A 41,572-nucleotide genomic window follows, 5' to 3' on the forward strand; every position below is an offset into this window, starting at 1 on the left:
AGTCTTTTTGACGGAACGAGAAGATGCGTGCGTCGTAGGTAGCGAACCTACGCTTGAACTCTTTAACTGGACGGTTGCGCTGTCTCGCCACTTTGCGGGCGCCGGCCACCCGTCTGCAGACCTGTTGGGCCAAGTTGCTAGACAAGCCGAATCGGGCGCGAATCTCGTAGTAGCAAAGGGATTGGAGTTTGACCGCATTGACGATCTTCTCCGGCGTGTTCTGGTTAACCCAGTTCAGTGCCTGCACAAAGGCATCCATCGTCGCGTCCAATTTAACGGCTTGCGACGGGGACACCTTGAGCTTGCAGGAGATGGTCAGGACTTGGCTCATAAGTTCATTGTACTTCATCAAAGCGCTTTCCTCCCGACACTGACCCTACGGGTACAGTGCGGGGCTCCTGCGCTAGTAAGCTGAAGAAGGGATCCCCGATGGCCACTGCCGCTTGCGGGGACGGATTTGCGACACTGCTTATCTAGGGGCTTTCATTCGCTATCAGGTATGGGTGTCGGGCTGTGAGGTGAAACTTTTGGCTGTGCAACCCAACCCCGGCCTGAATTTGCAGCAGTTGCCGGAAGGGACGGAGGTGACTTTAAGTTGGGATCCCAGCCGGATGCACCGCATCCCCGAATAGGGCTCTCAATCCCGATCTCCTCTGGAGCTTGTCTATCCGGCGTCGGCGCTATCTTGCAGGCAGTTGACACTCCCGCCGACTGAAGTCGAGGGATTCTTACGTAGCCCAGAAACGGGCTCGCAACGGCGTTGTCAAAGGGAGAAAAGCGGGCCATGATGCGCATTTCCATCCAGCCGGGGAGCGGGATCCCTGGCTCCGTGCAGCTCTTTAATTTGCTCTGCTTCGCCATTGCCTGTGGGCAGTTTCCTCCCGGCTGCCGCCTGCCCAGCACCCGTCAATTGGCTATGCAAACAGGCCTGCATCGCAACACCATCCACAAGGTTTACCGCCAATTGGAGGCTATGGGCCTGGTGGAAACCCGCGCTGGATCTGGCATTTACGTGAGCCGCTCCGCCCGCCAGGTGGTTAACTACTCTCGCGGCCTGGGGGAAAACCTGGATCGATCCCGACAGGTCCTGGAGCAGGTGCGCCAGGGCATCGACCAGCTGCTGCAGCAGGGGTTTTCTTTGGAGCAGGTGCGGGATCTGCTGCTAGCGGAGATCGATTGGCGATTGCGCTGCAGTGCCCAAGTGCTGGTGTGTGTGCCCAACCGGGATTTGGGTACAGGACAACTGATGGCCCAGCAAATCCAGCAGACTTTGGGCATCCGGGTCCAGTTGGTGCCCCTGGAGGAGCTGGCCACCGTTCTGGATCAGATCCATTCCGGCACTGTGGTGACGCTGCACTATTTTCTCAGCGCCGTCGAGGCCATTGCCCAACCCCGGGGGGCCCGTGTTCTGACAGTGGAGGTGTCCGACTACGCCCGCGAAATTGCCCTGATCCGCCAATTGCCTTCCTACGCCTGTCTGGGGCTGGTGAGCATCAGCACTGCCCTGCTGGAGGTTGCCGAGGTGATCGTCCACAGTCTGCGGGGAGACCTGCTGGTGCTGACGGCAGTGATCTCGGATACGGAACGGGTGGGATCCCTAATCCGCCGCGCCCATACGCTGATTTGCGATGAGGCCAGCTACCCCACCCTGCGGGTCTTGGTGCGCCAAGCCCGAGCCGATCTAATCCGCACACCCAACCTAGTCTGCGCCACCCCCCACATCGGAGAAGCAGCCATGGCCGAGCTGCGACGGGAATTGGGTGGGATCCCTGGAGCCGGAGGGGATAGAGAGGCGGGCGGCAGCGGTTTGCAGAGTAAAGAAACGCATTAAGCCTTGTTGCAGGTGAGCCATTTTGCGGATGACAGGCTGCCCAAGATCGTGCTTAAGTGAAAATACGGTAAAAGCTCTCTCATTTTGATTCATCGCTGATCAGTCTTTACACGCATGGTGATCCTCGACTACGCCTCCGCCAATCACGACTATGTGGCGGTTACACGGGAAGGTTTCTGGGAGGCCATCCGCTTCCAAGACCATTTTTACGTCTTCAACCGGGGCTTTTCTCAGCTGCAAGAGGCCATCGCCAGTTGCCGCTACGACATGGATCACGGATCCCTGATCAGCCTCGTGGTGGTGCGCCCTCAGGGCTATGAAGTGTGGTCGCAGGTGGGATCCGACATTCCCGTCTTGCCGAAGCAACTCTTGAGCCCCACAGCCAGGGACTCCGTCTCGCCGGCGCGCCAGTGCTCCGCACCCCTGTCACCAGAGCGGAAGCGTCGCATAGCAATGACGGCTCCATCGGGGCCCGAACGTCCTTTCTGGTCTTTCTGGGGCTGGGGATCCAAGGCTTATGTGGTGGATGGCGAGCCGGCTGCACCCCAGTCTTTGTTTTACCGCAGCCCTCGGCCCTACAACGCGCTACAGGCTTGAGCCGGAATCGGTTGCGCCAGCGTCGTGCAGCAACAGTTTCAGGGAACAGGACGGCTCCACATGCAAATTGAGATCCGGCTCTTCCACCAGCAGGGGCACGCGCTCGGCCACTTCCAGGCCAAATCCTTTCAAGCCGCTGATGTGGCGAGAGGTGTTGCTGATCAGGCGCATTTTGCGCACCCCTACATCCCGTAGGATCTGGGCGCCGATGCCGTAATCGCGCAAGTCCATCGCCACCGGTGGCGCGGTTTCAGAAAGTCCCAGATCTTGCCGGGCGTAGGACTTGATTTGCTCGATGAGACTCAGCTCCTGCTCTTGCCGGCGCAGGTACACCAGCACCCCCTTGCCTTGGTGGTCGATCATTTTCAGGGCGGCGGTCAATTGGCGGCGACAATCGCAGCGCAGGGATCCCAGCGCATCCCCTAGGGGACACTCCACATGGACGCGCACCAGGACGGGCTCAGCGGCAAATTGGGCCGGATCCCCTTTCACCAGGGCCAGGTGCTCGACTTGGTTGAGGCTATCGCGGTAGCCGTAAACCCGAAACTGGCCAAACTCCGTTGGCAGGGTGGCGGCAGCCTCTCGGTGAACCAGTTGTTCGGTGCGCAAGCGGTACTCGATGAGGTGGGCGATGGTGATGATCTTCAAATCGTGCTGACGGGCATATTCGATCAACTGGGGCAGGCGGGCCATGGAGCCGTCTGGGTTTTGGATCTCGCAGATGACCCCCGCCGGATACAGCCCGGCCAACATCGCCAGATCCACCGCCGCTTCCGTATGGCCAGCCCGTTTGAGCACCCCGCCCTCCCGTGCCCGCAGCGGAAAGACATGCCCAGGCCGGCGCAGATCTTCCGGTCGCGTGTGCGGGTGAATGGCCGCCTGAATGGTGCGAGAGCGATCGGCGGCGGAAATGCCGGTGGAAACTCCAGCCTCTGGCCCAGCATCAATGCTGACGGTGAAGGCAGTTTGGTTGCTGTCGGTGTTCTGCCCCACCATCAGCGGGATCTTCAGCTCATCGAGGCGGGATCCCTGCATGGCCAGGCAGATAAGGCCCCGCCCGTAGGTGGCCATGAAGTTGATAGCTTGGGGCGTGGCAAACTGGGCAGCACAGACCAGATCCCCTTCGTTTTCTCGGTTTTCGTCATCGACCACGATGACCATGCGACCACACTTGAGGTCTTCGAGGGCTTCGGGGATGGAGTGGAAGATCGTTTCTGTCTCGGCCTGCGGGATGGCACTCATGGAAAAGGGGACGCAAAAAGGGAAAACCTGGCACAGCCGGCTCTGGGCACCGGATCTGCCGGATCTATGCTAGAGCAAACCGGGCGACAGGTAGGGATCCCAAGACAGAGTCAGTACTTGGGAATCGAGGGATCGTAAGCCTCTGCCCAGGCGAGGATCCCCCCGCGCAGGTTTTTTCCTTGGATCCCAGCAGCTTGCAGGATCTTCAGGGCTTTGGCCGAGCGTGCCCCACTCTTGCAGTGGACGATCAGCTCTGAGCCGTTAAGGAGGCGACGCACCTGCTCCACCCCGTCGCCGTTTTCAATTTGGGGCAGGGGGATCAGGTGAGCACCAGGGATCCGGCCTATCTCCCACTCATTTGGGTTGCGCACATCGACCAACACAAAGTCTTGGTGAGCATCCATCCGCGCTTTAAGCTCGGCCACAGTGATCTCGGGGATCTCTGTCTGGCCAGCTTGTTCTGTGGCTTGGGCTGGCGGGATCCCGCAGAACTGTTCGTAGTCGATCAGCTCAGTGATGGGCGGAGTAGCCGGGTTTTTGCGCAGCTTCAGCTCCCGGAAGCTCATGTTCAGGGCATCGTAAAGCAGCAGCCGCCCGCTCAGGGTTGTGCCCACGCCCAGCAGGATCTTCACGGTTTCGGTAGCTTGAATAACACCGATGATGCCGGGGAGGATCCCCAACACTCCCCCCTCGGCGCAGGAGGGCACCAGTCCTGGTGGGGGCGGCTCGGGGTAGAGATCCCGGTAGTTGGGCCCATCTTCGTAGTTGAAGACCGTCGCTTGTCCCTCGAAGCGGAAGATCGAGCCGTAGACATTGGGCTTGCCCGTCAGCACACAGGCATCGTTCACCAGGTAACGGGTGGGGAAGTTATCGGTGCCATCCACAATCACGTCATAGTTGGCAAACAGCTCCAGTGCGTTGTGGGCCTTCAGGGCGGTGTTGTAAACATCCACTTGACAGTGGGGGTTGATCTCCAGGATGCGGTTCTTGGCCGATTCCACCTTCGGCTTGCCCACCCAGGAGGTGCCGTGGATCACCTGCCGCTGCAGGTTGGACACATCCACCACATCAAAATCGACAATGCCGATCCGCCCCACGCCGGCTGCCGCCAAGTACAGCAACAGGGGCGAGCCAAGGCCGCCTGTGCCGATGCACAGCACTTTGCCCGCTTTCAGCCGCTTCTGTCCTTCTAGGCCCACCTCGGGCAGGATCAAATGCCGAGAAAACCGCTCCATCTCCTCGCGGGAGAGGCTGACTTGGCTGGTGTCCAGGTTCAACATGCTCACAACCCTCCAGCAATAGCGGGAACGATGCTGATGACGGCTTGTTCTCCCACGGGGGTGTTGTTGCCTTGGGGCAACGTGCGCACATCCTCGTCGTTGAGGTAGACATTGACAAAATTGCGCAGCTTCCCATCCTCGGTGTAGAGGTGGCGCTTCAGCTCGCCATAGCGGGCGATGAGGTTGCCCATCACTTCGCCGACATTGCTGCCCTCGATCTCGACAGCTTCCAGGTTGTCGGTGTAGGGGCGCAGGGGAGAGGGGATCAGAACTTTGGTTGCCATGGGAGTTCGGGGAGAGATCTTGGGTATCTACTGGAGACTTTTGAGGATCCAGAGGATCTGGGCTGACCTATCCGTTTGTCGATCTTGTTGGGGCTGTCTACTGACTTTGAGGATTCAGCTATGTTACAGACAAGGTTCAGCACTAGACTACCGCTTTTTCCGGTGGCACCCATCCCAGCTTTCAAGGATCCCAACTGTACTTAGCCGTGAACTTCAGCCTCAAACAGCGGCAAAGCCCAAACGACTCTAGCTTGCCAAAGCCGGGAGTGGGGGGATGCGAATGTCTTCCAGCATCTGCATCGGCTCCCGTTGGGGCTGCTCCTGCTCATCCAAAACCCAGCTCACCACCTCTTCTGCCTTGCCCTCGCGCACACTGACGATCACACAGGAAAAGCCCCAAGGAAAAGCATGCTGCCGATCAAACTCGGAGGGAATGGCCGCATGGTTGGGATGGGAATGATAGGTGCCCAGGATCCCCAGCCCTTTGCGCACCGCATGGTCGTTGGCCCGCTTGAAATCCGCCGGATCGATCAAGAAGCGGCGGCGGCTGGATTCCCCGTCTGCCAGAGGGTTTTCCGCTTGATCCCAGGTGTTGGTCACCGACCAAAGCTCGTGGATGATCTTGTCGGATCCCCGGATTTCCCCAATTAAAATGCCGCAGCTCTCGTGGGGAAAGGCTTGTTCGCCGTGCTGGCGGATGCTGTGAAGGTGGTCTGCCGAGAGGTAGAGGGCCATGAATCTCGCCTTTGCCGATGGAGTTACCGTTCTTTTATTCTGGCACAAGTTGGCCGGGGATCCCTCAACTTAGCTACAGCGGATGCCATTGGGGCGCAACGGGCAGGCCGTTCCGCAGAGGCCGCCGCTGCTGAAAATGTTCGGCCACCAGTGTGGCGCGGTCAGACCCGTCCATCGAGTGAACCCAGAGGTGGCTCTGGCTTTGGAGGGGTGACGGGGGCATAGTGGGGGCAACCCTGGCACGGCCCTTGGGGATGGACGGCACAGCGCAACCAAGCCGAGTGGGCACTGAAAACACAAGAGGGATCCCCCAGGGGTGGGCCAAATTCGCCGGCCCGTTGACGGCGCAGCAGCACCACTTGCCGTCGCCAATCTTGCAAAAATCGGCTGTAGGCGCGTTCCCGCCAGCGACGCTTGGCCGCATTTTCGAGGACGTGGGCGGTGAGGTTATCCAACATGGAACGATACCCAGGGAAGAGGCCAACAGGCTGGGAGTTGCGTTGGATGGCTGAGAACCTCAGGATGGCACACACTGGCGAGAAGAACCCAAGAATTGCAAACTCTCCTTGAGTTCAGTTTAAGTTTGTGGAGTTTCTTCCGATGGCTCTGGCTGCTGGTGGCGGGCCTGGGCCCGTTGCAGGGCTTCTCGCACCACAGCAAAGCCCGTTCCCCCGGCGCTGAGCCGCGTGGCCACCACCTGGCGGGGCTCAATGGCCGTCAAAATGTCCGCCTCAAAGGCCGGGTGGAAGGTTTTCCAGCGCTCCAAGGGCAGATCCCGCAGCAGGATCCCCTCTGCCAAACAAATGCGCACAATCTGCCCCACCAAATCATGGGCTGTGCGAAAGGGGATCCCTTTGCGCACCAAGTAGTCGGCCACATCGGTGGCGTTGGAGAAATCTTCCTGCACAGCAGCCGCCATGCGCTCAGGTTGAAATTGGATCCCTTCCCGCAGCAGAAGGGTCATCGCCTCTAGGCAGGCTTTCAGGGTATCGACCGTGTCGAATAGCCCCTCTTTGTCTTCTTGGAGATCTTTGTTGTAGGCCAGCGGCAGCCCCTTCAAGGTGACCAACAAAGCCTGGAGATGGCCAAACACCCGCCCCGCCTTGCCGCGCACCAACTCCGGCACATCGGGATTTTTCTTCTGGGGCATGAGGCTGGAGCCGGTGGCACAGGCATCGGTGAGGGTGACAAAGCCGAACTCCTGGGAAGCCCAGAGGATCACCTCTTCCGAGAGGCGGCTGAGATGCACCAAAATCAAGCTGGCGGCAGCGTGGAACTCCACCAGGTAGTCTCGGTCGCTGACGGCATCCAAGCTGTTGGCGCTGATCCGCTCAAATCCCAGCAGATGGGCGGTGAGCTGCCGATCAATGGGCAGGGAAGTGCCGGCCAAAGCTCCGGATCCGAGAGGACAGACATTCGCCTCTTCCCGCACCCGCCCCAGCCGTTGCCAGTCTCGCCAGAGCATTTCTTCATAGGCCAAGAGGTGGTGGGCTAAGCTAATCGGCTGAGCCCGTTGCAGATGGGTGTAGCCGGGCAGGATCGTCTCCAGATGCCGCTCGGCCAAGTCCAACAAAACTCCGCGCAGCTCCCAGAGAGCTTGACGAAGGTGATCGATTTGATCCCGCAGATAGAGGCGCAGATCGGTGGCCACTTGGTCGTTGCGGGAGCGCCCGGTATGCAGTTTTTTTCCCACTTCCCCCACCAAAGCCACCAAACGACGCTCGACGGCATAGTGGACATCCTCTGCCTCTGGATCGGGCCGGAAGGTGCCGGCAGCCGCCTCCTGTTGGATCTGCTCCAATCCCTGCCGGATCTGGTCGGCCTCTTGCCGGGTCAGGATGCCACAAGCGGCCAACATTTGCACATGAGCCAGGGATCCGGCCACATCGTAGGGCAGCAGGCGGATGTCGAAGCCGATGCTGGCGTTGAAGCGGGCGATGGCAGGATGCAGGGATCCCTCAAAGCGCTGGCTCCAGGGGCGAGGGGTGGAAGTTACCGTCGGCTCAGACATTGGCTGGGAACCGGAAGAATGGGGAGAAGGATTGACCACCGTAGGAAGACCCCACTGCAGTTGTGGAGAAAAAACACAGAAACCGACCGCCGACGGCCAAAACCCCGCCGGCCCAGGCCCAATGGATCCAGCTAGAGCAATGGTGACAAGGCCCTAGTGGGAGCTGGTGATGCTCTTGAGCATGTAGCCCACTACGATCCCTGCCAAGAGCGCCCAAATTTGGCCCGATTCCACAAAGCCATTCCAACCCTTGCGGATATCGCCCAGCACATCCTGTCGGAACACCTGCCCGACAATCATTTCCGTCTGGAAAGCCGCGGGGGCCGGCAAGTAAACCGAGGCGGTTTCAGACCCAGAAGGAGAGAAGTTCATGGTTGTACCTCAGGTGTAGATAACACAGTGCAGCCAACCTGGTAGCTCCACCAGCTAGAGCGTACCGCTCTGAAAGACCTACGAAACGCCAACAAACACTTCCACTCACACCGGCGGCGCGGAGTGCTCAGCGTCTGCCGCGCTTCTGCTTTCTTCCTGCCTTAACGAACTATGGCTGGCAGCAGAGATCACCCCCACTGCCCCGCCAGAGGGATCTCCACAGGCGTGACTTCCCCGCAAGCTGCAGGTAGCCGCTCCTTGCTCTCTGAGAGAGCTACACAGACTAAAGCTGGAGCAGGCTTTAGCCCATGCAGAACGCATGCCAGAACTAACCAACTAGCCTAGTAGTCCGGCAAAACCACGTCAACCAACCCACCGTTGCTGCCCAGCCCAGTAGCGTTGAGTAGCTTGCTTGAGCTATTGTGAGCGTTGCGGCCTGCTGTCATTAACCCTGAGTTTGAACTTTTTTAGCTAGGCTGGCTCAGAGTCCGGCAACACCTTCAACACCACCAGCGTTGTGTCGTCCACGGGCTCAGGCCGCAGGGAAATTTCATCCTGCAACAGGAGCTCTGGATCCGCAGGCAGCCACAGGGGAAGAGGATGGGATCCCCGACGGCCTCGGAAGGCATCCATCTGCTCAAACAAGCTCTCCAAAATGTCTTCGGGGGAGTCGTAGCGACGGGCAGCGTACTGGATGGCGTCCATCAGCCCAGAGGTTTCCAAGCGCTCGCCGCGGGTGTTGGCTGTCTCCGTGTAGCCATCGGTGTAGTACACCACCACATCCCCGGGTTGCAGTTGCACGCAGCTTTCCGAGTAGTGGCTGTTTTCTTCCAAGCCGATCAGCGCCCCCTCTGTGTCCAGGGGTTGAATTTCTCGGGTGCGGGCCTGCCACCACAGGGTGGGGTTGTGGGCCGCGTTGCTGAAGCAGAGGCGATGGGAGCGGGGATCGTACTCCGAATAAAACAGGCTGATGAAGCGATTGGAGTTTTCCAGGTCACTGTACATGGCCCGGTTCAGATGTTGCAGAACACGGGCCGGCGAATGGCGGTTGAGGGCCTCCGCCCGCACCATGGCGCGGGTCATGGTCATCAACAGGCCGGCGGGCACCCCTTTGCCCATCACATCCCCAATGACGATGGCCAAGCGAAAGCCTGCCGTTTCTTCAGATGAGTCGGATGTTTCCAGGCGTTCGCCGGGAATCTTGATGAAGTCATAGTAGTCGCCCCCCACTTTGCTGGCCACCCGGCAACGGGCTGCCAGGCGAATGCCTTTGACTTGAGGGCACTCGCGGGGTAGCAGTTGGGTCTGGATGTAGGAGCCGATCTCCATCTCTTTTTCCAGGGCCATCTTGCGGCGCAAGGCTGCCGTCAAGCGATCGTTTTCGATGGCCACCCCCGCCTGATCGGCGACCAAGCGCAACAGTTGTTGGCGACGTTCATCCCAGTGGTAACCAGGCTGACGGCTGAAGACGTACAAGCGACCCTGGACAGAGTTGCGAATCAGCAGCGGCGTGCCGAAAAGGCGTACATCCGGCCCCAAGCTCTGGCGGAACCGTTCGTCCAAGAGGTGTTCAAGGGCAGGGATCTCAACAGACAGGGATCCCTCCGTTTTGAGAATGGGCTCTTGAGCCGAGAGGGTCTGGGTAATTTGCTCCATCTCAGCCCGAATCTGCTCGCGGTGATTGAGATCGGAACAATGCAGTTGATCCAACTGGATGGTGCCGTTGGGATTGAACAAAACCAGGGCTCCGCCTTCGGCATCGGTCAGTTGGCTGGCCACAAAAGCCGTCAGCTCCAGGATCTGGTTCAAGTTGTTAAAAGAGCGCAGAGCAAAAGCCAGCCACGCCAGCAGATACTGCATCCGATGGTGTTCTCTCTCCAGTTCTGCCACCCGATCCGGCATTGCAGGGGCAGGCACAATGGCCGGCTTGACCTCCGGCAGCTCTCTATCATCGGACGCAACGGCACCTGAAGAGGTGGGATCCTCATCCTGGCCGGTCTGAGCTGAGCGCAAGTCCCCCGAATTGTCCGTAGGCGGCAGCGACGGAGCATTGGGGGGAAAGGGACTTTTGCCTGAATCCTGGGCCAGCAAGGACTCTGACCCCAAAGAGCTCGACAGCCCGGCAGAGGGCTGCCCTGAAACGGCCTTTTGGGGGCTGTGATCATCCATCGGGAAGGCTGGCTTAATCCCTTGGAAACGTAACGAAACAGCTTAGCAAAAATCTCACAAGCTTTATCACACAAAGATCAAGATCCTCATTTTCCCTCACACCCGGCGAGGCTGACGGGATCCCTGGCACAGCTCTCGGTAGAGCTGTTCCACCTGGTTGATGTTGTGGCTGAGGGTATAGCGCTCCAGCACCCGCTGGCGGGCCTTCATCCCCAGCAGTTGGGTAAACTCCCGTTGATCCCGCAGCAAAGGCAACAGCGTTTGCAGCTCCGCCGTCACCCGTGTCGGATCCAGCAGGATCCCGGCTCCATCGGCCAAAACCTCGCCATCGGCACCCACATCGGTGGCCACTGCTGCCAGCCCACAGGCCATCGCCTCCAACAGGGACAAAGAGAGCCCCTCGATTAAAGAGGGCAAAATAAACACATCGGCTCCTCGCAAGATCTCGATGCGTTGCTGCTCGTCGGCAATATAGCCCAGCCAGTGGATCCCATGTTGAAGGGTGTAGAAGGGCTTGAGGGTGTTGAGCAGCGGCCCATCCCCCACGATCAGCAGACCACACTTCTCCCCCATTTGGGAGTGTTTCCAAGCCTTGAGCAGGGCCTCCAGGTTTTTCTCCGGCGAAACCCGCCCCTGATAGACGAAGATCCGCTCCAGTCCCAACCGCTGTTTGAGGGTGGAGGGCCCAGGCGCATACTTGTCCACATCCACACCATTGGGAATGACCACCACCTGTTGGGGGCGCACCCCCAGCTTGACCAAGATCTCCCGCTGCGTTTCCGAGAAGACGATGGTGCGGTGATAGTTGGCCAAACACGGTGCGTAGAGCTGGTAGGCCAAGTATTGGGTGCGAGAGGCGATGTTGCGCCGCCGTCGGTCGAAGGCCGGGTGGAAAGTAGCCACCAGCGGCTGGTTGAGCTCAGCGCAGATCTCCGGCAACACAAAGTCGATGGGAGAAATGGTCAAGGAGGCATGTACCAGATCCGGCTGCAATTCCTTGAGGGCCTGGGTGAGCAACCGCTTGGCGTTGGGGGCCGGGATCGTGTAAATCTGCGATTTGTACAGACAGGGGAGGGAAACGTCTCGACGATCCAGCTCCGCCCTCCAGCCTTCACCACCGGGATCCAGAGCGGGCGATTGGCCGTCGTTGGTGAAGTGAAAAAAGCTAACCTGATGTCCCCGATCCAAAAGGCCGTTGGTCACCTCGCGGCTATAGGTGACGTTGCCACAGAAAGGTGTTTTTTTGCCTATCCAGGCGATGTGCATGGGCGGATCCCCGCGGAGCTAAAACGCTGAGCTGCAAAGGGAGTCTCGATGCTCAAGCCTCTACAAGAGTAGCAGAGTTAGCTCCTGCCTTGGCCCGTCCCCTCGGAAGAGGATATCCAACCTCGCGCTGCGGCAGGATTTACGAGACCTCTCTGCCCAATAGGCTCCAGGTGTACAGCCCCGCCAGCCCCGCCAGAACAGACAGGGCCACAAACATCCAGGGAAGGCCAAGGCGGGCTTCTGCCAATCCCGTGAACACCAGCGGCAAACTGAGGGCAATGTTGGCGGCGTTGTTCTGGAGCCCAAAAATCTTGCCCCGCAGATGGTCGGGCGTTTCCTCTTGGATCAAGGTTTGCATCGGCACCGCCACCAGAGCCCCGCCACAGCCCAACAGGGCAATCCAGCCCAAGCTGGGCAGCAACCAGTGGGTCGTCCAGGAGAGGGCTGCCAGAGCCCCACAGAGCAGCAGGGATCCCAGGCCAACCCAGGCGCGGCGGCTCACCCGTCGGCCCGTATGGCCCACCCAAAAGGCGCCGATCCCCATGCCTAGGCCAGCAGCGGCCAACAACACCCCGAACTGATCCGGCTTCAGCTCTGCCATCACTTCAGCCATGCGCACCGCCAACACTGCCAGCGCCGCAAACAGCGAGTAGAGCACCACCACCTGCACCAAGGCAGCTCGGATCAGGGGCATCTGGCTGACATATTGCAGGCCCAAGCGGAGATCTTCCCAGAGGTGGGGGACTTCCCAACGCCGGGGCTCTAGCTTCTCGTGGGGTTGCAGCAGCAATAGCAGGGATCCCGCCAAGAGGTAGGCTCCCCCCACCAACAGCTCCGGCCCCACTTCCCAGCCCGGCAACCAATGGCGTACCCAACGATCTGCCAGGGTTAACAGCGGCTCCCCCACGGCAAACCCGACGATCAGCAAAGCCATCATCGTGGTGGTGTACAGGGAGTTGGCCGCCAGCAGCTCTCGCTTCGGCAGGATCAGGGGCAAAGTCGCCTGCTCGGCAGGAGCAAAAAACTGGGTCAGAACCGAGACGGCAAAGCTCACCAGCAACAGCCCCGCAAACCCCAAGGGGATCCCCGGCCAAAGGTCGCGCCCGGCAGTGAGCCAGAGCAGCGGCGGCAACAGCAGCACTAGGATCCCACGCCCCAGGTTGGAGAGCACCAACACCCCTTTTTTCAGCCAGCGATCCACAAATACCCCTGCCAGGCTGCCCAATAGCATCGCCGGCAGCGTAAAAGCCAGCATGATGGCCGAGACCCAACCGCTGATGGAAGCCCCTTCCGGCTGAAATTCGCGGGCAACCAACCCAATCAGCAGCACCAACAACACCTTGTCCGCCAACTGGGAACACGCCTGCCCCATCCACAGCAGCAGGAAATTGCGCCGGCGCAGCACGGTTACAAAGTTGCTCAGGCCCGGCTCAGACAGACCTTGATCTTCCTTCTCTGCTTTTTGCCCCTTTTCGGGATCCTCAGGGGGTGGCTCTGGCAGGGGATCCCCAGGAGAACACTCCGGCGAGCTGAGGGCGGGGCTTGCTGTCGGCTCAGGCAAGAGAGCTTCTGACTTCAGCCCCCAAGTTGGCGTTGACGCAGGTGGGGGATTCTGGAGAGGGGAACTGGGGTGGCAGATCCCTGCCCCTCCCTCCGGCCAGCCCCATCGTTGCTCCCAAGTCATGATGCTCCCCAGGTGACCTACCCATTTCCCCGACGTCGGCCCCACAACAGAATGGGATCCCGTCAGCAAACAAAAGTGGAAATGGGGTGCCCCGATCTTATCTTGGCCCGCCTTCCAATCCACCAACCCAAATCTTGGGAATCGGCAGGCCTAGCTTCCTGCGGCAGACAAGGAGCGCAAGGGATCCGGGATCGACTCGCTGGGAGCCACAAAGCTGCCCTTCTCTACAAAGGTTAAGCGCAGGCTCAGCCAACGAATAAAATCCGCGTTGGTGGATACCACTGCCCCCAGGGGCTCCTTCAACTTGTCCCGCAGGGGCTTTAACTCTGGAGCTTCCATGAAGGCCGGCTGGGGCACCCAGAAGAAATCGACAGGGCAATGGCGCTCCTCGCAGTATCGACGACGCTCCTCCAGCACCTCTTCCAGAGGCTCAGAACGTAAGAAAGACAGGCTGGCAACGACAAAATGATAGGTAGTCGGTTCGGCAGCAGACATAAGATTGCTGTGGAACTGTGTTGAGAATAAAGGCTAGAGCCGGGCGTCCACCGCTCCTTGCAGATCCTCTCCCTCAGAGAGAGGCAGATTTGAGCAGATGCGGAGCCGGATCGCGGGAGCTACACAGCGGCTGACAGTCTTCCAACTGCCGGAGAACGGGTAGCCGCGCCATGACTTCCTCAGGGGGCATGGAGTGTTCTGAAGCCTGCTTGAGGGTAGGTAGAGCCTGAGCTGCCCATTCCCGAGCCCAGGGAGCGGACTCAGGAGTTTCCTTCTCCTCCAACAGCTCTTGGCAAAGGGCAGTTGAGCGCTCCAAGTCGCCGCTGCCCTGATAAGCCATAATCAGAGCCACACGAGCCAAAACGCATTCTTCCGGATCTGCCCTCGAGCCATTGCGCTCGCTCAGGCGGCGGGACAAACTCTCTTGTCTTTCTTGGATGGAACAGCAGTAGCAGAAGGACTCGAGAAGGTTGATCGCCTCCAGGTAGCGCTCCTGCTTGAGAGCAGTGATACCGGCGCGGAGGGATCCATGGGGGTGGGACATGAGCCTAAGTACAAGAAAAGAGTTCGGACGGACTTGCACCCAAGGGTTATCCAGTCAGTGGCCCGTCTTCTCATCCAAGGTTTCGTGTCTAAAACTACTATACACCCTCTGGACAAGTGACCGCCGATTTACTCTTCCTCTTAAGCTTGTGGAAAGGGCGCTCAACCCTTACGGGCTAGGGTGTAGGCGCTGACATAGTGAGTCTCCCGGCGCAGCACCGCACAGCCTGCCTGTTGCAGGCGCACCCCCAGATCGTCGTGGATGTAGTCGCGGTAGTAGGGTTCGTGGAAGGTTTGCATAAAGGCTTCCATCGTCTCCTTCAGCTCTGGCGAATCCAGCAGTTGCACCGAGTCGCAGATGACCACCACGCCCCCTGGCTTCACCACCCGACTCATCTCGTTGATGACATTTTGTCTGGCCGGGCCAGGCAGCTCATGAAAGAGAAAAACGCTGATGACGGCGTCAAAGGTGGCATCGGCATAGGGCATGGCCTCGGCGTTGGCGCGGATAAGCTGGGGCAGCTCCCCCGGCAGCTCCTGCAGCAGTCGGTTGGCCTTGCGCAGATAGGCGGGGGAAAGATCCAGACCGTACAAAGCCGCTTTGGGCAGGGATCCCCGCAGTAGGCGCAGCATCCGCCCCGTGCCACAGGCTACATCGAGGATGTGGGGGCTGACCAAGGTGGGATCCAAGGCATCTTTGAGCAGGCGAATCACCCGACGGCGCATTGCATCCGCTGTGCCCCCAAACAGCAGCTCCACCTGCAGGTCATAAAGCTCAGCCGAGCTGTCGCTCAGGTAGCCGTTGGTTTGGTAATGAAAATTTTGCAGGTAGTATTTCGGATAGCCCTCGGTGGAGATGTCTTGAGAAAACTCTTGGTAACGCTTGCTGTGAACCCGCCGAGTAATTTGCGGCAAATCCAACCACACCTGTGGGTAATAGCGGGCAAAGTCCAGCCAGGGGTTGTCGAACAGGAGCGCGTGAGGGTAGTACCCTGCCTCAGCATCTTGCCAGTCCGCTTGCAGGAGTTGTTCGTAACGGGCCCGCAACACCTGTAGCGTGTCAGCGCTCACCCGCACCTTGGCCCGCGGCGGCGGGGTCCTCCCGGAGGAGAAGCTTTGCAGATCCCTGAGCACGGAGAGCATCAGATCTGAAGCTTGGGTGGAGAGCGCTTTGTGGGCAAAGCCGAAGATGTTTTTGCCCCACTGAAAAGCGCGGTAGGCAGCTTCTCCAACTGGAGATGGGATCGGCAGCGACAGCTCAGGACTTAGTTGTAGGCTCATAACCCTGCAAGGTGCGAATGAAGAATGAAGGCTTAACGTTTGTTTACACTTAATTATAGCAAGGCGGCCACGCCGGGCCGGCAGCCGCTGGGCGCGGGGAAAACCTGGCGGAATTGGATCCCTGAGCACACCCCATCTGGCCAAGCAGGGGAGTACTCTAGTGGTGTCCTCAAAAGGATGTCCCCGATTGCCCTATGAGCTGGAGGAAGGGGCTGATCAGGTCGATTTGATAATGGGAAGAGGGAGCGCCTCAGCATGACAACCAAGACGGTGTTGGTCATTGACGATAGCATCATGATTCGCAAGATGGTGGCCAGCATCTTGGCCGATCAGTTCCAAGTGGTGGAGGCCAAAGACGGGTTGACAGGGCTGGAAGCGGCCAAAAAACATCACCCCGACCTGATCCTGCTGGATTTTGTCATGCCCAAGATGGATGGCTACGACACCTTGCAGGCCATCCGCCGCGAAGACAGTCTGAAAAATACTCCTATCATCATGATGTCGGGGCTGAAGGAACAGGTGACTGCCCGCATCCCTGAGCCCTTTGTCGATTTTGACTTTATCGAGAAACCGTTTGAGGCAGATGCCCTTTTGGCTCGCATCCAAAAGGCCCTCCAGGTCGCTCCTGCCGCCGCACCGGAGCCGGGATCCGAAACCAACACCCAACTGATTCTGAACCGGCTCACCGCCATCGAGACGCTGCTGATTCAAGGTACGGAAAACTTGATCCAGCGGGAGGTGGTGGCGCGGCTTTCTGGGATCAACCAACGCCTGGCGCGTCAGGAATCCCGCAGCAGCAATCTGGAGGCCCAGATCAGCAAGCTCGCCGGCGAAGTGGAGCGACATGCCCAGGGTTTGGCCTTGATCGTCAAGGAGCTGCGACAGATCCGTAAACTTCTAGGAGGATCCTGATGTCTGAGAGGGTTTTTGAGCGAGCTTATCGGCACCTGGATGCAGTGACGGCCCTCTTTGTGGCCGTGCTGCTGATTTCCAACATTGCCTCGACCAAGATCGTTCTTCTGGGGCCCTTTACCTTTGACGGGGGCACCATTCTCTTCCCCCTCAGCTATATCTTTGGCGACATCCTCACGGAGGTCTATGGCTATGCCCGCTCGCGACGGGTGATCTGGCTGGGATTTATCTCGGCGGCCCTCATGTCGGTAACGTTCATGATCGTGGGATCCCTGCCGGCCGCCCCCGACTGGCCCTATCAAGAAGCCTACGACCAGATTCTGGGCCTGACGCCCCGCCTTGTCCTGGCCAGCTTAATCGCCTATTGGGGAGGCAGCTTTGCCAACGCCTATGTACTGGCCCGGATGAAGGTGTGGACGCGGGGACGGTGGCTGTGGACACGCACCATCGGCTCTACCCTGGTGGGCCAAGCGGTGGACACGGGTCTGTTTGTCACTTTGGCTTTTTGGGGGGTGTTCCCCGGCCTGGGCAGCTTAATACTCTCCAACTATGTGTTCAAGTGTGCCGTTGAGGTGGCGTTTACGCCCCTGACCTATGCCATTACCGGCTGGCTAAAGCAGCAAGAACAAGAAGACTACTTCGATGTGGCAACCGACTTTAACCCCTTCCGCCTCCAGCCTGTATCCAGGTGAGTCCATCAACTGCCCCAACGGATTTGGCTTTGAGAGGGATCCTATTTTGGTATAGTCAGAGCGTCATCCTATTTATCCTGCTGCCATCCGGTGTTACCGGGAGCTTTTATCCAAGACAAGACTTTTGTGAGGGATCCGCAAGATGATGCTTGTTTTCCAAATTGCTTTGTTGGTGTTGGTGCTTTACAGCTTGCTCTTGGTGGTGGCGGTGCCAGTGCTCTACAGCTCAGCCAGCGACTGGAGCCGGGCCAAGAATGTGATTTTGGTGGGATCCCTGCTCTGGGTGCTGATGGTGATCGGGGTGGGGGTGCTGAGTTTCCTCAAGTGAAGAAGCAGTAGAAGGGCAGGGGCATCTTGCCGTTACAATCGGCGCTGTGGGGGGCTGCACTGTGGGTATGGTGGCCCAAAGTTCTTGTTGAGATCTCTGCCAGAACTGCGTACTTGCGCACCCCGGTGAGCCCTAGGCTCTCTCGGTAGAGGGGATCCCATCCCCTACAATGGACGGCGAGATGGCGGTCTTGCCACTGGTTAGGTTGGCTGCAGGTTGCGTTGGCAAGCTTTGAGGGTGCTGAGGTGTTTCAACCAGCGGAGGTTTGGGTGTTGAGAGCAGTGATGAGAGCAGGGAAATGTTCGCAGGAACTTGGCCTTGCTCGGCGAGGAATGAGGCTGGCCTTGGCGGGCCTGTTGATGGGGAGCCTGGGATCCCTGGTGATGCCCCATTCTGCAGAGGCGCAGTCGGGTTTGGTGATCACCGGCAGTGAAGGGGTGCCTGTCCTCAGCTATCGGCTCGATTTTGGCGGGGTTCGCAGTCGTTTGGATCGCTATCGCCTGACCATTCCCCCCCAGAATGTGGCGGTGGCAGAAGTGCAGATCAACGGGGACAGGAATTTCGATGGCCGCATCGATCCGGAAAGTGTCCGCCTGGAGGTAGAAGGCCGGCCTGTAGAGCTGGATCAAGTGTACTGGAACGAGGAGTTTCGCTCTCTAGAGGTGGTGGCCCGTCAACCCATTGCTGCCGGTCAGGAGATCCGTCTGGTGCTCTCCAACGTGCGCAACCCTTCATCTGCCGGTATCTACCGTGTGGAGGCGCGGGTACGGGGTACGGAACCCAACCCCCTCTTCCGGAATGTGGGCAACTGGCTGATTACCATTGAAGACCCAGAGCGGATTGGTTTCTGATCTATTGACCCGATGATCTGACCTACTGTTGATCTTTGCGGCGATCCTATAGGCACAGCCCTTTTGCGGGTCTGGGACAGCGACACCCAAGTTCCCGGCCAGTTGGGGTGGGATCCCTCTGCAAGTGTTTGTTCGCCGTGGTATGGGCTGCTGGAAAAAGCCGGAGTTCTGAGTTTTTCTAAGAATGGGGATTGTGCAAATCCGGCAAGTTTGGGTGGGGGAGTGTTTACCTTGTTGCTTGCTGACACCTGGTATCCCGATTGGTGGCAGGCTCTAATTTTGGGCATGGTGCAAGGGATCACCGAATTTCTGCCCATTAGCAGCACGGCCCATCTGCGGGTGTTTCCGGCTTTGGTGGGGTGGCCGGATGCGGGCGCTTCTTTTACGGCGGTGATCCAGTTGGGCAGTTTGGGGGCGGTGCTGATCTACTTTGCCTCTGACCTGCGCCAGTTGCTCCTGGGCTCTTGGAAGGCTTGGCGAGAACGAGATTTTCAGCAGGAGCCTTGGCGGCTGTCGGTCGGGATCTTGGTGGGAACGGTGCCGATTGTGGTGGTGGGGTGGGCCATCAAGGCCATTTGGGGATCCCCACCCCGCCAGTTGTGGGTGATCGCCACTGCAGCCATTGGCTTGGCTTTGTTGTTGGGCTGGGCAGAGCAAACGGGCAAACGCCAGCGAGACCTTCACAGCTTGGGCATTGGGGATGGGATCTGGGTGGGGCTGGCCCAAGCTTTGTCCCTGATCCCTGGGGTGTCGCGCTCCGGCTCGACGCTGACGGCAGGGCTGTTTCTCCATTTGCAGCGCTCGGCTGCCGCTCGCTACTCCTTCTTGCTGGGGATCCCGGCATTATTTTTGGCGGGGGTTGTGGAGTTTATCTCCGAGTTCGAGGCAGAGGCCCTGCTGCCGCAGGGGTTGGGGACGCTTTCGGCCTTCGTCTTTTCCTACTTGTCTATCGATTGGCTAATTCAGTTTTTGCAGCGCAGCAGCACCTGGCTGTTCATTGTTTATCGGATTGGCTTTGGCTTGTTTATTATCTTGGGTTTAGCGCTGGGGTTCCTAAGACCCTAATCAAGCTCAGTCAACTACAATCCACGGGGATCCCTGAGGTGGTCACTCCTTTCTGGCTGCTTTTCCCACTGAGAAGATTGGCAAAATGGGATCCCTGCCTGAGGAGGTGGAGGCTCAGATTCGGTCTTTATCGGTGGAGCGCTTGGAAGAGCTGGGTCTAGCCTTGCTGGAGTTCCAGTCGTTGATTGACCTCACCACCTGGCTTGATGGATTCAGCCATTAAAGGTTCTCCCCTTCAAAAAAGGGCTCCGTATCATACGCTGACGAATCTAAAGATTGGGCCTGTGTGTTGCAGCGCACTTGCACTTTGTTGAAGCAGATGTTAGTTTCTACTTGAGCATCAGGCTGCAAATCCAGTCTTGCTCTTGTCGGGTGATGAACGGTAGATCCTCCTGAGAGAGTTCCTTCTAGGGATCCCTGCCCTAATTTTGTGTTGCTTGTAGCTCCAATAGAAGGATTGCCGGATCCCTGTGGGGGTCACTTGTGCCACTTGAACTGCTAGAACCAAGGCGATTATGAACGGCCTCAGGATACTGCTTATGTTGATGCTCTCTTCTGTGTTGGTGTTGCTGTGTGGGTGCAGTGGCGGGGGAGGTTCTGCCCCCAGTGCAGAAGAAGAGCCCAATCCTGATCCCACTACTGGATTTGTGCCAGAAAATCCGGGTGAGGATCCCTCTCCAGATATGATCCCGGTCGATGAACTGGATAGATTGTTTCCGAATTTGCCACCGGATCCAGGGGAGGCGGGCAAGCAAACTTTGGAGGGGATTGATGCCGATGGAGATGGCGTGCGTGATGATGTGCAGCGCTGGATTTACCGCCGGTATCCCAATGATGAGCTGAAGCGGAAGGCCATGCTGCGATACGCCAAAGCTTTACAGGCAAGCATCGTGAATGTTGACAGGGATAGTCGAGACCAGGTGCGTGCAAGAGTGCTTGATGGTTTCCGAGCAATTCGATGTGCGCGGTTAGCATTTGGCGGGGCAAATGAATTCGACCTGATTGATGAAGTTGCTGAAGCAAGAAGGGAAGTGCAATTTCAAATGCTTAACACCCAGGAAAGAGTTATTGCAGATTTAACTGTTGATGCCAAGTTCTCTGGACAAGTCGTTGGCGCAGAAGAATGGACATGTACTGACCCAATTCGCTAGATTAGTGAGGATAAATGGATGTTCGGTCGAAATACTGTTCGTCTTGTTGTTTTATTGTGCTGTTGCCTGTCTGTACTGATTCTCAAGTCTTGCTCATTACCAAACAGACCAAATATTCACTCAGTTATTTCTCCCAATTTCAGCTTCAATACCGCTGCACTTGTCCTCAAGTCTAAAATTTACTATATTAACGGACTGGCAACTGAAATACGTGACGCTGAGGATAATCGTGATAGAATCATTGCTGCCATTGGAGGAAATGAAGAGAATGTATTGATCCGACTCAAAGACAATATTGGGTTCGAGCAAGACATCGCAAACTATCGGCTTGCTTACAGCATGGCTTTGGGAGGAATAACTGCGTCTGGAAATGTAACTCAAGCAGCAGACAACCCAACCTTTCAAATCGTTGCATCCATTGCACTCAAGATTCGGGAAGCACTGCCAGAACTGTCAGACCCTCAAGCGTGGCAATATGCTCGTGTTCTTCTAAAAGCCCCAAATGCAAATGATATTCTAAGGCCACTATTGCAAAGGTTTAATGTCCAAGAAACTCTAATTAATCTTCTTGGTCAAACAATGCAGAAAAAAATGAATGGCCAGGCTATTCAGAGTGGTTCCGCAGAATCGGTGCATTTGAAGATGGGGTGATGCTGCTGAAAGGCACTCGGAGCTTTGATGCAGGGGTTGGAACCCGGAATGTGGGGGTTTTGAACAAAGTGAATGCCCAGGGCCAAGTCTCGACGTTTGTGGATGATCTCCCATTTGGGGCCTTCGGAAGAGGAACTGCAGAATACCTATCCAACCTCGTTCAGGTGGGCAATAGCGTCGTTTTCACCCGGTATAGCTTCCCGGTGATTATGGCTCGGCAAAGTCGGGATTGGCTGCGTTCCTGTTGTGGTCAGGAGTTGCTGCAGGTGGATGCCACAGGGCAAACCACTCAGGTGATGGATTTGAGTGCTTTTTTCCCGCCTGGGTTTTCGCTTATCTCGGATAACTCCGCAACCAAGCTCGTCGGGCAGGAGTATTATTTTCTGGCCAATAACCAAGGGAATCCGAGTATTCTCAAGGCCAATCCCAGTCAGGGGCTAGCGGTAGTGGTGGATGGGCGGGTGATACGAGAACAAAATGGTGGAGATTCTGTACCCATCCGGGATATTGACCTACAAGGAGCCAACTTAGTGGCTTTGTTGGGGCAGAGTCGTCTTTTGGAAGATGCAGAAGGGTCTTGGCGCAGTGGGTTGGCACGGGTGTCCCCTCAGGGATCCCTGAGTCCGATTTTCCGGATCCCGCAGGATTTTAGCTTGCAGCCGGAGAAGATAGTGGTGGAGGATGCGGGCTTTGGTTTGGTGGCCTGTCCAAGGCTTTCGAGTAACCAGCCAGAATTCTATTCCTGTGCCCTTTACCGGGTGACCCCTAGTGGAGGGTAGGAGCAAGCAGGAAGGCTTGGGCTATGACTTAGAGTATTTATTCACCCGCCTGCGACACGGTATGAACAACTTCCTCCTGTTGAAGAGCTTGCAGCGCCTGGGGCAAATGCTCCGCCAGCCGTGCCGGATCCACTCCCGTTAGGCCGCGTTCTTGCGCCAGATGGACAGCCGCCTGAGCATGCCACCACACCCCCGCACAGGCGCAACTGAGCAGGGCGGGAGCGTCCAAAGGTTGACCGGCTTGAGCTCTTCTTCGCGCCACTAGGCCCCCGATCAAACCGGTCAAGACATCGCCGCTGCCACCGCGGGCCAAAGCCGGTGTGCTTTCCGGGTTCACCCAGCATTCCCCAGTGGGAGAGGCGATCACCGTCCGCGCCCCTTTCAAAACCACCACTGCTCCACTCTGGGCTGCCGCCCTTTGGGCTGCCTCGATGCGATCCCCAAGCGGGATCCCCGGAAAAAGCCGCCGAAATTCCCCCAGGTGGGGGGTGAGGATGGCCTGGATCCCGTTTTCTGGCAGGCGCTCTACCCCCATCTCCGCCAGAGCATTGAGGCCATCGGCATCGATAACCCAGGGGATCCCGGCCCAATCCCGCAGCAGGAGTTCCAGCAGCGGTAAGCGGGTTTCTCCCAAGCCCGGCCCCACGGCCACCGCCTGAAAGGGTTTCTCGGCAACCGGCGGCAGAGAAGGGATCCCTTCCCAGGCATGAACCAAAACCTCTGGCAAGGCGCTGTGGATCAGTCCTTTCAACTCCGCCGGCACCGCCATCGTCACCATACCCACCCCACTGGCGCGGGATCCCAGCCCCGCCAACACCGCTGCTCCAGCATAGGCTGCCGAGCCTGCCACCAACAACAGGGATCCCTGGCGGTATTTGTGGGTATCCAAAGGGGGATCCGCAGGAAAGTGCTGCCAAGGCCGCAGCAACAACCGGGGAACCTCATCCTCTGGGCAGGCCCAAGCGGGGATCCCAAAATCAACGCGATGTAACCGTCCTACCCAAGGCAGAGCTGCTTCCTGCCACAGCCCCCGTTTCCAAAGGCCAAGGGTATAGGTATGGCTGGCGCGAATGCAGCAGCCCCAGACTTCCCCGGTTTGGTCGTTGAGGCCAGACGGCAAATCCAGGCTAAGGATGGGGATCCCACTGCCATTGGCCCACCCCACCGCCCCCGCCCAAGGCTCCCCCAAAGGCCGGTTCAGACCGATCCCAAACAGGGCATCAATTAACAAATCGCAATCGGCCAGCTCTTCAAGACTCTCCACAAACTCTGCCCCCAGCGCCTTGAGATAGCGGGCGTGGTCTGCCGTCAGGGGTTTGAGATCCGGCTTGCCCAGCCACACCTTCACCGACTTTTGGGCCAGCCACAGCTCCCGCCCAACCACCAACCCATCGCCACCGTTGTGCCCTGTCCCACAGAGGATCCCAATGCGATGGGCTTGCGGAAAATCCTTCTGCAACTGAGCAACAACGGCCAGCCCCACCTTCTCCATCAGAGCGGCAACGGGCATGCCGGCAGAGAAGATCTGCTCCTCAATGCGCTGCATCTGTGCGGAACTGACCAGGCTGATGGCCGGATCGAACTGGCAACGAGAACCCATATCGCTACGCAACGCTGTTGCAACCGGCGGCATTGCTGAGGGGAGATGGCTCATGGCTAAGTTGCGCTAATCGAGCTTAGCTCTATCACATTCCCATCCGGATCCCGGACGAACACTGCCGCTCGCCCGGAAGCGCTCGGTTGCACCTCATACCCTTCCTGCCGCAGGCGAGCCTTCACCGCTTCCAAGTCATCTACCCCCAGCGCCACATGGGGATTACGCCCCCACTTTGAGGATCCCGTTCCGCTTCGCTGCCGTGGATCCATCGGCTCCTCGGCCACGATTAAATGAATTTGGGAGGAACCCACTTGATACCAAGCGCCGGGAAAGTCAAACGGCAACCGTTCCACCTTGGGGATCCCAAGCACCGTTCCGTAAAAATGTTCGGCTCTGGCCAGATCGCTCACCCAAAGGGCGGTGTGCAGGTGATGATAGGTTGGCTTTTGGGGGGCAGTCATTGTCTTGTTGGGAAATCTTGACCGTGGGGCTTTGCAAGGCCGACGCGAACATCAATATTTTCTCCGAACGGCAAGCCAAACCCGTAAGCTAAGGTGGAGCTAGCGCACCCGCGACAACCGTATCTTTGTTTTCGCACAGGGGTTGGCCCATGGGATCCCGCACCAAGTTTTTCGGCACGGTCTTGGCCATGCTGGCCGTGAACAGCATCTACATGCAGTTGCAGCAGCTTTCCCTGAGGCTGGAGGAAAGGGATCCCGCCCCCTCTGAGCAGTCTTCTCCAGAGCCTCAAAGCAGCCAGGACTCCGTCCTGCTTCCGCGAGCGGAACGGCTGGATCCCTGGCGTCGTGTTGCCCAAGTTTTGCAGGGGTTGCGGCTCGGCGATGCCGGCTTCAGAGGACTTCGTCCCGCCAACGCGAACGGGATCCTGTCGCCAGAGTCCGCGTCTCCCCTGGAGCCTTGAGTGCCAAGCTGAGAGGGGATATAACGCTTTGCAAAGGGGATCAAACCCCGTACCATAGAGGAGCAGGTTTCTCCGTTTCTCTGTTTTCAATCCCCAGGACTCACCATGGTGCAGCCGTCAGCAACCTCTGGGCAGAAGCCGATTGTCATCGCCCCTTCAATTCTTTCGGCGGATTTCAGCCGCTTGGGAGAGGAAGTGCGGGCGGTGGATGAGGCGGGGGCCGACTGGATCCATGTGGATGTCATGGATGGCCGCTTTGTGCCCAACATCACCATCGGCCCGTTGGTGGTGGAAGCCCTGCGCCCGGTGACGGCCAAGCCCCTGGACGTCCACCTGATGATTGTAGAGCCGGAGAACTATGTGGCGGATTTTGCCAAAGCAGGGGCCGATATCATTTCCGTGCACGCAGAGTCCAGCTCCACCATCCACCTGCATCGCACCCTCAGCCAAATCAAGGATCTGGGCAAGCAAGCGGGCGTGGTGCTCAATCCGGCCAGCCCCCTGGAGCTGATCCAATACGTGCTGGATCTGGTGGATCTGGTGTTGATCATGAGTGTCAACCCCGGATTTGGCGGGCAAAGCTTCATTCCGGCAGTGGTGCCCAAAATTCGCCAGTTGCGGGCCATGTGCGATGAGCGGGGCCTGGATCCCTGGATCGAGGTGGATGGCGGCATCAAAGCCAGCAACGCTTGGCAGGTGATTGAAGCAGGAGCCAACGCCATTGTGGCCGGTTCGGCAGTGTTCAAGGCCAAAGACTATGCAGAAGCCATTCGCAGCATTCGCAACAGCCGCCGTCCCGAGCTGGTGACAGTTTAAGGTGACAGTTCATTAAGGTGACAGTTCATTTTGAAGGAAACTGCTCCCTTACTGAAATCCGGCTTGACCCCAGCGCTGCGCTGAGCCAACTCCTCACGTGCCTTTAGCGCAAAGCAGCAGCCCCTTTCTGGGCAGCGTAAGGCCCCGTCCCGCTGTTGACGGCAGTTGTGCCCAGGCAATGGGGAGGCACATCGACGGAGGGGGGGATGATCGGCTGGGGCAAAGTGGGGCTGAAAAAAGTCTGACAAAAAGGCACGCGATTGCGCTGAATATCGGCAAGGTAGGGAGGAGGAATGGTGCCCAAATAGGCGCCCAGCACCTGCTGCTCGGGATCCTCTGGCAACACTTGGTAATACAACATCAGGCGATTATCGGGAAACCAGGCGCGGATCACCCTTTGCAGGGCCTTCAAGTTGAAGCCCGGCTCTTCAGGGTTGCGAATCAGGTGCATCCCCGCCAGGCGCCCGCCGACAAAATAGGCTTGCACATAAAACCCACGGGCATAGATGGGGGGCTCCAAGGAGTTCTGAGATGAAGGGGAATCGGGCAGGTAAAGGGCTTCACCCCCAGGACGCAGTTGCCAGCGGCTCCAGCGGGGATCCTCCCGGTCGCTGGAAATGGTCTCCCAATTGTTGGCGCGGGCGTAGCTCAAGAAGCGCTCCTCGACCATGCCCAGATAGAGCATTTCCATTTGCAAGGGCAGCCGGGCCCGGGTTTGCAACAGGGGCAGAGTGCGCACTTCTCCCTGCTTGAGCACCAAGGTCTCCCCCAGCGCCGGGCAAGGTTCCCACGCCAACAAAACTGTCAGGATCCCTGCCCCAACCGCCCGGCCAAGACAGCTAAGACCACGTCTTGCCGAAGCAAGCAGCAGAGGGGTGAGCATCTGTATCTGTAGAGGTAGCCTGAGCTGTGGGCAACTGCCGCCCAACCCAGTAGAAGCAGGGACGTAAGATGAGATCACCGAGAACCCCGAAAAGCCAGAAAAAAGGTGAAGCTAGAGTGCTCTGCACCGCTGACGCGATGGAAGCTCTATTGTAGCCAAAGAGCCAAAGCCTCTTGAAAATTTTAACCTGTTGCCTTGTGTGAATTTTCTTGCAGATCCTGAATGTCTCGAAACTAAGGTACTCCGCGCCGCTGACGCGAACGAAATGAGTGCAACTCTCGAGAACGGCATTCCCGCTGCAGCAGCTTCTGACCGGACAGAATGGCCGGGATTGATCGTCATTGCCGGCCCCACGGCCACCGGGAAATCTCGACAGGCGCTGCTTTTGGCCCAACGGCTGGGATCCCCGTTGTTGAATGCGGACTCTCGCCAGGTCTACCGCGAGTTCGACATCGGCACAGCCAAGCCTACCCCCGCCGAGCAGGCCCTTTGGCCCCACGAGCTGATTGACTTTGTGGATCCCCGCCACACCTACACGGTGGCCGAGTTTCAGCAGGCGGCCCAAGCCCGCATCGCCGAGGCCCATCGGCAGGGACAGACTCCCATCTTGGTGGGGGGCACCGGTCTCTACATCCAATCGGTGACTGCTGGCCTAGGGATCCCTGCTGTACCCCCGCAGCCCCAACTGAGAAGACAACTGGAAACTTGGCCCCCTGAGATCCGCTACGCCTGGCTGCAGCAGTTGGATCCCGTTGCCGCCCAGCACATTCATCCCCATGACGCAGTGCGCACGCTGCGTGCTTTGGAGATCGTTTACGCCACTGGGAAGCCGGCTTCCAGCCTACGGCGGGCTCATCCCCCCCATTACCCCATCTTGATCCTGGGGCTGCGCTGCCCAATGCCCCGTTTGGAACAACGCATTGCCCGGCGCACGGCGGAGATGATGGAGCGGGGGTGGATCGAGGAGGTGAAAACCCTGCGGGAGCGCTATGGGCCCCACCTGCCCCTTTTGAATACTTTGGGCTACGCGGAAATCGGCGCTTATCTGGAGGGGCGGATCCCGGAAGCCGAACTGCAACCCCTGATTGTGCGGCGCACCCGCCAATTTGCCAAACGGCAGATGACTTGGTTTCGAGCCATGCTGGGGATCCAAAAGGGCCATGCCTACGGCACCCTGTCGGGAAGAGGTCGATGCGTGGCCCTGTGGCTGGACTGCGAAGCTGAGGATTTGCCGGAGCAGATCTGGAAGCAGGTCAAGGCTTGGATGGCAGCTCCGACCACTGTTGAAACCAGTCCCGCCGCCGCCGAGCATCGGCCTTGCGATCCGTAAGGATCTCCAACACCCGCACCCCTTGGGCAGGCAAGGGATCCAGAGCTTCGGCCAGCTCCTGCCAGCTTTCCACTCGGCGATGGGGAATGTGGTGGGCCTGACAGAGCAGGGCAAAATCCACCGCCTGGGGCGTGGCGAAATAGGGCTCGAAGGGTGGGCCCACCTCAGCGATGGGCAGCAGCTCAAAAATCCCACCCCCCTGGTTGTTGATGAGGAGAATGGTCAGGGATCCCTGCAGGTGAGGGCCAAGCCGCAGGCCGCCGCAGTCGTGCAAAAAGGCCAGATCCCCGGTTAGCAACACCGTCGGGCGCTGCCGGTGGGCCACCCCGAAGGCGGTAGAGAGAAGGCCATCGATGCCGTTGGTGCCGCGGTTGAAGTAGGGCCGGATGCGGCGGTCGTTGGGGGGCCAAAACCACTCCACATCCCGCACCGGCGTGCTGTTGGCAATGAATAGCGGCGTCTCTGGCGGCAGGTGGCGGGCCAGCCACCAGGCTATCCTACCCTCAAACCACTCCGATAGGTCAGCCATAGCCTGGTCTAAGGCGGTCCGGATTTGCGCTTCGGCTGTCAGCCAGCCCTGCAGAAAAGTTGTTTGCTTGGCCGGCGCTTCTGGGATCCCGGCGACCCACTCCTCTACGGCGAAAGGCAAGTGGGTGGTGGGGTTGTGCAGGGGATCCCCATTGTCGGGACGGGGATCCAACCGCCAAACGCGGGGAGCAACCTTGGCCAGGGTTTGCCGCAGCGCTTTGCTGGTGGGCAGGGATCCCAGTTGGATGACTTGCTGCGGCCAAAGCTGGGGATCATCCCGCTGCAGGATGAGGTCGTAGGTGGTGATGAGATAGGGGTTGAGGGAAGCGTAGTTCCGCAGGGGAGAAAGCCCCTCCGCCAGCACCGGCCAGCCCAAAGCCGTCGCCAAACGGGCCACTGCCTCCACATAGCGCTGGGGATCCAGCGGTTGAGCCGGCCCCGCCAAGATCACCCCCCGCTCACAGCCGCGCCACTCCTGCCAAAAAGAAACCGTCTCCGTCTGAAAAGGGCTCCGCACCGCCTGCAAGGAAGAGCCGGTGCATGGAGGAGCAACCCCACGAAAAAAGGTCTTCTCGAACTCCGGATCTTCCTGCAAATGAATCAAAGGCGCAGTGCTGCCATCGGCAATGGGAGCCAAGGGATCCCGGAAAGGCACATTTAAATGCACCGGGCCGGGAAAAGGGTAAAGGGTGCGCTCCCAGGCGTGAACCAGGGTCTGGCGCAAGTAGGCCAGGGCTTCTGGATCCGCGCTGGGCAGGGCCAACTCCGCCTGCCAGTTGGGGTAATGGCCGTAGAGCTTCACTTGGTCAATTGCTTGGCCGGCGCGGCAGTGGCGCAGCTCCGGGGGCCGATCCGCCGTCAAAACCAAAAGCGGCCAGCCACTTTCTGCCGCCTCGATGAGAGCTGGGAAAAAGTGAGCGCCAGCGCTGCCGGAAGTACACACCAGGGGAATGGGCCGCCGGGTTTGCTGGGCCAATCCCAGCGCAAAAAAGGCTGCCGACCGCTCATCCAGCACCGGGATCGCCTCGATGTCGGGGTGCTGGGCCAGGGCGTAGGTCAGGGGGGCTGAGCGGGATCCCGGAGACACCACCGCCAAACGGCAACCCAGCCGACTCAAGGTTTCGGCCAACAGGGATCCCCAGAGGGTGTTGAGGTTGCGCCAGTCCAGCCGCCTCGGCAGGACAAAGTTTTCACCGGTCACAGCGGAGACAAGGTGTTGAGATCGAATCGGGATCCCGGCGGCAAAAAGTGAATGCGGGCATTGTGCAGCCGAAAATACTCATCCGCCGCCGCCTCCTGAACGGTCGAGTACAGTTGCGTCCCGTCCACAATCGTCACCGTCCCCAAGCCGATTACCTCCATCACATCGTCGGCCTGGATCACCACCGCCGTATTCTCATCAATGCCGATACCCAAACATTGGGGATAGTGGGCCACCGCCGTAACCAGCCGCACCAGGCGATTGCGCTGATGGAAATGTTGATCGATGATGACGCGAGGCAAAAGGCCCAGGCCTGTCTTCACCGTTACAATTGCCGGCGTGGGCGGTTCTCCGCTGTAGCCGCGGGAGATCATCTGCTGCCCCAACGCAGAAGCTCCGGCGCTGGTTCCGGCAATTACCGTCTGCCCCCGCTGCCACTGCTGTCGAATGGCCTCCATCAGCTCGCTGTGGGCCAGCACCTCCGCCAGCCGCTCCTGATCCCCACCCGTAAAGTAGATGCCGGTGGAGAAGCGGATTTTCTCAACGTTATCGGGATCCCTTGCCTCCATCGGGCTGCGGATATCTAGAACTTGGAGGCTGGCCGCCCCCATCTGCTGAAAAATGTTGGCGTAGATCTCCCCCAGCACCGCCGGGATCCCAGAAGCCGCGGGCACGATGGTGATGTGGGCAGACTTTCCCCCCGCTCGGCGGAAGAACTCCCAAAGGATGTGGCGCTCATTTTCCTTATCCTCTGCTCCCCCGACGGCGATGATGTCGGAACGGGCGGTGATGGGATCCTTCACGGTAGAGCGGCTCAGGGGTTGGGCGTCGTTTGTCGGCGTGGAAGGGACTCCGTTCCACTCCAGCTCACGGTGGGCGGCAGAAACATCAGGCAAATGGGGCATGGAGCGCGAGGAAGATTAAAATGGGCACATTTCACTTTCACTATGCTACGGCTTGGAATTCGGTTTGGCGCAGCTCAATTCCAGATTTCACGGAAGAGTCAGGGGTTGGTTAGGGGTCTCGAAAGGGGGAATAATGTTCATAAGAACACCCCTCGTCTCGTCCTTCGGTTCACCCAGCAGGAGCATCCATGGCCAGAAAACCTGACGGATATCTTGTCCACATCATGCTGGAAGGTGGACAAACCATGCAGGTACGGGTCAAAGAAGCCAGAGAATACACCGAGCTGATCAACAACCTCATGGTGGGCGGCGAAGAGTTCATCACCTTGCCCAAGCAAATGGACAATGAGTACATGATCGTGCGTCCTCAACGGGTGTCCGGCGTGTCGGTGGAGGCGATCTACGCTTCCAGCGTTGGCATCGACCTATGAAATTGGGGATCCCTTGCCCAAAGAACGGAATAGCTGGGGATCCCAATACAAAACCCCCGCCACCAGAGCATGGGCTGCCAGAGGGCTAGACCCTGAAGGGCCTAGAATCCATGGCGTTGGTAGGTCACCCTTGTGGAGGCAAGATCACCTTGTCGATCACGTGGATGACACCGTTGGAAGCTTCAATGTCGGCTGTTACCACATTGGCATCGTTGACCTTGACACCATCAGCCAAAGAGATTTCCACAGGGGATCCCTCGACCGTAACCACTTCCCCAGCTTCCAAAGAGGTAGAGAGAACTTTGCCGGGCACTGCATGGTAAGTGAGAAATCGAAAAAAGTCCCCGAAAAAGATGTTTCTACTGCCCCAAGATGCTTTCTTACAAAGGCTGCGGGGGTATCTTTCACTAAGGTTAGATTTGCAACATGCAACAATCATCGCAGGGTGGTGGTGAGCAATCCAAAACAGGCTGAAAAAGGATCCCTTGAGGCTGAGGGATCAGTTACGTTTGTCTGCATCTATAGTCATTCTGATTCAAACTAAAACGCTGCACCCACACCTGAAGCGTTGAATGCGCGGGGCTGGAAGACTTTTCTTGGTAGCTCAGGCGTCTCACTCTAACCTGAAACGACTGTACTGTTTTGTTTGCTCGAGCTGTCTATCCAGCGGCAGCACAAAAAATAACACCCTCACGGTGCCAAGCAAAGGGATAAATGAGTTAACGAGCTCGTAATAATCCTGGCAGTTGTGCTTACTCTTCTTCCGGCTCGAAGTCTTCGTCGTAGTCGTCCCCGATCAAATCGTCGATATCGTCGATGTCTTCTTCCAAAATCATCTCAGGGACCTCAATGGGCTGCTCGATCAACCGGCCCTCTTTGCGCAACCAGTCAAGAATGGAGAGGCTGCTAGGAGAGGGCACCACCGTTGGCGGCTGATCGCGGGGCTCTTCGCGCAGAGAGGGATTGTGGTAGTACATGCCGTACGGAAAAAGGGCAGTTATCGACGAGGAATGAACTCGGCTTGGATTGATCTCCTCTCAACCGAGGGACGCGGGCTTTCCATCGATATATCCCTCAGTTTAGCCTATGCCTGCCACTCCTGCAAAAAGCGGTGCAGCACCCGCTCCAGTTCAACAGCCCGCGCTGCCTTGAACAGCAGCCGATCCCCGGCTTGTACCTGATGCAGCAAGACTTCCAGCAGTTCGGATACCTCCTCGCAGCGTTCTGTCTGGGCTGCCGGTTTTTGGTCGAGCAGCGGTTGCATCTCCCCTTCCGGATCCAAGAGCAAGACCCGATCCAGCCCCAGAGGGGCAGCCGCCCGACCCACCTCTGCATAGAGCTGAGGCGCATGCTCTCCCAACTCCCGCATCGGGCCGAGAATGGCCCAGCGCCGTTTTCCCGGGGTTTGAGCCAATAGGTGCAGAGCCGCAATCATCGCTTCCGGCGAGGCATTGTAGGTTTCATCCCAGATTTCCACATCTCCCGCCAGCTTGAGATGGCGGTTGCGCCCCTCCAGATGGGTGGGCAAGGCGATGGGTTCTCGGAGCCGCTCCCAATCCAGCCCCAAGCTGCGCAAAGCAGCCAGCACCCCCATCCAGTTGAGGGCATGATGCCTTCCCGGCAGAGGCACCGGCAGCGTTAGGCCCTCCACAGTTACCGTTTGGGCTTGGGGATCCCATTCTCCTCGTAAGTCCCCCTGATCCAGGCCATAGGTAAGGGTTTGTCCCGACCACAGGCCGGCGGCAGTGGACAACAACAAGGGATCTTCTCCATTGAGCAGAGCCACTCCCTGCCCCAGCGCTTGCAACAACTCGCACTTGGCGGCGGCAATGGCCGCGCGGGATCCCAGTCTGCCGATGTGGGCGGTGCCAATATGGGTGATCAAGGCGTGGGTGGGCTGAGCCATCTGAGCCAGGCGGCGAATTTCTCCGGGGCCGCGCATGGCCATTTCCAGAACCACAAACTGATGCCCCGGTTGCATCTGGAGCAGTGTTTGAGCAACCCCGATGTCGTTGTTGTGGTTGGCTTCAGTTTTGAGAACTGTGCCGTAGCGGGATAGGGCAGCCGCCAACATTTCCTTGGTGGTGGTTTTGCCTGCTGAGCCCGTGATGGCTACTACGGAGGGGGGAAACTGCTCCCGCCAGCCTCTGGCAATGCGCTGGTAGGCAGCTAGGGTATCTGAGACTTGAAAATGGGGCCCAGCCACCGGACGCTGGCTGATGACGGCAACGGCCCCCCTTGCCAAAGCTTGTGGAATAAAGTTGTGTCCATCAAACCGTTCCCCCCGCAGCGCCACAAAGACTGACCCCGGCTGCAATTGGCGGCTGTCGGTGCAAATGGCTTGGACGGGAAGACCCAACAAATGGGGATCCCCCTGCAGAGGAGTTTGCAGCAGGTCGGCCACAGTTTGTAGAGTCAGCATGGGGCAGAAGGTTGGTCTAGAGCCCACAGTGAGAAGTGAGAAAAGAGAAACGAGAAAAGAGCAGCGAGTGGTGAGAAGGGAAGTATGAAGTATCCTCACTCCTCACTTCTCTCTCCTCACTCCTCTCTCCTCACAGCCTGGCTGCAGCGTTTCGATCCCAGTCGGGAGGGCGATGATGGCCTCTTTGGCCATGCCGATGAACAGACCATGTTCCACAACCCCCACCGTCCCTTTGAGTTGATCGGCGATCTTGGCAGGATCCGCCATGGGGCCGAATTGGCAGTCGAGGATGTAGTGCTGCTCGTCCGTCAAGTAGGGATCCCCGTTGGCATTCCGCCGTAAGGTGGCTGTGCACCCCAGAGCCTCTACCCGCGCCAAGGTGGTTTTCCAGCCAAAGCGCACCACCTCTACCGGCACCGGGAAGCGAATGCCCAACTGCGGGACTTTTTTAGAGGCATCGGCGATGATGATCAGCTCGGCGGCGCTGGCCTCCACCAATTTTTCCCGCAACAGGGCCCCTCCTGCCCCTTTGATCAGGTTGAGGGATCCCACTTCAATCTCGTCGGCCCCATCGATGGCCAGATCCAGGCGCGGCTGCTCTTCTAGGGTAGCCAGCGGGATCCCCAGGGAGCGGGCCTGTTCAGCCGTGCGCTCGGAGGTGGGCACACCGAGGATCTGCAGACCCTCGCTTTGCATCCGCTCTGCTAGGGCGCTGACAGCAAAGGCGGCTGTGGATCCCGTGCCCAGCCCCACCACCATTCCCGACTGCACCTTTTGAACTGCAGCCCGGGCTGCCGCCTGTTTCAGCTCATCTAAAGACTCGGTCCCGCTGCCGCCAAGGGTAGTCATTCCCAGCTCCTCTCCCGTGGATGAAGATCCTACCAAAGTGCTTTGCACCGCTACCGCCCGCTCCAGCTAAAACCCTCCGGCGCTGCCACCACCCGACCGAAGAGATCATAGGGCTCGGCGTGGGTGATCTGCACCGGCACCAGGGATCCCAGGGATCCCTGCCCCTGCACATACACCACTCCATCCACCTCGGGGGCAAAGCGGGGGGAACGGCCAATCCACTCGCCGGTTCTGGGGTTTTCCTGCTCCAAGAGAACGGGAACCACCCGGCCTACCTGCTCGCGGTTGCGGCGGAAGGTGATCCCCTGCTGCACCTGCATCAGGCGGGCACGGCGCTCCTGTTTGACGGCCTCTGGAACCTGATGGGGGAGATGGTAGGCAGGGGTGCCCTCTTCGGGAGAAAAGGTAAACACCCCCACATGGTCAAACTGATGGCGCTGGACAAAGTCTAGTAGATGCTGGAAGTGCTCCTCCGTCTCCCCAGGAAAGCCGACGATAAAGCTGGTGCGCAGCACGGCATTGGGCAACGCCTGGCGCAGCCGCTCGATCACCCGGTCGTTGACCTGCCCTTGCCAGGGGCGATTCATGGCCTTGAGGATCTGCGGATGGCTGTGCTGTAGGGGCAAATCCAGGTAAGGCAAGAAATTGGGAGTTTCTTGGATGGCCTCCACCACTGCAGGCGTGATGCCGGTGGGGTAGGCGTAGAGCATGCGGATCCAGGGGATGGGGATCTTGCCCAGGGCGCGAATGAGATCTGCCAGCCGCGGCTCCCCGTAGAGATCGATCCCGTAGTGGGTGGTGATCTGGGAAATTAAAATCAGCTCCTGCACCCCCTCTTCGGCCAGTTGTTCTGCTTCCCGTAGGATCGACTCGATGGAGCGGGAGCGTTGGTTGCCCCGCAAGTGGGGAATGATGCAGAAGGAGCAGCGGTAATCACAGCCCTCGGCTACCCGTAGGTAGGCCACAGGCGCATGGGTGGTGCGATAGCGAGGTACGGTCTCGTCGGCAATGTAATCCAAGCTGGAAGTAACGGCATTGACCCGCTCTCCCCGCTCCGCCCGCTCGATCACCTGGACGATCTGGTGGTAGTCGCCGGTACCTACCAAGGCCACGGCCTCTGGGATCTCCTGCAGCAGCTCCTCTTGGAAGTGTTGCGCCAAGCAGCCGGCAATAACGATTTTCTTGCCCTGTACTGCCAACTCCATCAGGGTGCTGACCGACTCCCGCCGCGCTGCTTCAATGAAGCTACAGGTATTGACGATCACATAGTCAGCACTCTCTTCGTCCCCATCCACCCGGTAGCCTGCTTGAGCCAGCAAGCCCAGCATGTGCTCGGTGTCCACCCGGTTTTTCTCGCAGCCCAGGTGTAAAACGGCAACCGACGCCTTTGTACGCTGCACCGCTGTTCGCGTAAGCGGGACGGAGTCCTTAACGGATGGGAAACTGGAGACGGTCGCTTCTAACCCATTCATGGACTGAGCATCAAAAAGGGGGCAGCTTGCCAGAGGCTTATCTATTCTAGTTGAGGGCCGCATCAGCGTTGCGGAGCAATAGAGCCGTAGCCACGGCCAACGCGGTGGCCGCCCAACTGTAGGGATCCCTGCCAGCCGCCGTCGGAAACAGAGGCGCTTGTCCATAGCCCCGCAGGCGCAAAGCCTGATAAACCCTCTGCGAGCGCTCGTAGCTGCGAACCAACAGGGTGCCCACCGAAGCGGCCAGAAAGGGCAGATCTTGTCTTAGAGACGGCCCAGGACGCCACAGGGATCCCCGCGGTCGCCAACCCCTCAACCGGGCTGCCCGTTGCATCTGCTCCCACTGAGCAGCCATCTCTTGCAGATAGCGCTGGGTGAGCCAGGCCAGTTCCAAAAGCAGATCTGGGATCCCCAGTTGCCGCAACGCTGCCAACAGTTCCGACGTGGGAGTGGTCTCCAGCAGCAGCATGGTGAGAGCGAACAGGGCCAGCCCCCTCCCCCCCATGCGGAGCGCCATCTCCAGCCCCTCCCAGCGCAAAGCCAGGGATCCCCAGCGCCACAGGATGGTTTCCCCCGCCCAGAAGGGTAGGATCCCCATCAACCCTGCCACCAACAGCCCTGGGGCTGCCAGCCGCCTCAGCCCGAGACTCCAAGGCAATCCCGACAGGCTCCACAGTCCAGCCACCAGCGCCCAGATGAGCGGCAAGAGGGCCAGGCACCTCACCGAGGCGAAAGCCGCCATCAGCGCCATCAGGCCCAGCACCTTGGGCAGAGGTTGCCACCGGTGCAGCCAGGAAAGGGGTTTGGAGGGGTGAGGATGGGATTGTTGACCGCGCCAGCAGCAAGGGATCCCTGAGCCGGCTTCATCTCTTGCCATACTCTCCCAGCAGCGCCGGTTGTACCCGCTGCAAAAACAGCACCACCCAACTGGCGAACAACCCCTCCACCACCATCAGGGGGATGTGGGCCACCACCAAGCTCCCAAGAGCCAGACGACCGGCTTCTGTGGAGAGGATCCCGCTGCCAGCGTCAACCACAGCAGCCATGACCACCCCGTAAAACAACAGCACTGCTAGACCCACCCCAACCGCTCCCGCCAAGAAGGCAGACACTCCGGCCCCCATCACCCGACGGCCTGCCCGAAAAATCCCACCGGCCAGGAGCGCCGGGATCCCCATAATGGCGGCGTTGATGCCCAATGTGGTCAGGCCCCCATGGCCAAAGGCCACCGCCTGAAAAAACAAGCCCACTACAATCGCCGGATAGGCCAAAGCCCCCAACATCAGACCCATCAACCCGTTCAGCACCAGATGCAGGCTGGCCGGGGGAAAGGGCAGGTGAATCGAAGAGGCCACAAAAAAGACAGCCGTGAGCAAAGCCGCTTTGGGCAACTGGTCGCGACAGCGTTGCGTAGCAATATGGCGGGGATCCCGTTCCCACCAAGGACATTGCTCGGCAACGCCGGCGCGACGGAGAAGCCGCAAGCTGTAGCTGGTGATCAGGGCGGTGATGCCATAACCCCCTAGCCAAAGCGGTGCTGGCAAAATGCCATCGCTGATGTGCATGGTCAGTCCTACTCCAGAGCAGAGGAGCCAGCCTGGGAGCCTGAGATTCCTGACCCTGGAGATCCCGAAACCGGTGGGCTCTCCACCGCTGCGTAACCAGATTGACGGGGCCTGGAGAAGAAGAGAGCTGTGCCCAGACAGCCCCAAATGACGCAACCGGCCATAACCCCCCGCTGCAAAGGCCCAAAGGGTGAGGAACCGTTGGGGATCCCTTCTGCCTGAGCAAACTCCTCGCCCACCGGCACATTGACCAATACCCCATGCCCCGCCTGGCGAATCCGCACCTGCCAGAGGCCCGTCAGGTTGGGATCCGGCTGCAGCAGAAATCGTCCCCGCGCATCCGTCTGTCCCTCCTGCCAAGGGGTAGTGGGATCCGTTGGCGCAAACACCGTTACCTGCGCAGAACGCATCGGTTCGCCAGAATCGTAGCGGGCCTGGATCTCAAAAGCGGGAACTGCCCGCCAAGAGGCCTCCACCCCGTGGCCCCAAGCGGGAGCAGACAGGAGCAGGCCGAAAGCCAGCAAGCTCAACCGTGCTCCGCATCGCTGACGCGACGCCGCAATCAGGCTCAGTCGGCAGGAAGGGATCCAAAGTTTTGGCCAGACTCGGTTCATTGGTTAGCTGAGGACAGACGACAATCTCTACGCTCTGCAGGCGACCGGTCTTAGAAAAGCCAAGACTTCAGGGCGAAGACTCTGTCTGGGCAGGGCCAGAGGCAGCGCGGCAGTGGCCTTCCCCCACATGGCCCAAGTGGTGCAGGATCTCCAATGCGGCCTTAGCCGCAGGGGATCCCTCCTGCAGATCCCCCCAGTCCACTTCCAGAAGGTCGGATCCCCCCCCAGTGCTCCGCGCCGCTGACGCGGCCAGCCGCTGCTCCAGGGAGACAGGATCCAACTTCACCAAAGGGGCAAACCCCAGAGCTGCTTGATTGAGGCTGTCGTTGGGGGGCAAGCTTCCATCTCCAAACAGGTGGTCGAAATGGAAGGTGACCTCCAGATCTGCCACCTGGCCGACGCGCACAAAGCCTTTGCGCTCCTCCCCCACATACTCTCCGCAGGTGAAGGCCACCTCAGGGCTGAACTTGAGCACAAACGGCATCTCCCCAGCCCCTTCCTTTGTCGGTCGGGCTTGGCCTTCGATCCAGAGGGAATAGCCCTTTGCCGGCCCCTCCAGTGCTGGCACCAGCCGCCACCCCAGGGCGTTGTAGTGGCCAGGGGGTGCCTCTAGGGATCCCAGTAGGGCCCGCTCCGCCGGGGGAGCCGTGATCAAATCAACCGTGATGGGGCCGGAGAGGCTGACCAATGCCCGTGCCAGCAAATCTGCATTTCCTTCCGGATCAAAGGGCGGATCGGTTTGGTAGGCGGTTATGTCCGCCAGCGTCACGTACACGTGCTCAAAGCTCAGTTCCCAGCCGTCTTTGGAGACAAACCCCTCCCGAATGAAGTCCTCGCCGTTGGCCCAAAACTCCAGAGTACCCATCTCTGCCTTTGCTTGGGCTAGGGGTGCTTCCTGCCTGACCTTTTCCGCTCCAGCGTTAGAAGCCGGTCGGCAGGCGCCTAGAGAGAAGGCCAACCCAAGGGCCAGAAAGGGTAAAGCTAACCCCTTGCCCCAGGGATCCCTTGTTGAAGCACCAAGCCGAAATGGAGTGTGTTTCACCAGTTCCCCTGCCAAGGACTCGGTCCCGATGACGCAAACGGCACTGCTCTAGCGAAACACAGGCTTCCCTGGTGTTACAATCCCCCACCAGGGCATCTGTAGGGCTATGCCTATGGCAAGGGCTACTCCTGCGCCAGATTCCCCGCCCGCACCCAACCTTCCTGCCCATTCTGACGGCGAATGCGCTGCCAACGACCATCTTCGCTGAGGCCCAGCACCGTCACCACCTCGTTCATGGGCACACCACCAATGTAGGTTCCCTCCCGCTCTGGAGTGGCCCGCAGCGCCAGGCCAATGGGCTCGATCACCCGTCCCCGCTCACCTGGGGAAACCACTGCTGCCGTGGGGGGTCGAGTCGGCAAAGGAGTTGATTCAGGGTTGGGTTCAACTGTGGGAGCTGTAGAAGTTGAAGCTGAAGCACCATCCACAGGGCCCAAATTGCCAGCCCGCACCCAGCCCTCTTGTCCGTTCAACTCCCGCCGCACCCGTTGCCAACGACCATCGGCGCTGTACTCCAACACCGTCACCGTTTCCCCCACCACAATTCCCCCTTGGTAGGCTCCATCGGCAGAAGGTTGGCTGCGGATTGCCAGGCCAATTGGCTCGATCACCCGCCCGCGGCTGCCGGGGGGAAATCCCTCAGGGTCAACAGTGCCTGCAGCAGGGCCAGAGGGGGGAGAGGGAAAACTGGCTGGGCGGGGCAAGGGATCCAAGCGCACGGCCTGCGGAAATTGAGGCGGGGCAGGGGGGGCCAACATGGGGGCAACAAGCTGCCACAACTGCCAACCCAAGGCGGCCAGAGCCCCAACCGAGACACTCACCACCACCAAGGTGCCCAAGGGAAAACCGCCAGAAGCAGGAGAAGAACGGCCTCGCATCGGGTAGTTAGCCATCCGAAATACCTTCCCGCAATGCTGCAGGCAAGAATCCGCAGAGAAGATGGGATCCCCGTCAAAACCGGGGATTTACGAAAGCCAGAGCACGACTGCTGCGCAACGCTGACGTGATTGCATCCCAATGTATCGTGTTCCGCAGCGCTCTTGCTAGGCCTGTGCAGAGGAACCGCAACGCTGACGGGGCGACGCGACCCCAGAGGGCAAGGGCGTCGGAGATTAGCTTCTACTTATTGGTGTTGGTGAACTTATTCTGCCAGTCGGTCGTCAAAATCTCTCGGCCAAATACCCATCCTGCCAGAAGGAGGGGCAATGCCAAGCCCAGAAAGCCAAAAAGACTGACCACCTGAGCCACTTGCCGCTGGGCTTGTTTTCTCCTGGGATCCGGGATGTTGTTAGCAGCCAGCACCACTTTAGAACAAAAAGCCACCACCACCGCCCCCACCGGCCCCAAAACCAAAGAGGGCCACAGCCAAGCCGCCACTTGCGAGAATGCGTAGGCTCCAGTGAATGGGATAATCACGAAACAAGCCAGCTCCAGGATCCCCCACGTGAAGAGGGCCAACCAGACATCTTTGCGGAAGACTTCATCGGGATTGGTGTACATAAGCCTCCGGGATAAACCGCCCACACTAAGGCCAGACCTCGAGACAGGAACGGAAGCGCCACGGCTTCCAGATTAACTCCAGGTGCAAGGATCTGCTTGACGGATTTCCTCTGCCATTCAGGCAACTCAGTAAGATAATGCCCAAGATTCTTGGATAAGCCTCCGTTGATTTACGCACAGGAGGGCGGCCTCGGCAAGGATAAACTCCCCGCGCGACCCCACACGTAAAGACTTGAAATAAGATTTAAGTGTTCAATCACTCATGAATTGCCTGCGCCTGTGGCCCTTTCCAGCCGAGGTTGGGGTCAAGCCTGCCCTGTTGATAAGGCTCTTTTTCCCCTCCCACCTGGCGAGCTGAGGGCCTATTGCCTCTATGTGATGGTTGCCTATGGACTGCCGAAGGGATCCCCGCACCCCAACGCCCTGCAACCTTGTCTCCTGCTGACTTCGAGAGTGCCAAGCTGCCATGTCACGCATCCTCATCATCGATGATGATCCCAGCATTTGTGCTCTACTGCAGCGGTACTTGCAGCGGCAGGGGTATTCGGTTGAGGTGGCGATGACGGGGGCCGAGGGCTTACAGCAGTTGCGCGCTTTTCAGCCGGCCTTGGTAATTTTGGATCTGAACTTGCCGGATGTGAGCGGCTACGATCTCTGCCAGCAAATGCAAAAAGAGACCGGCGTGTACGTGTTGATGTTGACCAGCCGCGTCAGCCCTGCTGATAAGTTGCACGGATTCCAGTTGGGGGCAGATGACTACCTGACCAAGCCCTTCAGCCTGCCGGAGTTACAGGCGCGAGTGCAAGCCATTCTGCGGCGGCAACGTATGAAGACCGAAATGGCCAGCGCGCCGGTCTTGACCTTTGCCTCTTTGGTAATCGACCCGGAAACCCGAGCAGTCATCCGCGAGCAGCGCCTGATCAACTTAACAGCACTGGAGTTCGATTTGCTCTATGCTATGGCTCGACATCCGGGGCGGGTTTGGCGACGGGCTGAGCTGATTCAAGAGGTGTGGGATTTTAACCACGAGGGAGATGAACGGGTGGTCGATGTCCACATTGGCCAAATTCGCAAGAAACTAGAGACTGATACCAGCCAACCGGAGTTGATCCGCACCGTGCGTGGAGTTGGCTACAAGTTTGAGCCCCCCGCTCCGAAGGAGGGATGGGGAGAGGAAAAACCTTAACCCCCAAATAACTCTGATACATTTACGCTGAACACTGCTGAACATCACTGTTCAACTATGCAGCGATAGCATTCTGTTTGTTTCCAAACA

45 protein-coding genes and 2 pseudogenes are annotated in these 41,572 nt (G+C 58.9%); 17 read left to right on the forward strand and 30 right to left on the reverse strand.

Annotated elements, in window-relative coordinates; genetic code table 11:
• Positions 1-331, reverse strand: a pseudogene (locus NW870_RS06830) (RNA-guided endonuclease TnpB family protein); the annotation flags it as partial.
• A gap of 112 nt (positions 332-443) precedes the next feature.
• Between NW870_RS06830 and NW870_RS06835 the strand changes: the two are divergent.
• The 3 genes from NW870_RS06835 to NW870_RS06845 all read left to right on the forward strand — a co-directional run bounded on the left by NW870_RS06835 (position 444) and on the right by NW870_RS06845 (position 2,428).
• Complete coding sequence (locus NW870_RS06835) at positions 444-632, forward strand: TOBE domain-containing protein (RefSeq protein WP_414374567.1); 189 nt, start codon at positions 444-446, stop codon at positions 630-632.
• A 152-nt stretch (positions 633-784) separates the two neighbouring features.
• Entirely contained in the window at positions 785-1,831 is a 1,047-nt protein-coding gene (locus NW870_RS06840) for a GntR family transcriptional regulator (RefSeq protein WP_414329340.1), read from the forward strand.
• Between the two features lie 114 nt (positions 1,832-1,945).
• Positions 1,946-2,428 (forward strand): hypothetical protein, encoded by a 483-nt coding sequence (locus tag NW870_RS06845; protein ID WP_414374569.1) that lies wholly within the window; start codon positions 1,946-1,948, stop codon positions 2,426-2,428.
• A gap of 60 nt (positions 2,429-2,488) precedes the next feature.
• Here the strand turns inward: NW870_RS06845 and ribB are convergent.
• From ribB to NW870_RS06910, 13 genes and pseudogenes are all read right to left on the reverse strand, one after another.
• Positions 2,489-3,637 (reverse strand): annotated as a pseudogene (gene ribB / locus NW870_RS06850) (3,4-dihydroxy-2-butanone-4-phosphate synthase); the annotation flags it as partial.
• Between the two features lie 143 nt (positions 3,638-3,780).
• Positions 3,781-4,950 carry a molybdopterin-synthase adenylyltransferase MoeB gene (gene moeB, locus NW870_RS06855; RefSeq protein ID WP_414374571.1) on the reverse strand — a complete coding sequence of 390 codons (1,170 nt, stop codon included), beginning with the start codon at positions 4,948-4,950 and terminating at the stop codon, positions 3,781-3,783.
• Positions 4,951-4,952: 2 nt separating this feature from the next.
• Positions 4,953-5,234, reverse strand: coding sequence for a MoaD/ThiS family protein (locus tag NW870_RS06860; RefSeq protein ID WP_011433658.1), 282 nt, complete (start codon positions 5,232-5,234; stop codon positions 4,953-4,955).
• A 246-nt stretch (positions 5,235-5,480) separates the two neighbouring features.
• Positions 5,481-5,969 carry a M67 family metallopeptidase gene (locus tag NW870_RS06865; protein ID WP_011433657.1) on the reverse strand — a complete coding sequence of 163 codons (489 nt, stop codon included), beginning with the start codon at positions 5,967-5,969 and terminating at the stop codon, positions 5,481-5,483.
• A 161-nt stretch (positions 5,970-6,130) separates the two neighbouring features.
• Positions 6,131-6,427 carry a DUF6464 family protein gene (locus NW870_RS06870; RefSeq protein ID WP_414329336.1) on the reverse strand — a complete coding sequence of 99 codons (297 nt, stop codon included), beginning with the start codon at positions 6,425-6,427 and terminating at the stop codon, positions 6,131-6,133.
• Between the two features lie 119 nt (positions 6,428-6,546).
• Positions 6,547-7,980 (reverse strand): argininosuccinate lyase, encoded by a 1,434-nt coding sequence (argH, locus tag NW870_RS06875; protein ID WP_414342441.1) that lies wholly within the window; start codon positions 7,978-7,980, stop codon positions 6,547-6,549.
• A gap of 153 nt (positions 7,981-8,133) precedes the next feature.
• Positions 8,134-8,352 (reverse strand): hypothetical protein, encoded by a 219-nt coding sequence (locus tag NW870_RS06880; RefSeq protein ID WP_414356446.1) that lies wholly within the window; start codon positions 8,350-8,352, stop codon positions 8,134-8,136.
• A 471-nt stretch (positions 8,353-8,823) separates the two neighbouring features.
• Positions 8,824-10,458, reverse strand: coding sequence for a PP2C family protein-serine/threonine phosphatase (locus NW870_RS06885; protein ID WP_414374573.1), 1,635 nt, complete (start codon positions 10,456-10,458; stop codon positions 8,824-8,826).
• A gap of 159 nt (positions 10,459-10,617) precedes the next feature.
• Entirely contained in the window at positions 10,618-11,787 is a 1,170-nt protein-coding gene (locus NW870_RS06890; protein ID WP_414374574.1) for a glycosyltransferase family 4 protein, read from the reverse strand.
• Between the two features lie 139 nt (positions 11,788-11,926).
• Positions 11,927-13,471 carry an MFS transporter gene (locus NW870_RS06895; protein ID WP_414374576.1) on the reverse strand — a complete coding sequence of 515 codons (1,545 nt, stop codon included), beginning with the start codon at positions 13,469-13,471 and terminating at the stop codon, positions 11,927-11,929.
• Positions 13,472-13,621: 150 nt separating this feature from the next.
• Positions 13,622-13,966, reverse strand: a complete 345-nt coding sequence (locus tag NW870_RS06900; RefSeq protein ID WP_414329330.1) for an MgPME-cyclase complex family protein — start codon at positions 13,964-13,966, stop codon at positions 13,622-13,624.
• 73 nt (positions 13,967-14,039) lie between these two features.
• On the reverse strand, positions 14,040-14,510 hold the full coding sequence (locus NW870_RS06905) for a hypothetical protein (RefSeq protein ID WP_011433648.1): 471 nt from the start codon (positions 14,508-14,510) through the stop codon (positions 14,040-14,042).
• Between the two features lie 161 nt (positions 14,511-14,671).
• Positions 14,672-15,790, reverse strand: coding sequence for a class I SAM-dependent methyltransferase (locus tag NW870_RS06910; RefSeq protein WP_011433647.1), 1,119 nt, complete (start codon positions 15,788-15,790; stop codon positions 14,672-14,674).
• Positions 15,791-16,045: 255 nt separating this feature from the next.
• Between NW870_RS06910 and NW870_RS06915 the strand changes: the two genes are divergently transcribed.
• From NW870_RS06915 to NW870_RS06955, 9 genes are all read left to right on the forward strand, one after another.
• The gene (locus NW870_RS06915) at positions 16,046-16,702 is read left to right on the forward strand and encodes a response regulator (RefSeq protein WP_414374578.1); all 657 of its coding nucleotides are present in this window, start codon (positions 16,046-16,048) and stop codon (positions 16,700-16,702) included.
• Entirely contained in the window at positions 16,702-17,394 is a 693-nt protein-coding gene (locus NW870_RS06920; RefSeq protein ID WP_414374579.1) for a queuosine precursor transporter, read from the forward strand. Before NW870_RS06915 ends, NW870_RS06920 begins: the two co-directional genes overlap by 1 nt.
• Before the next feature lie 142 nt (positions 17,395-17,536).
• A complete protein-coding gene (gene psbZ / locus NW870_RS06925) occupies positions 17,537-17,722 on the forward strand; it encodes a photosystem II reaction center protein PsbZ (protein WP_011433643.1) in 186 nt (61 codons plus the stop codon).
• A gap of 332 nt (positions 17,723-18,054) precedes the next feature.
• On the forward strand, positions 18,055-18,573 hold the full coding sequence (locus tag NW870_RS06930; RefSeq protein WP_414374581.1) for a DUF2808 domain-containing protein: 519 nt from the start codon (positions 18,055-18,057) through the stop codon (positions 18,571-18,573).
• 231 nt (positions 18,574-18,804) lie between these two features.
• Positions 18,805-19,638 (forward strand): undecaprenyl-diphosphate phosphatase, encoded by an 834-nt coding sequence (locus NW870_RS06935; RefSeq protein WP_414374582.1) that lies wholly within the window; start codon positions 18,805-18,807, stop codon positions 19,636-19,638.
• A gap of 85 nt (positions 19,639-19,723) precedes the next feature.
• Positions 19,724-19,861, forward strand: coding sequence for a DUF4351 domain-containing protein (locus NW870_RS06940; protein WP_414374584.1), 138 nt, complete (start codon positions 19,724-19,726; stop codon positions 19,859-19,861).
• Positions 19,862-20,177: 316 nt separating this feature from the next.
• Positions 20,178-20,789, forward strand: a complete 612-nt coding sequence (locus NW870_RS06945; RefSeq protein WP_414374585.1) for a hypothetical protein — start codon at positions 20,178-20,180, stop codon at positions 20,787-20,789.
• A gap of 18 nt (positions 20,790-20,807) precedes the next feature.
• Positions 20,808-21,440 carry a hypothetical protein gene (locus tag NW870_RS06950; RefSeq protein ID WP_041436643.1) on the forward strand — a complete coding sequence of 211 codons (633 nt, stop codon included), beginning with the start codon at positions 20,808-20,810 and terminating at the stop codon, positions 21,438-21,440.
• Complete coding sequence (locus NW870_RS06955) at positions 21,440-22,219, forward strand: hypothetical protein (RefSeq protein ID WP_011433638.1); 780 nt, start codon at positions 21,440-21,442, stop codon at positions 22,217-22,219. Before NW870_RS06950 ends, NW870_RS06955 begins: the two co-directional genes overlap by 1 nt.
• 37 nt (positions 22,220-22,256) lie before the next feature.
• Here the strand turns inward: NW870_RS06955 and NW870_RS06960 are convergent, their stop codons facing one another.
• Both NW870_RS06960 and NW870_RS06965 read right to left on the reverse strand, forming a co-directional pair.
• On the reverse strand, positions 22,257-23,819 hold the full coding sequence (locus NW870_RS06960; RefSeq protein WP_414374588.1) for an NAD(P)H-hydrate dehydratase: 1,563 nt from the start codon (positions 23,817-23,819) through the stop codon (positions 22,257-22,259).
• 56 nt (positions 23,820-23,875) lie between these two features.
• Entirely contained in the window at positions 23,876-24,277 is a 402-nt protein-coding gene (locus NW870_RS06965) for a VOC family protein (RefSeq protein ID WP_414342431.1), read from the reverse strand.
• A gap of 149 nt (positions 24,278-24,426) precedes the next feature.
• Here NW870_RS06965 and NW870_RS06970 point away from each other — a divergent pair, with 149 nt between their 5' ends.
• Positions 24,427-24,738 (forward strand): hypothetical protein, encoded by a 312-nt coding sequence (locus NW870_RS06970; protein WP_414374589.1) that lies wholly within the window; start codon positions 24,427-24,429, stop codon positions 24,736-24,738.
• Between the two features lie 105 nt (positions 24,739-24,843).
• Positions 24,844-25,554 carry a ribulose-phosphate 3-epimerase gene (rpe, locus tag NW870_RS06975; RefSeq protein WP_011433633.1) on the forward strand — a complete coding sequence of 237 codons (711 nt, stop codon included), beginning with the start codon at positions 24,844-24,846 and terminating at the stop codon, positions 25,552-25,554.
• A gap of 103 nt (positions 25,555-25,657) precedes the next feature.
• On the opposite strand, the gene NW870_RS06980 is transcribed toward rpe, so the two are convergent.
• A complete protein-coding gene (locus tag NW870_RS06980; protein ID WP_414374590.1) occupies positions 25,658-26,437 on the reverse strand; it encodes a hypothetical protein in 780 nt (259 codons plus the stop codon).
• 265 nt (positions 26,438-26,702) lie between these two features.
• Between NW870_RS06980 and miaA the strand changes: the two genes are divergently transcribed.
• Positions 26,703-27,767, forward strand: a complete 1,065-nt coding sequence (gene miaA / locus NW870_RS06985; protein WP_414374592.1) for a tRNA (adenosine(37)-N6)-dimethylallyltransferase MiaA — start codon at positions 26,703-26,705, stop codon at positions 27,765-27,767.
• Here miaA and menD read toward each other — a convergent pair.
• Together menD and NW870_RS06995 are read right to left on the reverse strand one after the other, a co-directional pair.
• Complete coding sequence (gene menD / locus NW870_RS06990) at positions 27,691-29,496, reverse strand: 2-succinyl-5-enolpyruvyl-6-hydroxy-3-cyclohexene-1-carboxylic-acid synthase (protein ID WP_414374593.1); 1,806 nt, start codon at positions 29,494-29,496, stop codon at positions 27,691-27,693. The two genes, miaA and menD, sit on opposite strands and share 77 nt — an antisense overlap.
• Positions 29,493-30,401, reverse strand: a complete 909-nt coding sequence (locus tag NW870_RS06995) for a cyanophycinase (protein WP_148202746.1) — start codon at positions 30,399-30,401, stop codon at positions 29,493-29,495. The genes menD and NW870_RS06995 overlap by 4 nt, the downstream gene beginning before the upstream one ends.
• 188 nt (positions 30,402-30,589) lie before the next feature.
• Here NW870_RS06995 and NW870_RS07000 point away from each other — a divergent pair, with 188 nt between their 5' ends.
• A complete protein-coding gene (locus NW870_RS07000) occupies positions 30,590-30,832 on the forward strand; it encodes a hypothetical protein (RefSeq protein WP_011433628.1) in 243 nt (80 codons plus the stop codon).
• A 124-nt stretch (positions 30,833-30,956) separates the two neighbouring features.
• Here the strand turns inward: NW870_RS07000 and NW870_RS07005 are convergent, their stop codons facing one another.
• From NW870_RS07005 to NW870_RS07055, 11 genes are all read right to left on the reverse strand, one after another.
• On the reverse strand, positions 30,957-31,271 hold the full coding sequence (locus NW870_RS07005) for a fasciclin domain-containing protein (protein ID WP_414374595.1): 315 nt from the start codon (positions 31,269-31,271) through the stop codon (positions 30,957-30,959).
• A gap of 313 nt (positions 31,272-31,584) precedes the next feature.
• Positions 31,585-31,809 (reverse strand): DUF3134 family protein, encoded by a 225-nt coding sequence (locus NW870_RS07010; RefSeq protein ID WP_011433626.1) that lies wholly within the window; start codon positions 31,807-31,809, stop codon positions 31,585-31,587.
• 107 nt (positions 31,810-31,916) lie between these two features.
• Positions 31,917-33,254: a UDP-N-acetylmuramoyl-tripeptide--D-alanyl-D-alanine ligase gene (locus NW870_RS07015; protein WP_414374596.1), complete on the reverse strand. Its 1,338-nt coding sequence runs from the start codon at positions 33,252-33,254 to the stop codon at positions 31,917-31,919.
• A 102-nt stretch (positions 33,255-33,356) separates the two neighbouring features.
• Positions 33,357-34,103 carry a ribose 5-phosphate isomerase A gene (rpiA, locus tag NW870_RS07020; protein WP_414374597.1) on the reverse strand — a complete coding sequence of 249 codons (747 nt, stop codon included), beginning with the start codon at positions 34,101-34,103 and terminating at the stop codon, positions 33,357-33,359.
• Between the two features lie 50 nt (positions 34,104-34,153).
• The gene (gene rimO, locus NW870_RS07025) at positions 34,154-35,575 is read right to left on the reverse strand and encodes a 30S ribosomal protein S12 methylthiotransferase RimO (RefSeq protein ID WP_414374599.1); all 1,422 of its coding nucleotides are present in this window, start codon (positions 35,573-35,575) and stop codon (positions 34,154-34,156) included.
• Positions 35,576-35,621: 46 nt separating this feature from the next.
• Positions 35,622-36,452: a cobalt ECF transporter T component CbiQ gene (cbiQ, locus tag NW870_RS07030; protein WP_414374601.1), complete on the reverse strand. Its 831-nt coding sequence runs from the start codon at positions 36,450-36,452 to the stop codon at positions 35,622-35,624.
• Positions 36,439-37,140 carry a cobalt transporter CbiM gene (gene cbiM / locus NW870_RS07035; RefSeq protein WP_414330636.1) on the reverse strand — a complete coding sequence of 234 codons (702 nt, stop codon included), beginning with the start codon at positions 37,138-37,140 and terminating at the stop codon, positions 36,439-36,441. Before cbiM ends, cbiQ begins: the two co-directional genes overlap by 14 nt.
• Before the next feature lie 8 nt (positions 37,141-37,148).
• Positions 37,149-37,670, reverse strand: a complete 522-nt coding sequence (locus NW870_RS07040) for a hypothetical protein (protein WP_414374602.1) — start codon at positions 37,668-37,670, stop codon at positions 37,149-37,151.
• A 151-nt stretch (positions 37,671-37,821) separates the two neighbouring features.
• The gene (locus NW870_RS07045; protein ID WP_414374603.1) at positions 37,822-38,619 is read right to left on the reverse strand and encodes a hypothetical protein; all 798 of its coding nucleotides are present in this window, start codon (positions 38,617-38,619) and stop codon (positions 37,822-37,824) included.
• Between the two features lie 299 nt (positions 38,620-38,918).
• Positions 38,919-39,689 carry an SH3 domain-containing protein gene (locus tag NW870_RS07050; protein ID WP_414374604.1) on the reverse strand — a complete coding sequence of 257 codons (771 nt, stop codon included), beginning with the start codon at positions 39,687-39,689 and terminating at the stop codon, positions 38,919-38,921.
• A gap of 226 nt (positions 39,690-39,915) precedes the next feature.
• Positions 39,916-40,296, reverse strand: coding sequence for a hypothetical protein (locus NW870_RS07055; protein ID WP_011433618.1), 381 nt, complete (start codon positions 40,294-40,296; stop codon positions 39,916-39,918).
• 466 nt (positions 40,297-40,762) lie between these two features.
• Here NW870_RS07055 and NW870_RS07060 point away from each other — a divergent pair, with 466 nt between their 5' ends.
• Complete coding sequence (locus NW870_RS07060) at positions 40,763-41,482, forward strand: response regulator transcription factor (protein ID WP_414330288.1); 720 nt, start codon at positions 40,763-40,765, stop codon at positions 41,480-41,482.
• Positions 41,483-41,572: the final 90 nt, after the last annotated feature.

The sequence above is a fragment of the Synechococcus sp. R50.1 genome (assembly GCF_047462115.1).
GTDB lineage: Bacteria > Cyanobacteriota > Cyanobacteriia > Thermostichales > Thermostichaceae > Thermostichus.

Coding starts and splice junctions, on each gene's coding strand:
- NW870_RS06895 (WP_414374576.1), bottom strand. CDS start 13,471: ATGACTTGGGAGCAACGATGGGGCTGGCCGGAGGGAGGGGCAGGGATC.
- NW870_RS06900 (WP_414329330.1), bottom strand. CDS start 13,966: ATGTCTGCTGCCGAACCGACTACCTATCATTTTGTCGTTGCCAGCCTG.
- NW870_RS06995 (WP_148202746.1), bottom strand. CDS start 30,401: ATGCCCCATTTGCCTGATGTTTCTGCCGCCCACCGTGAGCTGGAGTGG.
- NW870_RS07055 (WP_011433618.1), bottom strand. CDS start 40,296: ATGTACACCAATCCCGATGAAGTCTTCCGCAAAGATGTCTGGTTGGCC.
- NW870_RS06915 (WP_414374578.1), top strand. CDS start 16,046: ATGACAACCAAGACGGTGTTGGTCATTGACGATAGCATCATGATTCGC.
- argH (WP_414342441.1), bottom strand. CDS start 7,980: ATGTCTGAGCCGACGGTAACTTCCACCCCTCGCCCCTGGAGCCAGCGC.
- NW870_RS06920 (WP_414374579.1), top strand. CDS start 16,702: ATGTCTGAGAGGGTTTTTGAGCGAGCTTATCGGCACCTGGATGCAGTG.
- NW870_RS06880 (WP_414356446.1), bottom strand. CDS start 8,352: ATGAACTTCTCTCCTTCTGGGTCTGAAACCGCCTCGGTTTACTTGCCG.
- cbiM (WP_414330636.1), bottom strand. CDS start 37,140: ATGCACATCAGCGATGGCATTTTGCCAGCACCGCTTTGGCTAGGGGGT.
- NW870_RS06870 (WP_414329336.1), bottom strand. CDS start 6,427: ATGTTGGATAACCTCACCGCCCACGTCCTCGAAAATGCGGCCAAGCGT.
- NW870_RS06860 (WP_011433658.1), bottom strand. CDS start 5,234: ATGGCAACCAAAGTTCTGATCCCCTCTCCCCTGCGCCCCTACACCGAC.
- NW870_RS07015 (WP_414374596.1), bottom strand. CDS start 33,254: ATGCTGACTCTACAAACTGTGGCCGACCTGCTGCAAACTCCTCTGCAG.
- NW870_RS06955 (WP_011433638.1), top strand. CDS start 21,440: ATGCTGCTGAAAGGCACTCGGAGCTTTGATGCAGGGGTTGGAACCCGG.
- NW870_RS06905 (WP_011433648.1), bottom strand. CDS start 14,510: ATGTCCCACCCCCATGGATCCCTCCGCGCCGGTATCACTGCTCTCAAG.
- NW870_RS06845 (WP_414374569.1), top strand. CDS start 1,946: ATGGTGATCCTCGACTACGCCTCCGCCAATCACGACTATGTGGCGGTT.
- rpiA (WP_414374597.1), bottom strand. CDS start 34,103: ATGACTACCCTTGGCGGCAGCGGGACCGAGTCTTTAGATGAGCTGAAA.
- cbiQ (WP_414374601.1), bottom strand. CDS start 36,452: ATGGCAAGAGATGAAGCCGGCTCAGGGATCCCTTGCTGCTGGCGCGGT.
- rpe (WP_011433633.1), top strand. CDS start 24,844: ATGGTGCAGCCGTCAGCAACCTCTGGGCAGAAGCCGATTGTCATCGCC.
- NW870_RS07010 (WP_011433626.1), bottom strand. CDS start 31,809: ATGTACTACCACAATCCCTCTCTGCGCGAAGAGCCCCGCGATCAGCCG.
- NW870_RS06950 (WP_041436643.1), top strand. CDS start 20,808: ATGTTCGGTCGAAATACTGTTCGTCTTGTTGTTTTATTGTGCTGTTGC.
- NW870_RS06945 (WP_414374585.1), top strand. CDS start 20,178: ATGTTGATGCTCTCTTCTGTGTTGGTGTTGCTGTGTGGGTGCAGTGGC.
- NW870_RS06890 (WP_414374574.1), bottom strand. CDS start 11,787: ATGCACATCGCCTGGATAGGCAAAAAAACACCTTTCTGTGGCAACGTC.
- rimO (WP_414374599.1), bottom strand. CDS start 35,575: ATGAATGGGTTAGAAGCGACCGTCTCCAGTTTCCCATCCGTTAAGGAC.
- NW870_RS06910 (WP_011433647.1), bottom strand. CDS start 15,790: ATGAGCCTACAACTAAGTCCTGAGCTGTCGCTGCCGATCCCATCTCCA.
- NW870_RS07050 (WP_414374604.1), bottom strand. CDS start 39,689: ATGGCTAACTACCCGATGCGAGGCCGTTCTTCTCCTGCTTCTGGCGGT.
- NW870_RS07005 (WP_414374595.1), bottom strand. CDS start 31,271: ATGATTGTTGCATGTTGCAAATCTAACCTTAGTGAAAGATACCCCCGC.
- NW870_RS06865 (WP_011433657.1), bottom strand. CDS start 5,969: ATGGCCCTCTACCTCTCGGCAGACCACCTTCACAGCATCCGCCAGCAC.
- NW870_RS07060 (WP_414330288.1), top strand. CDS start 40,763: ATGTCACGCATCCTCATCATCGATGATGATCCCAGCATTTGTGCTCTA.
- NW870_RS06940 (WP_414374584.1), top strand. CDS start 19,724: ATGGGATCCCTGCCTGAGGAGGTGGAGGCTCAGATTCGGTCTTTATCG.
- NW870_RS06980 (WP_414374590.1), bottom strand. CDS start 26,437: ATGCTCACCCCTCTGCTGCTTGCTTCGGCAAGACGTGGTCTTAGCTGT.
- moeB (WP_414374571.1), bottom strand. CDS start 4,950: ATGTTGAACCTGGACACCAGCCAAGTCAGCCTCTCCCGCGAGGAGATG.
- psbZ (WP_011433643.1), top strand. CDS start 17,537: ATGATGCTTGTTTTCCAAATTGCTTTGTTGGTGTTGGTGCTTTACAGC.
- NW870_RS06840 (WP_414329340.1), top strand. CDS start 785: ATGATGCGCATTTCCATCCAGCCGGGGAGCGGGATCCCTGGCTCCGTG.
- NW870_RS06930 (WP_414374581.1), top strand. CDS start 18,055: ATGAGGCTGGCCTTGGCGGGCCTGTTGATGGGGAGCCTGGGATCCCTG.
- NW870_RS06970 (WP_414374589.1), top strand. CDS start 24,427: ATGGGATCCCGCACCAAGTTTTTCGGCACGGTCTTGGCCATGCTGGCC.
- NW870_RS07045 (WP_414374603.1), bottom strand. CDS start 38,619: ATGGGTACTCTGGAGTTTTGGGCCAACGGCGAGGACTTCATTCGGGAG.
- NW870_RS06960 (WP_414374588.1), bottom strand. CDS start 23,819: ATGGGTTCTCGTTGCCAGTTCGATCCGGCCATCAGCCTGGTCAGTTCC.
- NW870_RS07000 (WP_011433628.1), top strand. CDS start 30,590: ATGGCCAGAAAACCTGACGGATATCTTGTCCACATCATGCTGGAAGGT.
- NW870_RS06965 (WP_414342431.1), bottom strand. CDS start 24,277: ATGACTGCCCCCCAAAAGCCAACCTATCATCACCTGCACACCGCCCTT.
- miaA (WP_414374592.1), top strand. CDS start 26,703: ATGAGTGCAACTCTCGAGAACGGCATTCCCGCTGCAGCAGCTTCTGAC.